Genomic DNA, 57671 nt, shown 5'->3' with positions numbered 1-57671 from the left:
CCGGGGCCGAGCACCCATTCGCCGCGCACCCCTGCCTCGCGCACCGGAATGACTCGGGTGCCGGCCGGCGTAGAGCCGAGCGTTCCCATGATGGTGGCGATCAGACCGCGCGCGAACGCGATACCCGGTCGATTCATCGGAATCATGTTGTTCAGAACGTGCAACGTCCAGCGCGTGGACGTACCGGCCACCACGGCGCGCATCGACGCACGCGTGGGCACCGGCGGCAGGGGCAAACCATCGGGTTTCGTCACGGCACATACAACACCAATTATTGTGCCATTTGTCAATGGCACGATTGGCGATGTAGGCGTGGCGGCCGGAGTCAGGACACCGTGACCGGGCCCAACAGCTCGGGCACTTCGGCCTGGTACGGCGGCAGGCTCGGTATGGCCGGCCTGAGTTGGGTCGACGGGGCCGGCGGAGGCGTGGATCCCATACTCCAGTTGCCGTCGTTGCCGGCGGTGTAGGCCAGCCAGACCCGGTCGACACCGGCTTGGGCCTTGGCTGCCTTGAGCAGTTCGTTCTGATACCCGGTGCGGGGTACCGCGAATGCGCCCTGCCCGACGCATGCCAGGGCACCACCGGCGAACTGGCCGGCGCCGGAACTGATGTGCCAGCCGTCAGGAGCCTGGCAGGCGTAGCGCAGGAACTGGCCGCAGGCCTCCGCCTGGAAGCGACCGTCGCCATTATGCACGGCGCATTGCTGGGTGGGGCTGGACAACGGCTGACCGTAGGACCAGCTCCAGGCGAAGCCCGCCAACTGGTCGGCCTGTGGGTCCACAAAGTTCGGGCCGGGCGCGTTGGCACCGCATTTCATCATCTCGTGGATATCGGCGGACGTCATCGGCTGGGCGTTGCCGCCGCCGGCGAGCACATCGACCAGCGTGCTGGAGTCGAAGAACCGCGTGTAGGAACTTTCGTACTGCGCTCTGCTGAAGTAACAGTCCGGGTACTGCACGGTGACCGGCCTGCCCTTCTCCGCCACATTGCTGTCGTTGAACCCGAGCGCGTCCCACGCCGCATTCCGGCCACACCCGCTGTTGGTGAAGAGCAACACCTGCTTGCCGCTCGCCAGGATCTGGGCCATGGTGACGCCCAGCGGGATCGGCTGGGTGTCGCAGGATGAGCCGGGCTGCACCTGAGAGGGGCGGAACAACAGGTCACGCGCGGAGGTATTGCCCAGCGTGCTCTCGATGACCGCAGCCCCGGCAGGCAGCGACTTGGTGGTGTCATCGACCGGGTCGTCGAGCCGATTCTCGATGTAGAGGACCACCACCTGGTCGGGGTGCGCATCCAGCCAGCGCCTGATCTGCTGCAAGCCCGAGACCGCGGGCTGTTCGAAGGTGCAGCCCAGGTGGTTGTCGAAGCCGTGACACAGAATGGGTGCGTAGCCGCCGGGGGCGCCCAGGCTCGGATACCAGTGCAGGTCGAGCTCAAGGAACCTCATGTCCAAGTCGAGTTGATCGACCAATGAATAGAGCTGGTCGGGGTCCATGCCCGACAACGTCGGCGGCACGTTGGCATTGGTGTAGTTGAAAGAGTTATGGGTGGCGGGGATCTGGGCCTCCCCCAGCGGCAGCGTCATGCTCAGCCGGTACTGCTGTACCAGCGCCTTGTGGACCGGACCGGCCAGGTAGTTCTGCACCGACCGCTGGCCGATGGGGCTGCCGTTGCGCAGCGCGCAATAGTCGATCGGGCCATTGATCACCCGACACTGGCTGGCCACCAGTTGCGCCGCTGCGTCGAGCGTCTTACAGGTCGCCGCCAGCTGCCCGGTGGCGACATCGAAGCAGGCGCTGATAAGCCCGTGCTTGTTCCCGCCGAACCAGCTGCACGCCTCGACGGAACCGACTGTGCTGCAAGCGTTCACGATCGGGTTGGTGACATCGCCGATCGCCTTGCACACCGGGGTGAAGGCCGGACCCAAGTCGGTACAGGCGGTAGCCAGCGACGGCGGAGCGGAGGACGGGGACATCACGGTGATACCGACGGTGGCCGGCGTCGAGACCGTCACGCCGTCGGTGGTGGCGTAGCTGAAGGCGTCGGTGCCGACGAAGCCGTTGGCCGGGGTATAGGTGAAGGTAGCGCCCGTGATCGTCGCCGTGCCGTTCACGGGAGGGCTGACGATGGCGAACTGCGTGGCCGGATTCGCCGGAACGGCAACCAGTCCGGCGCTGACCGGACTGGCGGTGGTGGTCACCGCCACCACGTTCTGCGGCTCCGCGCTGGCCGCCGACGCCAATCCGGGAAGTCCCACCGCGGTCCCCACCCAAGCGATGAGCACCGACAACACGGCGAGGATCGCCGTCCAGCGCAGGCGGCGCGTTGCGGTGGTGGTAGCGGCCGGCCACCCGAAGTGGCGCCGAGAACGCTCAATTGCCGCCCCAAAGACCACCGACCAAACTCCTTATTCGGTTACGACACCGACTCGCTCTCGGAACACTCAGGCAACTTCCGTAACAATGGGCAACAGAAATCACACCGGCAACACGACACGATCACAGATCGGGCTCAATGAATTCTTCGGCTTAACTTGGCTTGCGCTCACTCAAGGGAGCTCGCCATTCCAACCGGCGCGAACGCCGACTGGCTCAGAAGTCCAGAAGTAGAGCGCTCGGCTCGACCGCGTCCCCCAGGTCGAAGTCGCCGACGTCCGGCGGCAGCGAACCATCGATCGGCGAGTACGAAGCACCGATCGACTCGGCGACAGCGCGCGGCAGATAGTTCACCAGGGCATCGACGAAACCCGTTTGGTCAACGTCTTCGAAGGGCGCCAGAATGCCGGCCAGGCCCGGCGCGTCACTGTTGAGATAGGCGTTGAGGAGATCGGCCGGTGCGCCGATCAAGCCGAAGAGTGCGCCGGTGATATCGCCGGCCGCCAGATCATCGACGAAGTTGCGGGCGAGCGTCTCGAATTCGACGACCACGGCCTGCAGTGAGCTGAGTGCGGCAAGCCCGACCGGCACCTGCACCGCGTGCAGCGTGGCCATTGCCGCGTTCACGATGTTCCCGACGATGTCGATGGGGATCGCCACCAGGCGGTCCACCAGCCCCAGGACCGGAAAGGCACTGATCATGATGATGATCGCCTGCCCCAACGCCTCGGTGATATCACCCGACGAGATGGCGCTGAACAGGGTGTCGAGCTGGTCGGGCAGGTTGATCAACCCGTCGACGAAGGACTGGGCGGTGGCCCCGAACGCCTCGAACGTGCGTTGCGCGTAGTCGAACCAGTTGGTGGCCAGTTGGACGACTGTGGGCAGCGGGTCCTCCAGCCAGTGCGCGCCGATGGTGCCCAGGTTGTTGAAGGTGTTGGTGACCAGGTCGATATAGGGGTCGAATGGACTGGCCGTCAGCTCGACTACGCGCGCGACGACGTCAGAGGGCGGCGCCGCCACTGGCGGCGCGATCAAGGTGCTCGCGGCCAGTGCTGCGATGCCGACGGCAATCCGGGGTTGGCTGACTGATCCCACAACACTCATTTCATGACTGGAGCCACTACGGTAACTCTGGGCACGCTGGTCAACGGTATAAACGGGCGTTTTGCGATTGCCACGTGCCAGCCAGGCCGCCTCTGGAGCGCCGGGTGCATCCGCAGCTGGGGGCACGTACCGCCGGCGGCCGAGCCCGCACCGGATACCGGGCAGCGAGCGGATCCGCACCGGTCAGTTTTCCTGTCGCCGAGTACCCAAGAAAGGACATAAGTCTTTTTATTCCCGACCTGCGGCTCCTTTAATGCATCAGCCGACGGGACATCGGCTATTTCATTCAGGGAATGTTTCAGATCCGAATACGAAAATTGACAAGGCTTGCAATAATCCTGTGAGTTGCCAACTGACGGCACGGCGTACGGCCCGACATCTGCTGGGGGCATGTCGGAGACGTAATCGCCTGCCGCGCAAACAGCTTGGCGACCACCACCAGTGATCGCTCCGAACGAGGGGATTCGATGAAGAAAATCATCTTGGGCGTTGCATTTTGTGGCGCTGCGCTGGCGTTCGCCGGTGCGGCCAACGCCGCCAACGACAACCAGTACGACTTCCTCTACGGCTCAAGCGATGCGCTTATTCTCGGGCCGACCGGCATCGCGACACCGAGTGTCGGCTACATCAACAGCGCGGTGGACCGGTATCTCGATCCGCTGGGATACGACGGCACTCCCGCAACGACGTTGCCGCTGACCCTCCCCAACACCTGGGAATTCTTCCAGAGCGTCCCGGCGGGCCAGGCCGTCCTCGTCGACGCGATTCTTGCCGACTACGCCGCCGGCGAGATGGGCTGCGACGCTTCCGGCGTGTGCAGCGACCCGCTGACCATTTTCACCTACTCGCAGAGCAGCCTGGTCGCCGCCTATGCCCAGCAGGAACTCTCCGACGCCGGCGTGCCCACCGATGCCTTACGTTTCGTGATGCTCGGCGCCAACCCCGCCCCCGTCCCCACCGACCTCTACCCCACCGAAGTGTTCAACATCCAGGGCGACATCTACACGAATCCGCTGGGCCAAAGTTGGATAGACCTGCTGTTCGGTGGCACAAGTTGGCAGGACCTGCTGTACGGGCTACTAGTCCATAACGCCTACCTCGGATTGACGGCAGACCAGATCGACTCGGCCACCTCGGTCGTCGACGGGATGACCACCTTCAACGAGATCCCAGCACTGGACACCGGCGAATTGTGGCAAGCGCTGTTCACTTCGTTCTTTGGCTTGTGACGCCTAGGGGAGGAGTTGAGCCGGGCGGAACTCGGCTCAACTCCCTCACCCGCGGAGCGTCAAGGATCAACCGAAGCCGCTGTCAAGCATCAGCCGAAACACCTCAACCGACGCCCGAAGCCATACACCTCTGAAGTAGGGCGGGCGGGGCTCGAACCCGCGACCAATGGATTATGAGTCCACGGCTCTAACCAACTGAGCTACCGCCCCTGATACGCATGTGCGCGGGAACCATCGTGCCATGCCGCACCAGCGGCGTCTCCATGCACCGTGGCCCCCGATCCACGCCGTGACGATGTATCCGTCGACGACTTCGTCTCCCCTGCCTGTCCCGCTGATCGCGGCCGCCTCCTGCCGATTGGCGTTGCGTCCCGGCCACAGGATCAGCACCGCCGGCCGACGTGACATCCGGCCGATCGACCTCCTTAATCATAGTATTATTGCAATATATGCATGATTACGGTAGCGTCGCCGCCATGAACACGACAGCGCATCAGACCCACTCCCACAGCGAACACACCCACGGCGCCGACTGCGGGCACGAGGCAATCCAGCACGGCGACCACGTGGACTACCTGCACGATGGTCACCGTCACGCCGCGCACGGTGACCACTACGACGAGCACTGATCACTGACCAACCAGCAAGCGGCACAGGCGTGTCCGCAACGTGGGCAACCGACCGCACGCAACCGATGGGGAAGGCTCCGCAACAGCGGGGCCTTCCTCATCAGCAAGCGGGGAACGCTGGCTAAGTGCCGCTGTCCGGCTCTTCGGAAGGACGAGGCAGATCCATGCCGGCCAAGCGGACCGGGTCCGCGATCGACACGATGCCCACCAGCCGACCATCTCGCACCGTGCACGCCATCAAGGCCAGCGGCCGGCCCGTCGGCCCCCAGCCCAAAATCCCGGGTTCGCCGTTGACCAGGACACGACGCGCGGTGAAGCGCGCCCCCTGACCTCGACGGACGGCCTCCACCACCGCACTGGCCCCAGTGGTCACGCTCACCCCGCGCACCGTGTGCCGACGCCAGCTGACCTCGGGGTCGAGCACCCGCAGCAGCGCCTCGAAGTCCCCTCCTTGCGCGGCCGCCAGAAACGCATCCACGACCTGGCGCTGCGCACGCCGATCCCCTGCCGGCGTCGGGACGTCCTGGACCTTGCGGCGAGCCCGGCTGGCCAACATCTTCGCGGCATCAGCCGATCTCCCCACGATCGGGCCGATCTCGGCGAACGGCACCGCGAACATGTCGTGCAGCACGAACGCCAGCCGTTCGTCGGGGCGCAGCGACCCCAGCACCACCAGCAGCGCCAATCCGACTGAATCCGACAGCACCGCCGCATCTTCGGGAGTGTCGCGGTCATCGGTCACGACGAGGTCGGGAAACTCCTGATCGATCGAGGCTTCGGGCCGCGCCGCACGCGACCGCAGGGTGTCGATGCAGATCCGGCCGATCACCGTCGTCAACCACCCCGACAGGTTGTCGATCGCATCGACGTCCTGGCGAGCCAACCGCAGCCAGGCCTCCTGGACCGCATCTTCGGCGTCCGCCCCCGAGCCCAGCACTCGATACGCCAACGCCCGCAGGCGATGACGCTGCTGATCGAAGGCCTGTGCCAGCTGCGTCTCGGTCGTCATCGGTTACCTCTCGAGGTGTCGGTCCGTCATAGGTAATGACGAACCGCACCCGACCGAGGTAACCACGAACACAAAGGAGCGCGCCATGAACACCACGCTGTGGATCATCGCCTGCGTCGCCGCCGCATATGCCATCGGCGGCGCCACCCTGCTACTGCTGCCCCGGGCGCGGTACCGCGCGTTGGGCGCGAATCAGCACTGGGTCGACGACTTCGCCGACGGCCACCTCAAGGCGATCGGAACGATCAAGCTGCTCGGCGCGATCGGCCTGATCCTGCCGGCAGCTGTCGCAGTGGCACCACTGCTGGCGCCCCTGGCCGCCACCGGTCTGATGCTGTTCATGGCGGGCGCGGCCACCACCAGGTTCCGCCGCAGCGAGTGGATCGCCATGGCCGGCGACGTCATCTTCATCGCGATGTTCGCGTTCCTGGCCTGGGGCCGATTCGCGCTGCACCTGTTCGCCTGAACCCACCGGGCACCAGCATCGGCACCTGGCGGCGATACTGCCGGTATTCCTCGCCGAGCGCGGCCACCAGGTCTCGCTCCTCCAGCTGCACCGCGACCAGGATGAAGCACGTGGCCGCGACCGCGAACAACAGGTGACCGGCAGTCATGGTGGGCGTGGCCCAGAACGCGATCACGAACCCCACCATCAGCGGGTGGCGCACCACCCGGTACAGCGCGCGGGCGTGAAAACCGACATGGGAGTATGGCCGTTCCCGCCATGCGAGGTAGACCTGGCGCAGTCCGAACAGGTCCACGTGACTGATCATGAATGTCGACGCCAGGGCTATCGCCCAGCCGATCCAGAACAGTCCCCACAGCACCGTGCGCTCCGCGGGCATCGTCAGATTCCAGACGGTTGTCGGGATCGGCCGCCACTGCCAATACAGCAGGACCAGAACCAGATTCGACGCCAGAACATAGGTGCTGCGTTCGATGCTCTCGGGCACCAATTGGGTCAACCACCGCTTGAATGCCGGGCGCGCCATCACGCTGTGCTGCACCGCGAACAGGGCCACCAGCGCGACATCGATGACAACCGCCCACCCGAGCGGCGCGGGCGGGCCGTGGTCGACGCTGCGCGGCACGACGAAGTTGCCGAGAAAGCCAACCAGATACAGGAAGACAGCGATGAAACCGAGATAGTTGAGTGCCCCGTAGGCCAGGGCGAGATAACGGGGCATGGCGCCCTCCCGAGTTTGCCGACGCCGCCATCGTAGTCCCCCGAACCCGCAGGTCACCATAGGTTTCGTCGGGCAAGTGACCGACCGTTAGCAAGGTCGGCTTACTATCCCAGGATGACCGCGGAAACCTTCGTCACCCACGCGCCCGGCGACGTCCGGATCATCGCCGACCGGCACGGTGACCCCGACGCGCGCGCCGTGGTGTTCCTGCACGGCGGCGGTCAGACCCGCCGGTCCTGGGGGCGGGCGGCCGCGGCGGTGGCCGAGCGCGGCTGGCAGGCGGTTACCGTCGACCTGCGCGGCCACGGCGAGTCGGATTGGGCACGCGAGGGCGACTACCGGTTGGTCAGCTTCGCCGCCGACGTTCACCAGGTGCTGCGCACCCTGCCGCCGGACCCGGTGCTGGTCGGCGCCTCGCTGGGCGGATGCACCGCGATGCTGCTCGGCGGCGAACTGGCGCCGGGCGCGGCCAGTGCGGTGGTCCTGGTCGACATCGTGCCCAACATGGACGCCTCAGGCGCGCAGCGCGTGCAGGCGTTCATGGCCGAGAACATGGAGTCCGGCTTCGACTCTCTCGACGAGGTCGCCGACGCGATCGCCGCCTACAATCCGCACCGGCCCCGCCCCGCCGACCTCAATGGGCTCACTACCAACCTGCGCCGGCGCGGCGACCGCTGGTACTGGCACTGGGACCCGCAGTTCATCAGCGGCCCCGAGCACCAGGGACCGATGGAGATCCACGATGTCGAGCGGCTCAACGCCGCGGTGCAGACCATTCTCGACGGCGGCGTGCCGATGCTGCTCGTCCGCGGCCAGCTCAGCGACCTGGTCAGCGCCGCCAACGCCGAGGAGTTCCTAGCCCGGTTCCCGCAGGTGGAGTTCGTCGACGTTGCCGGGGCCGGTCACATGGTCGCCGGAGATCGCAACGACATCTTCGCCGACGCCATCCTGGCCTTCTTGGCGCAGCACTCCGCCTGAACTCAGCCGAACACGGTCTGGCCGTCTGCGTCCAGCAGATAGCGCTCGGTGCCGTCGGCAACCCGCGGTGCGTCGGCGGCCAGTGACACCGCAATCTTGTTGCCGGCGTTGCGCATCACATCCAACGTCAGCTCGACGGCCTGCTCATCGGTGAAGTGCCGGCGCACCCCGGCGGCCACCTCTGCGTCGATATGCGCCGGTGTCCAGACCAGCGCGTCGACGTAGCGCAGCGCCACCTTCTGCGCCTCGCTGAGTAGCCGGGACTGCTCGAAACGTTCGATGTCGTCATAGAGCGACTCGGATCCGCCGGCATTCAGGGCGGTCGTCTCTCGCAGCGACTTGCACAGCCGGCAGTTGTGCTGGGCCGCTCCACGCAGCCGCACCACCTCAGAGGTCACCGGATCCAAGGACCGCAATCGGGCGACGGCGGGCATGAACCCGTTGAACAACGCGTCGGCCGGGTGGCCTGAGTTATCCCAGACGATCACGTCCGGCCATGACACCTCGACGCCGACGGCGTCCAGCCCGGCACGCACCCGGGGCACGAAGTCACCGATGTACATCTGCACGACGGCGTCGAAGGCCTTGTCCCCCAGCGCCTCCCGCAGCCGATCCCGCTGGGCATCGGAGATCATGGAGACGTCCACACAGAACTGTTCGGCGAATTCGGTCACCGCCGGATCGGCATCGGGCGCCTCGGCGCTCACCTCGGCCGGCAGCGGCGACAGGCCCAGCGTCCGCCCGCACACCTGGCGGACCAGGGCGCCCAGCCGGCCACCCGAGCACGCCACCAATCGGTTCAGCTCACCGAGTATCTCCATCTCGCTGAGTTTATGCCGCCCACATAGGGTGAAACCCATGCGCGTCGTCGTCATCACCAAAACCGGTCCTCCGTCCGTGCTGCAGGTGCAGGACCGGCCCGACCCGCCGCCACCCGCCAGCGGACAGGTACGGATCGGGGTGCGAGCCGCGGGGGTGAACTTCGCCGATCACCTCGCCCGGGTCGGGCTGTATCCCGATGCGCCGAAGCTGCCCGCCGTGGTCGGTTACGAGGTCGCGGGGACCATCGAGGCCGTCGGTGACGGTGTCGACCCGGCCCGCATCGGTGAGCGAGTGTTGGCCGGCACCCGGTTCGGCGGCTACGCCGAGATCGTCAACGCCAACGCCGACGACACGGTCACCCTGCCGCCGGCGATGAGCTTCGAGGAGGGCGCAGCCATACCGGTGAACTACGCGACGGCCTGGGCGGCACTGCACGGCTACGGGTCGCTGCAGGCCGGCGAGCGGGTGTTGGTGCACGCCGCGGCCGGCGGCGTCGGCATCGCGGCGATCCAGTTGGCAAAGGCCGCCGGTGCCGTCGTGCACGGCACCGCGTCACCGGGCAAGCACGCCCAACTCGATGCCCTGGGCATCGACCGCGCGATCGACTACCGCCGCAAAGGCTGGTGGGACGGTCTGCCGCCGTATGACATCGTGCTCGACGGGCTCGGCGGCACCTCGCTGCGGCGCTCGCTGACGTTGTTGCGTCCCGGCGGACGCCTTGTCGCCTACGGTCTTTCGTCATTGCAGCAGGGCGAGAAGCGGTCGCTGCTGCGGGCGGCGCCGCAGGCGCTGGCCATGCTGCGCGGCTTCAGCCTGATCACGCAGATGGAGCAGTCCAAGACCGTTATCGGCCTGAACATGCTGCGACTGTGGGACGACCGCGGCACGCTCGGACCCTGGATCGCCCCGCTCTCCGAGGCGCTGGCAGACGGGACCGCGGCCCCGGTGGTGCATGCGGCGGTGCCATTCGCGGACGCACCAGAGGCCCACCGCATTCTGGCCGCGCGGGAAAACGTCGGAAAGGTGGTGCTGGTGCCCTGAGGGCGGTACGCCGGCTCACCGGTCGCCGCTGGCTATCCCGCGGTGGGTGGCCTCGGCATCCGAAATCGGCGGTCCCGCATCCGGAACACCGGGGTTGCGTGGTTGCGGGCGGCCGAGCGCCCCATCGGCCCCATCATTCCCATTGGGGCGTGGTTTCCGGTGGCTCGCAGCGGGCTGGCGGGTTCCGCAGCCAACCCAGGGAGACCTCCCAGCCGGGATGCACCGCCGGCGGGATCGGCGGAGTCGATCATCTGAACCGCTGTCAACCAGCGCTGCGGCACCGTCAACTTCCCCACCGGTGCCGATCGGCCGGTGCTCGCCAGCACCGCGTTGGGGAACTGCGGCGATCCGGGCGGACCGTCGGGAACGGCCGGGTTGGGCAACGCGGTTCCTGCGGCCGCTTTTGCCTGCGCATTCAGAATCGCCACAGCGAAGATGCCCTGCGACCCGGTGGTGAACACCACTTGTTGAGCGACCCCGAGCACCCCCAACGTGGGTCCCAGCACCGCAAGCTCGGCGACTATCGGCCACGTCTGTGGCGACGAGGCCGCCGCAAGACCCGCGTGCGCTGGCTGTGTGGAGGTAGCGGCCAGGAGTTGGGGGGACTCCAGCACGCCAGTCAGCGGCTTAAGTACCGATAGTTGCGGCTGCCCGGTGACAGCGTCGGCTGCCGCACGCGCCGCCGCGGCGTGTTGAGCGAATTGCCCGCCCGCGTTGGTTGTCTCCGGCGGCCGCTGAAACGGTGTGAGCGCGTGAGCCTGCGCCGAAGCCGCGGCGTAGCCATACATAGCGGAGGCGTCTTGAGCCCACATCTCGGCGTAGACGGCCTCGGTGGCAGCAATCGCCGCCACATTCTGCCCAAAGAAATTGGTGGCCACCAGCATCAACAACTGGGCCCGGTTGGCTGCTACCGCGGTCGGCGGTACGGTCGCCGCGAAGGCGGTCTCGTACGCGCCCGCCACCGCTCGGATCTGGGCCGCCGTCGCTTCGACTTGCGCCGCCGTGGCCGAAGCCCACGCGACGTATCGTGTGGCTGCCGCCACCATCGCTTGGGTGGCAGGACCCGACCACGCCTGGCCCTGCAGGCTCGAGATCGTCTCGGTGTAACCGGCGGCGAGTGAGTCCAGTTCTCTCCCGGTGGCGTCCCAAGCCGCGGCAGCCGCCATCATCGGCCCCGAACCCGGACCGGAATACATTCGGGTCGAATTGATTTCGGGAGGCAGAGCGCCGAAGTCAAACACCACAGATCCTGCCGCTGCGGCAGCGGATCACTTGAAACGCTTCGCGGAAACTCCCGCGGCGCACCAACATCAGCTAGCCGCCGAGGGACGGGCGGGGCATGGTGAATCGACTGGGCGCCACACGCAGAGCGCTGGACACGGTCTGGCGCCCCGTCGCCGCCGCGCCGCCCATCATGGCGGCCATCGGGCCCATACCCAATGCCGGAGCAGCCCCGGACAGCTCAGCCGCCGAACCCTCCGGCACCGCCAGTTCGCCGGCAAGCTCGTCTTCGGACAACCACACCGGATCGGTGGAGGCGGCTGCCACCGGGGTGGCGTCGGCCCAGGCCGGGGGCACCGACAACTGGCCCACCGGTACCACGTCGCTCCCCATGTGGGCCAGTACCGCGCGACGGTCCGCGACTTCAGACTCCGCTGCCGGCCTATCGTCGTTCACCAGGACGTGCCTGCCGTCTTTTGGCTCACCCGCGCCGGCGTCACCATGGGCGATCAGATAAGCGTTACCGGCCAGCGCGAAGGAACCCACCGACGAGATGGTCCGCGCTGTCTGCAAGGCGAACGAGGTCGGTCCCAGCACGATGTTGAGGGCAGCGATCACATCCAGCGGCAGCCACGGATCCGCCTGAGCGGGCAGCGCCGCGGCCTGCCCGGTCGAGAGGCCGCCAAGCTGCTGCGGCAACTCGGCGAGCAGCGGCGAGAGCAGACTCTGCGTGTCCGAGGCAGCAGTGGAGCCCGCGGCACCGGCGACCGCGGCGGTCTGGGCCGCGCCGCCGACGGGGTTGGTTGTCTGCGGCGGCTGCTGAAACGGCGCCAACTTCGTAGCCGTCGCGGCCGAGGACGCATACCCGAACATCGCCAGGGCGTCTTGGGCCCACATCTCGGCGTATGCGAACTCGGTGGCCGCGATCGCCGGTGTGTTCTGCCCGAAGATATTGGCTGCAGCCAGGCTCGCAAGCTGAGCACGGTTGGCTGTCACGACCACCGGTGGAACGATCGCGACACGCGCCTGCTCATAGCTGGCCGCCGCCGCGCGCGCCTGGCCGGCGGCCCGTTCAACCTGGGCAGCCGTTACCGCCGCCCACTCGGCGTAGGGCATTGCCGCTGCGGCCATCGCCGCAGACGCCCTGCCAGTCCAACCGTCGCCCTGTAAGTCCGCGATCACCGAGTGATAGCCGGTTGCAAATGCACTCAGTTGCGCAGCAAGCGCATCGTAAGCGGCCGCAGCGGCCAACAGTGGTCCCGAGCCGGGGCCGACATACATTTTCGCCGAGGTGATCTCGGGCGGAGACGTTCCAAAATCCAACACCGCGCATATCCCCTCTAGTTGCCGTTCTATCGGCGACCAGCGGTGCCGGGCTCCCCCCGCGTTTGCAGTTCATGGAGCTGATCGACCAACGCTGGTTCCACCGGACCGGATCATGTGACGGCGTCGCCGCCCATCACGGGGAATGCCTTCCGGACAATGACTCCGGCCCGGTGGAAATCTGCTTCCACCTGAGTCCAGCTTCATCGCCGTGCTCGCCCTGCGCCATCGGAGCTGACACCCAATCGCGGGGGGTGAAAACCTGTAGAAAAGAGCTGCGACCGGCAAGAGCCGCCGGCCGCACCGGCTGCCCCTGGCGAGCTCAGACGGTGCGGGCCAGCCGGTGCGCCAGCAGTTCGGCGAAACGTGCCGGATCGTCAAGCGCCCCGCCCTCGGCCAACAGTGCAGTACCGTAGAGCAACTCCGCGGTCTCGGCCAGGTCGGCGTCCTCGCCGCCCCGCTCGCCGTGCGCCTGGCGCAGACCGGTGACCAGCGGATGGCTCGGGTTGAGCTCGAGGATGCGCTTGCCGACCGGGACCTCCTGGCCGTTGGCGCGGTAGATGCGGGCCAACGCCGGCGTCATCTCGAAGGTGTCGGTGATCAGGCACGCAGGCGACTCGGTCAGCCGGGTCGACAACCGCACCTCTTTGACCTGCTCGGCCAAGGTCTGTTCCAGCCACGCGATCAGGTCGGCGAAGTCCTTCTGCTGCTCCTCGCGCTCGGCCTCGTGCGCAGCCTTGTCCTCCTCGGAGTCCAGATCCACCTCCCCCTTGGCGGTCGACTGCAGCGGCTTACCGGCGTACTCGGCGACGGTGTTCACCCACACCTCGTCGACCGGGTCGGTCAGCAGCAGCACCTCGTAACCCTTGGCCTTGAACGCCTCCAGGTGCGGTGACTTCAGCAGCTGCTGGCGGGACTCGCCGGTGGCATAGAAGATCTGCTCCTGGCCGTCTTTCATGCGCTCGACATACTCGGCCAGCGTGGTCGGCTCGGAGTCGCTGTGCGTCGAGGCGAACGAGCTGATCGCCAGCAGCGCCTCCTGATTGTCGAAGTCGGACAGCAGCCCCTCTTTGACGACGCGACCGAACTCGGTCCAGAAGGTGCGGTAGTCATCGGGCCGCTGTGACTGCAGCTCCTTGATGGTCGACAGCACCTTTTTGGTCAGCCGCCGCCGAATCGCGTTGATTTGGCGGTCCTGCTGCAGGATCTCCCGCGAGACGTTGAGCGACATGTCCGCCGCGTCGACGACACCCTTGACGAAGCGCAGGTATTCGGGCATCAGCTGGTCGCAGTCGCCCATGATGAACACGCGTTTGACGTACAGCTGCACGCCGACCTGGGCGTCCCGGTTGAACAGGTCGAACGGCGCGTGCGACGGGATGAACAGCAGCGCCTGGTATTCGAATGTGCCTTCGGCCTTCATCGCGATGACCTCAAGCGGGTCGTCCCAGGCGTGCGCGATGTGCTTGTAGAACTCGTTGTATTCCTCTTGCGCGACTTCATCTTTGGGGCGCGCCCACAGCGCCTGCATCGAGTTCAGTGTCTGGGTTTCGACGGTGACCGTCTCGTCTCCACCGTCTTCGGTGGCCGGAGTCACCCGCTCGATTTGCATCCGGATCGGCCAGGCGATGAAGTCGGAGTACTTCTTGACCAGACCCCGGATCGTCCACTCCGCGGTGTAGTCGTGCAGCGCATCGTCGGCGTCTTCGGGCTTGAGGTGCAACGTGATCGACGTGCCCTGCGGTGCTTGCTCGCCCGGGTCGACGGTTTCGATGGTGTAGGTGCCATCACCACTGGATTCCCACCGGATGGTCTCGCTCTGACCGGCCTTGTGGGTGACCATCTCGACCTTGTTGGCGACCATGAACACCGAGTAGAAGCCGATCCCGAACTGGCCGATCAGCTCTTCGGACGCCTTGGCGTTCTGCGCTTCGCGCAGTTGCTGGCGCAGCTCGGCGGTGCCGGAGCGGGCCAGGGTGCCGATCAGGTCCACCACCTCATCGCGCGACATGCCGATGCCGTTGTCGCGGACCGTCAGGGTGCGCGCGGCGGTGTCGACCTCGATCTCGATGTGCAGGTCGGAGGTGTCTGCCTCGAGGTCCTTGTTCCGGAACGCCTCGAGTCGCAGCTTGTCCAGGGCGTCGGAGGCGTTGGAGATCAGCTCCCGCAGGAACGCGTCCTTGTTGGAGTAGACCGAGTGGACCATCAAATCCAGCAGCTGCCGAGCCTCAGCCTGAAACTCCAGCTGCTCCACACGTGCGCTCATAAGTCCCGAATTTTAGCGACGGCCCCATCGCGTTCTTCGGGGGGCCACGGCACGCCCGACGGCGCCACGACGGCCGCGGACCGCGTCTTTACCCAACCTTGACCAGCTGTTGAATCAACCCCCCGACGATTGCCACGTGACTACCATTCAAGCCGTGGAGCTGGGGGTTTTGGGACCTCTTCAAGCCCGGCGGGACGGCGACCCGGTCGCAATCCCGGGCGCCAAACCGCGTGCGATCCTCACGCTGCTCGGTCTGCACGGTGGTGCGGTCGTGTCAGCCGAAACGCTGATCGATCTGCTCTGGGGTGATGCGCCGCCGCGTACCGCGGCCAAGGCGCTGCAGACGCACATCTCCTCGTTGCGCCGGGCGTTGGGCGATGGCTTCGTCCTCACCGAGGGCACGGGCTGGATCCTCAACACCACCGAGGTGGATGCCCCGCGCTACAAGCGGGCCATCAAGGCCGGACGAGACGCGGCGGTAGCCGGCGATACCGGTCAAGCGGTGGTCCGCTTCGAAGCGGCGCTGGGCCTGTGGCGCGGAACTCCGGAACTGCCCGATTCCCGCCGAGGCATCTCGGAAAGGACGCGCTGGCTCGAGGGCCACGCTGCCCTGGTCGAGGACCGTGCCGACGCGTTGCTGGCGACGGGCCGGGCCGCCGAGATCGTCGGCGAGCTGGAAGCCGCGGTGGCAGACGCACCGTTGCGCGAGCGGCGATGGGCCCAGCTGATGCTGGCGCTCTACCGCGCCGGCCGGCAGGGTGACGCGCTGGGCGCGTATCAGCGAGCCCGGTCGCTGCTCGCCGACGATTTGGGGGTCGATCCCGGGCCGGAGCTTCGACGGCTCGCCGCCGCGATCGTTGCCCAAGACGCCGCACTCGATCACCCCGTGGCCCAGCAGCTTAGATCGGTGACCCGCGCGGTGACATTTCTGCTCACCGATATCGAGGGCTCGACCGCCGCGTGGGAAGCCGATGCCGACGCCATGGCGACAGCGCTCGCGCGCCACGACGAACTCGTCGAGCAGGTGGTCACCTCCCGCGGCGGCCGGCTCATCAAAACCCGTGGCGAAGGCGATGCCACCTTCTCGGTCTTCGACCGGCCCTCAGCGGCGGCCGCCGCGGCTATCGAACTCCAAGACGCAATCCTGCACGAGCCGTGGGCTTTGCGTGAACCCATGCGGATCAGGATCGCCCTGCACACCGGCGAGGTAGAGCTGCGCGACGGTGACTACTTCGGTCGCGCGGTCAACCGTGCCGCCCGTCTGCGGTCGCTGGCCGCCGGGGGCCAGATTCTGTGCTCCGGCGCGACGGCCGAGCTCGTCATCGACACCCTGCCCGACGACGTCGGCCTCGCCGACCTCGGGATGCGTGCGCTGCGCAACCTGCCGCGCCCGGAGCACGTATTCGAGCTTCGCCTCCAGACCGCCGAGCGAGTCGAGGAGACCGTCGACGTGCCTCTGGAGCGTCCCGAGCTTCCCGCGGTACTGACCGGTCCCGGTCGGTTCGTGGGGCGCGGCCTGGAACTGGAGCGACTCGCCTCCGCATGGCAGGCCGCGCTCGCGGGTGGCATTCACGCCATGCTGATTGCCGGCGAACCCGGCGTGGGCAAGACACGCCTGGCCGGCGAATGGTCACAACAGGCCTTCAAGCAAGGCGCCGTCGTGCTGTACGGCCGATCCGACGAGGACCTCGGTGCGCCCTATCAGCCCTTCGCCGAAGCACTGCGTTCGCTCGTCCCCTGCATCGGCGGACACAGACTGCGGGGATTGCGGGGCGTTGAAGCACTACTTCCGTTGATTCCTGGTCTGACCGAGGTACTCCCCGATCTGTCCGCGCCGCCCCGCGCCGACCCCGACACCGAGCGTTATGCGCTTTTCGACTCCGTGGTCGCGCTTTTGGAACTCGCCTCTGCCAGTGCGCCCATCGTGCTGATACTCGACGATCTGCACTGGGCGGCCAAGCCGACGCTGTTACTGTTGCGCCATCTGCTGCGCTTCGGTGATCACACCCGAGTGCAGATCGTCGCGACCTACCGCAGCACCGACCTCGATCGATCCCATCCTCTGGCGGCGATGCTCGCCGATCTTCACCGGGACGGCACCGCAGACCGCCTTGCGCTGAGCGGCCTTGGTGCCGACGATGTGAGCGCCTATGTCGTCGATGCCGGGTACGACGACGAACAGCTGGCCCGGGCGCTGGCCTCGGTCACCGGCGGGAACCCGTTCTTTTTGATCCAGGCACTGCGGCATGTGGACGAAAGTGGCGGGGTCTGGGATCCCAACACCTTGCCGCAGGGGGTTCGTGAAGCCGTGAGCCGCAGGCTTTCGCGGCTTCCGGCGGAGACCAACAAGGCCCTTGCCGCCGCCGCCGTGGTGGGCAGCCGCTTCGCGGTGGACCTCGTGGAGCGGGTGGTCGAAGAAGACCTCGTCGACGCTTTCGACGAGGCCTGCAAGGCCGGCATCGTCATCGAAGAGTCCGGCGGGCGGTACCGGTTCAACCACGCCCTCGTCCGGCAGGCGCTGATCGCCGAGCTGGCCTCGGTGCGGCGCATGCGACTGCACCAACGTATCGCGATCACACTGGAGTCCATGCCCGGCGCAGACGAGGAGCTGCTGGCGGAACTGGCGTATCACTACTTCGAATGTGCGTGGGCGGGAAACGCGGCCAAGGCCGTCGAGTATTGCCGACGAGCCGCGGATCAGGCGATGTCTCGCCTGGCCTACGAAGGCGCCGCCGATCTGTACGACCAGGCGCTGCACGCACTGGAGGAGATCGACGACGAGTTGCCCGATCGCGCCGATCAGACCGCCGATCTGCTGATCGCGCGCTGCGAGGCGCTGCTCGCCGCGGGAGAGGTGGCATCGGCCACCCATGCGTTCTCGCAATTGCAGGCAGCGACAGTCGATTCGGCTCGCCTGGCGGCGTGGGCGACATGTTTTGACGGCCAGCTGTCGATGCTGGTGCATCCGGAACGATTGGACGAGATCGAGGCTGCGCTGAGCGTGGCCGCCGACGCGCTGGCCAGGTTGGGCGATGCCGAAGGCCAAGCAAAGGCCCACACTGTACGGGCCGGATGCCTTGCGCGCCTTGGACGAATCGGCGACTGCGAGATCGCCCTCGACAGCGCGCTGACCGCAGCTCGGCACGCCCGTGAACACCGTCGCGTGAACGCGGTGCTGGCGGGAGCGCCCCTGGCGGCCCTGTGGGGCCCGAACCCGGTTCCGCGCGCCGGCGGGCGTTGTCTTGACGTGGTGCGACTGTTGCGCATCACGACGGACTCCCCTGCGGTCGAGGTGACGTCGACGCGATGCCAAGCCGTGTTGGAGGCCTTTCGCGGCCGGGCCGCCACCGCCCGACGAATGATCGACTCGGCGCGGCGCATGGTGACCGAAATCGGCCTGCGCCATGCCCTGCTCGAGGTTGAGCAGTTCGCCGGAATCATTGAGCTGGTCGTCGACGAGCCCGGTGACGCCGAGCCACATCTTCGTCAGGCCTATCAGGGCTTTCGCCGCATGGGACTGGACGCCGACACCGCCGAGACCGCTGCCCTGTTGGGCCGTACCTGCCTGGCTCTCGGCCGAGACGTCGAGGCCGAGGAGTTGTGCACCGAGAGTGAGCGTCTCGCCGGCCACGCGCTGAAGGCGTCGATCGCCTGGCGCACGCTTCGGGCGCTGCTGTTGACGCGACGCGGGGATCATGCCGCCGCCCGGCGGATGGCCGAGTCCGCGGTCGCCCTGGCTGAACGCACCGACGCCTTGGTCGACCACGGCGATGCCTGTCTGGCCCTGGCGACGGTGTTGAATGCCGCCGGCGACGGTGCGGGAGCGCGGGCCGCCGCGGAGCGAGCGACGGGACTCTACGATCGGAAAGGCGCCGAGGCGCTTGCCGCCAAGGCGCGCGAGATGTTGGACGAACGGGGGTGCGACCGCGACGACAGCCACGTGGCGATCGCCGAACTCGAGGCGCGGCAGGCGGAGCCCGAGAAGGCACGCCCTCGACTGCCGCTGGGAAACTTGGCAGGCGCGGTGGCCAAACACTGGCGGGAAAGGTTCGCGGCGCGGGATTGGGCCGCCATGACAGCTATCGCGGCCGACGATATCTGCACCGATGACCGGCGGGGCGTGGTGGGCGCCGGGGTCCGACGCGGGCGAGATGTCGCAATCGCCGACATGCGGGTGCTCGCCGAGCTTGATACGAACATGATGTCCACAGTCGTGGCCACCCGCGGCGAGCGTCTCGCCCTCTGCCTTGACCGACTGTCGGAGCACGATCCCCGGCCCGACGCGTTTCACGGCGAGATACTCAGCCTCGTCGAGATCGACACCGACGGACGGCTCGCGGCCGGTGTCATCTTCGAGGTTGACGACTTCGCTGACGCCCTGGCCGAACTCGACGCGCGCTATCTCGCCGGCGAAGCCGCCGCCTGCGCACACGCGTGGTCGGTGATAACGGCGGCTTTCGGTGCGATGAGTAGACGCGAAATGCCTCCGACCGCGCCCGGCTTCACCGACGTAGACCGCCGTACGCTGGCGGCGGTCGGGTCCGCAGACCTGATGGCATACCTCAGCGTCGCGCTGAAAGACACGGCACACAACACCATTTACGTCGAAGCCGTGCATCGGCTGACCGACCGCGGCGCGGTGATCACCCACGTAGCCAAAGGGAGTTCGCAGGACGGGCTGGACGCCGAGTGGCGCGTTGTCGATACCCTCACGATCGACGGCGATCTCATCAGCCACTGCGAGATGTTCGACGAGGCAGATCTCGACGCGGCTCTTGCGCGCTTGGACGAACTGCACCCGCAGCCGCAGCGGCTGCAGAACGCGGCAAGCCAGGTCTCGGAACGCGTCCTGACGCACTTCGCGGCCCACCAATGGGACGCCCTGGCGACCGTATTGGCCGAGGATTACCACTACGTCGATCACCGAAGCGTGGTGAATGCAGGGATTCGACACGGTCGAGATGCAGCAGTCGAGAATCTGCGCGTTGTCGCGAATCTCGGCATCTCAGACCTCAACACCACCGTCATCGCGACCCGGGGCGAGCGACTCGTGCTGACCCGCAGCGGCTATTCGTTCCGAGATCAAGGACCCGGGGCTTTCGGCGGTGAACAACTCGATGTCGGTGAGATCGATGAGGCGGGGCGGCTGGTGGCGAGCGTTACGTTCGACTGCGATGACTTCGACGCCGCCATCGCCGAACTGGACGCCCGTTACCTGGCCGGCGAGGCGAGCGCCTGCGCACGCGCGTGGTCGGTCATAACGGCCGGCTATGCAGCATTCAACCGACACGACTTTCCCGATCTCGACTGGGTGAACATCGATCACCGTCGCGCGCGGGCGTTCGCACCCGGTGAATTGACGGCGTATATGCGCGCGACGTGGGATCTAGCGCCTGACGTCGGGGGGTACAGCCAGGCCGTGCATCGGCTGAGCCCCCTGGGCGCGGTCGTCACCCACGTGGTGCGCGGTACCTCACACGAGGGGTTCGAGGCCGAATGGCGCGAAGTCGTTCTGCTCACGGTTGAGGGCGAAATGATCAGCCGCTGCGAAGTATTCGACGAGGCCGACCTGGACGCCGCGCTCGCCAAATTCGACGAGCTGAGCCGGTCGAGTCCGACGCTGGAGAACGCAGCGACCCGAACCTGCGTACGCATTGCCGAGGCATTCGACCGCCGTGACGCGGAAGCGATCTTCGCGCTTGCCGACGACGACGGCCGCTACGAGGATCGGCGGAAAGGCCTGCGCTCGATCCTCGACGGCCCCGAGCGGCGGAAAGTCATCGACGCCACGCTGCAGACGGTCCCGAGCACCTGGCGGTTGGAGGTCGAACCGATCGCAGTCCGGGGATCTCGGCTCTCGCTGACCCGCGACTGTTATCGCGACGCCGGTGATCCCGATCGAACCGTCCTCGTCGAGATATTGCATCTCGTGGAAGTCGACACCACCGGTCTTATGCAGCACACGGTCACATTCGATCTCGACGACATCGACGCTGCCCTCGCCGAGCTCGACGCCCGTTACCTCGCCGGCGAAGCGGCCGGTTACGCGCAGACGTGGTCGCTCGTCACCGACGCGTATGCCGGTTTCAACCGGCGCGAGGTCTTTCCAACCACGCCGGACTGGATCAGCATCGACCACCGACGGGGAGCGGGCTTCGAGTCCGGCGACATGATCGCCTACCTGGAGGCCGCCTGGGCCGATTCGCCGGACACCACCATCCACATCGCGGCTGTGCATCGACTCAGCCAGATCGGCGCCGTCGTCACCCATGTGGCGCAAGGGATCTCACAAGACGGTTTCGCCGCCGAGTGGCGCGATATCGTCGTCATGACTGTCGACGGCCGCCGGGTCAACCGTTCTGAACTGTTCGACGGGGACGATCTCGACGCCGCGCTGAGCCGGTTCGACGAACTCAGTTGATCGCGGCCGCCGTCACTGCGCCTGACTCACCGACGACATGTGGAAGTCGGGGATCCGCAATGACGGCATCGACGCCCGGGTCGCCCAGTCGCCCCATTCCCGGGGCAGCGTCGGCTCGGCGATGCCGGCCTGGGTGGCGCGGCGCAGCAGGTCCAATGGGCTCTCGTTGAACCGAAAGTTGTTCACCGCCGCGGTCACCGCGCCGTCCTCGACCAGATAGACGCCGTCGCGGGTCAGTCCGGTCAGCAGCAGCGTGGTCGGATCCACCTCGCGGATATACCACAGCGTGGTCAGCAGCAGCCCGCGCTCGGTCGAGGCGATCATCTCGTCCATGCTGGCCGAACCGCCCGTCATCAACAGGTTGTCGGCGGCCAGGGCGACCGGGACGCCGAACTCGGCGGCCGCGGCGCGCGGGTAGGCCAGCGCGTTGATCACCCCACCGCGGATCCAGTCCACGCAGCCGATGTCCAAACCGTTGTCGAACACCGACACGGTCTCCGATGAAGTGCCGGTCGCCACGAACGGCGCGCACTCGAGCCCGAAGGCGTGTGGATCGGAATACAAGGTCAGGGGTAGTTCGGACAGCCGCTCCCCCACCCGGGTGCCACCGCCGGGTGCCGACAGCGCGGTTCGGCCTTCCTGGGCGCCGCGGCCACCCATCGTCCAACCGAGGTAGATCATCATGTCGGCGACAGTGGAAGGCGGCATCAGTGTCTCGTAGCGTCCGGCCGGCAATTCGACGCTGCGCGCAGCCCAGCCCAATCGCGTCGAGAGCTGTTCCAGCAGGGAATCCGTTGGCACGTCGACGAAATCCGGGGTGCTGACGCCAGCCCAGGCGCTGGCGCCGGCGCGTTTGGCGTTGATCTCCACCGTTCCGGTGGGTTGGGTGAAACGTCGCCGCAACCCGGTCGAGGACGCCAGAAACGTTGTCGCCACCTCGTGGCGGGCGAAACCATAAAGCTGGTCGGCGCCCCGAAAACCTCGACTCAGCGAGCCGGCCAGCTCGGCGAAGGCCTCCGCGCCGGTCTGCGGGACCGCGGCGTCCCAGTCGTCCGGCGCGGCCGTGCCGCCCAGCAGGTCCGCGGCGTCGCGAGCCTCCGGTGCGCCCGCAGCGGCCTCCGCCGAGGCCGTCACCAGCTCGGGAATCAGCGCCGGATCCACCTCCGCCGAGCTCAGCGAGCCGACCCGCGCTCCCTCGTCGTCGGAAACGATCGAGATGACCGTGGTGGTCCGGCTGCTCGACACCCCATTGGTGGTCATCGAGTTACCGGCCCAGCGCAGCGACGCCTCAGTCCGGTCGGTGACCAGCACGATGGTCTCAGTGTTACCACTCTTGGCCGCCGCCAGCGCGGTGTCGATGACGTCTTGCGGCCCGATCATTCCCGGCCCCCCTCGCTGCGTGTGTTGAGCACGTTGATCCCCCGGAACAGTGCTGACGGGCAGCCGTGGCTGACCGCGGCGACCTGACCGGGCTGCGCCTTGCCGCAGTTGAACGCCCCGCCCAGCCGCCACGTCGAGGCGCCGCCGACAGCTTCCATCGCATTCCAGAAATCGGTGGTGGTCGCCTGATAGGCCACGTCGCGCAGTTGCCCGTCGAGGCGGCCGTCGCGAATACGGAAGAACCGTTGCCCGGTGAACTGGAAGTTGTAGCGCTGCATGTCAATCGACCATGAGCGGTCCCCGACGATGTAGATGCCGTTAGCCACCCGACCGATCAGATCTGCGGTAGACAGGTCCTCGGTACCGGGCTGCAGGGACACGTTGGCCATCCGCTGGATCGGGACATGGTGCGGCGAGTCGGCGTACGAGCACCCGTTGGAACGTGACTGCCCCAACCTGGGCGCGAACACCCGGTCCAGCTGATACCCCACGAAACGCCCGTCGCGCACCAGATCCCAGCTCTGGGCCGCCACGCCTTCGTCGTCATAACCGATGCTGGCCAACCCATAAGGCACCGTGCGGTCAGCGGTCACGTTCATCACCGGTGAGCCGTATTGCAACGTGCCGAGCTTGTCCGGGGTGGCGAACGACGTACCGGCGTACGCCGCCTCATAACCGATGGCTCGGTCGTATTCGGTCGCGTGCCCGATGGATTCGTGGATGGTCAGCCACAGGTTGGTCGGGTCGATCACCAAGTCGGTTGGTCCGGCGGCAACGCTGGGCGACTTGACCTTCTCCGCGAGCAGCACCGGAAGCTCGCTCAGCTCGCTCGACCAGTCCCAGATCTGGTCGCCGGCGACCGCTTCCCAACCGCGCGCGGTCGGCGGCGCCAGCGTTCGCATCGAGTCAAAGCCGTGCGGGCCGACGGTGACCGCCTCGCAGACCGGCATGAGCCGCACCCGCTGCTGGGTGATCGCCGAGCCGAACGTGTCGGCGTAGAAGGTCTGCTCCTTGACCGCGGTGAGTGAGGCCGACACATGGTCTACCCCGTCGGATGATAGGAGGCGGCCCGAATAGTCCTCCAGCACGTCGATCTTGTCCGCGGCAGGCACGTCGAACGGATCGATCAGATAGTCCGACACCCATGTCGCGTCGCGGTACACCGGCTCAGCCGCCAGCTCGACACGTTCGGTGTTGAGCACCGCCAGCGTCTTGGCGACCTGCACCGCTCGCCGGGCGGTGTCCGCCGCGACGCCCGGCGCCAGCTCGGCATGTGAGGCGAAACCCCAGGTGCCGTCGACCACCACCCGCACCGCGAAGCCGAGCTCACGGTTGAGCACGGCGGTCTCCAACTCACCGTCGCGTAGCCGGATGACCTCGGTGGCGATCCGGTGGATACGCAGGTCAGCATGCTCGGCGCCGGCCGCTCTGGCCGCCGACAACGCGGCGTCGGCCAGCTCATGGCGGGGCAGGGCCAGAAACTCGGCGTCGATCCCCCGGTTCGCTGTCACCCATCCACCGTAACGACGTGCCGGAGGTTGACCTCGGAATAGGTGTCCATAATGATCACGGCGTGACTGCGCCGCAGCGACTGGTTCAGGACGGTGTCCGCCACTACGGCAGGTTCGACGGGCGAGTCCGCAACGTCAATCCCGTCGACGGGCACCGGGGTGTCGCGCGACTGTGGCGTGAGTTTCGGCTCAAGGAATGGATCGGTTTCGGCTTGATTCATCCCGAGATGTCGGGCGCGATGATCATGCAGGACGTCAAATACCTGGCCTCGTCGGAGCTGTTCGTCCACGATCAGGCCAGCGGTGTCCTGGTGGAGAAGAGCGCTCGGTTCCGGGGTGCCACCCTGGACCTGCCAGACGACCTGCTGCACGGCGGCCGCTGCCGAGTCAAGACGCGCCGCTACCTGCTCGCCTACGACTTCGACGCCGACACTGGCACCATCGCGGTGCGGTTCGACTGTGCTGCAGACCGGCACGGGCCGGCGATCACCGGTGCGCTGACGCTTTACACCGATGGGGCCGCACCGCCGCTCAGCCTCAGCGCCAGGCTCACCCCGACGATGGACTACTACACGTTCAAGCAGCCCTTCCCGGCTGACGGGGCGCTGACGGTCGGCGACCGCACCTACGTCTTCGATCCGGCACGCGACTTCGCCATCCTCGACGAACATCGTTCGCAGTTCCCGTATTCGACGACGTGGACGTGGGGCACGTTTGCCGTCCGCATGGCCGGTGGTGTGGTCGGGTCCAATTTCGTCGAGCGGCAGGAGTTCAGCGACGACGATGACGAGTCCTGCAACTGGGTTCCCGGCGGGGTCGAGCCGCTCGCGGGCGTCGAGTTCGCGGTCGAATCCGAGCACCCGCTGTCGAGCGCACAGGTCCGCGACCGTGACCGTCGCCTCGATGTGACGTTCACTCCGACCGGCCGCAAAGCGGTCAAGGCCAATCTGGTTGCCGCCGGAATCGACTATTGGCAACTCGCCGGAACCTACCGGGGAACCGTGCGATCCTTGGCAGGAGAATGTTTCACCTTCGATCACGTGCCGGGGGTGCTTGAGCGGATGAAGGCCCGCTTTTGAGTCCACGCGATCGCCGGGGCGTCCCGACGAGCCCAATGCTGGGTTACGCGCTGCTCGCTCCCAGCCTGTTCGGCGTGGTGGCATTCCTGCTGCTGCCGATGCTGGTTGTGGTGTGGCTGAGTCTGCACCGCTGGGACCTGCTGGGGCCGATCAGTTATGTCGGCGCGGAGAACTGGCGATCGGTGCTCACCGATCCGGTGTTCGGCAATTCCCTTGTGGTGACCGTGCTTTTCGTCGCCCTCGTCGTCCCGCTGCAAACCGCACTGGGGCTGGGCGTGGCGGTCCTGCTGGCCCGCGGGTTGCCCGGCAGCGCCGTGTTTCGCACCGTGTATGTGCTGCCGTGGATCTGCGCACCCCTGGCCATCGCGGTGCTGTGGCGCTGGATTCTGAGCCCCACCGACGGCGCGGTGAGCACGGTGCTGGGGCATCGCATCGAATGGCTGACCGACCCTGGGCTGGCACTGCCGGTGACCTCGGCGGTGGTGGTGTGGACCAACGTCGGCTACGTGGCGCTGTTCTTCCTGGCCGGGATCCTGGCCATCCCCACTCAGGTGCTGTCGGCGGCGCGCATCGACGGGGCGAACGGATGGCAGCGGTTCTGGCGGGTAACGCTGCCGATGCTGCGGCCCACCATGTTCTTCGTACTGGTCACCGGCGTGGTCAGCGCGGCCCAGGTGTTCGACACCGTGTACGCGCTGACCGGCGGCGGGCCCGGTGGCCGCACCGACCTGATCGCCCACCGCATCTATGACGAGGCGTTCGGGGCGGCGGCGATCGGCCGGGCCGCGGTGATGGCACTGGTGCTGTTCGCCGTACTGGTTTCAGTGACGGTCGTCCAGCAGCTTTCGTTGGGCCTGCGGGTCAGCTATGACCTCACGTAAGCCCACGGCGTCGGGGTGCGTGCGTTCTAACCACCGTTGAGTGCGCTGTGACGCCGACCCCACACCAGGTAGAAGACCAACGCGATTGCCAGCCAGCCGGTGAACACGATCCAGGTGTACCGGTGCAGGCTGCACATGATCCATCCGCAAACCACCACCGACAAGACCGGCGTGATCGGATAGCCGGGCACCTTGAATCCGCGGGGCAGATCCGGTTCCCGGACCCGGAGCACAACCACCGCCACGGACACGACGACGAACGCGCTCAAGGCGCCGATGGAGACCGTTTCGGCCAGACGCTGAAGCGGTACCAGACCGGCGAGGGCGGCCGCCACGACCGCGACGATCATGGTGTTGGTTGCCGGTGTCCGGGTGCGCGGGTTGACCTTGGCGAACGTCGCCGGCAGCAGGCCATCGCGACCCATCGCGAGAAGGATGCGGGTCTGGCAGTACATCGTGACCAACGTGACAGAGAAGATCGAGATCACCGCGCCCGCGGCTAAGACGGTGCTGCCGAAGCGGTTTCCGGTGATGTGGTCCACGATCACGGCCAGGCCCGCGCTTTGCCCCTCGAAGTCCTGCCAAGGCTGGCTGCCCATCGCGGCCACCGCGACAATCACGTAGACACCGGTCACGATCAGCAGTGCCGCGATGATCGCCCGCGGGATCGTGTGCTGCGGGTCTTTGGCCTCCTCCCCGGCGGTCGATACCGCGTCAAGGCCGACGTAGGAGAAGAAGATGGTGCCCGCTGCCCAGCTGATTCCGGAGAATCCGAACGGGGCGAAGTCGGTGAAGTGGTCCGCTCGAAACGCCGTTGACGCGATCACCGCGAACATCAGCAGCACGCCGAGCTTGATCACCACCATCACGGCATTGACCTTGGCCGATTCGCTGGTGCCGCCGATCAGCAGCGCCGCACACATCGTCACCAAGACGATGGCAGGCAGATTGACGAAACCACCGTCGGAATCCCATGGCCCCGATGAAATAGCTTGCGGTACCGAGAATCCGAAGGTATTGAGCGACAGTTTGCTCAGGTACTGACTCCACCCCACTGACACCGCGGCGGTGGACACCCCGTATTCGAGCAGCAGGCATGCCCCGACGACCACGGCCATGAATTCACCGAGGGTGGCATAGGAGTATGAGTATGCCGAACCCGAAATCGGCACCGCTGAAGCCAACTCCGCGTAGCACATCGCGGCCAGACCCGCTGCGGCCCCGGCGATGAGGAACGAAACGACCACTGCCGGGCCGGCTTGGGGTACCGCCACCGGGAAGACAAAGAAGATCCCTGTTCCGACGGTCGAGCCGACGCCGAACATGGTGAGCCGAAAGCCGCCGAGCCTGCGTCGCAGGTGGTTAGTGCCCCCGGCGGGGGTCGGTCCACCGTTCACCGGCCGACGCCGCAGCATCTGCCGTGACAGGCTGAGCGCCGGCGTTGACATGGTGCCCCTAGCTGGACGGTACGTGTCCATCATTGAACACGGCCCGATGGAGGCAAGGGGCTTACAACACGACGAACCGGGTTAGGAACAGGTTACGTCGATTTCGAACGGCTTGTTCACCGGCTGCATCGGGTTGGCGGTATCGATCCCCGTCGCGGTGCCGCTGATCTTGTATTCGTTGCCGTCCTTGGTCGCCTTGGCATCGCCCTGACCGGTACCCGCGGTGTAGGCCAGTGTCACCCCGTTGACGTTGCCCAGCCCGACCGACTTCACCTCCGGCGGGTTGGCATCGGTGAGCACCGCGGCGATGCCGGTGGCCGCTCCACCGATCGCGATGTTGACGTCGCCGCCCATCGTGGTGCACACGGTCGTGCCGGTGACGTTCTGGTCTTGACCGTCGATGGTGACTTTCGTGTTTGCCGCGGTACCGCTGACGTTCACCGACGCACTGGTTCCACTTGAGGCGCTCGAGGAGGACGCGGGGGTGGTTTCCGACTTCTTGTCGTTCGAGCACCCAGACAGACCTACGACCGCGATTGCTGCCGCTGCTGCGACAACCGTTATTGAACGCTTCACCGGTACTCCTTTGTTGTGGGTGGTCACGTGCCTGGTTTCGTGCTGTTTGGTGGGCGCGGGCGGGGGCCGGCGGGCTAGGCTTTACTCCGCATCCTGATCAGATGGCGGTGTGCTGACGCCCGTGGCAGACCGCCCGCCACGCTCATTTGGGAGTGTGCTGGGCGGCCCAACCTCGGCGCATCAGGTAATTACCTGATATTTGCTCCGGGATGCGCGGTCTCGGACCCGACGCGGGAGGGGGTTGGCCGTGGTGCGCCGCCTGCTCGAACGCGATACGACGCTGACCGCCCTTCATCGCTGCTATCGGACCGCCACCCGCGGGCAGGGGCAGCTGGTTTTACTGCGTGGCGAAGCCGGGGCGGGCAAGACCACGGTGATCGCCCAGTTTCTCGCCACCCTCGATCCGGGCATCCGGGTGCTGCGCGGCTGGTGCGACGGCCTGGCCACCCCGCGGCCACTGGGTCCCTTCATCGACATGCTCGCCTACCTACCCGCGAGCCGGGCTGCCTCGATACGCGCGGCCATCGATGCGGGAGACACCGAGGCGGTCTATTCCGGGCTGGCCGGCGTCGTCGGTGACGGCACCCCTTCGGTGGGTGTGATCGAGGACCTGCACTGGGCCGACAGCGCCGCCCTGGATCTGCTGCGCTACCTGGCCCGGCGCATCGACACACTGCCGGTGCTGATGCTTGCGTCCTACCGCGACGACCAGGTCGGCCCCAGCCATCCGCTGGCCGTGTTTTTAGGCGATGTGGCTACCTGGGCGACCGTAACGCGCATGGTGTTGGATCCGCTCAGCGCCACCGCGGTGGCTGCGTTGGCCGCCGGTAGCGGCATCAACGCCCAAGCGTTGTACCGGCTTACCGACGGAAACCCGTTCCTCATCACAGAGGTGTTGGCAGCGGGACCCGATGCGCTGGGCGAGGGCGGCCTGCCGTGCAGTGTCTCCGAAGCGGTGCGGGGCCGACTCGCGCGACTGTCGGACGCTGGGCGCGAAACCGCGCACGCGGCAGCGATCTGCGGGCCGCGGGTGCACCCCGCCCTGCTCGATGCGGTATCGCCGGGTGCAACCGGCACCCTGGACGAATGCCTCGCCGCCGGGGTGCTGGTCGCCAGTGCCGACGCGGTGGGATTCCGCCACGAGCTGACCCGTCGTGCCACCGTCGAGCAGATCCCCGACTATCAACGCCGAGTGCTGCACAAGCGAGCGCTGACCGTATTGGCCGAACCCCCGATCGACCCGGACACACTGGCGGCGTTGACTTTTCATGCCGAACAGGCCGGCGACACCGACACCGTCATCAGCCACGGCCCGGCAGCCGCCGAGCGCGCCGCAGGATCTGGCGCCCATCGGCAGGCCGCAGACCTGTATGCATTGGTGCTGCGCCACGCGGGCACCATCCCCGACGAGCAGAAAGTGTTGTGGCTCGAACAGCACGCCTTCAACAGTTATCTGAGCGGGCAGGCCGAATCTGCGGTGCTGTCATGGCAACAGGCGATCGCGCTTCGCCAGCAGTTGGGGGATCCCCGCCAGGAGGCTGAGGACCTGCGCCGGCTGTCACACGTCCTGCAGCTGCGGGGACGCCCTACCGAAGCCTCGGCGGCCGCGCACGCGTCGCTTCGGCTGCTCGAAAACCTGGGGCCGTCCCCACAGTTGGCCTGGTCGCTGATCAATATGGCGCACATCGCCGCTCTTTCCCTCGACCCCGCCTGTGCCCGATATGCGACCCGCGCGAAGGCTCTCGGTGCCCGATTCGGGGACCCTGTCGTGGTGATCCACGCCCGCGGATACGCGGCGCTCACCACGGTCTTCTGCAGCAACACCGGCTGGGACGAGTTCGAGCAGGTGTGGCGAGAGGCGGCGGCGTGTCCTGGGATCGAGGAGCACAGCGGAATTTTAGGCATTCTCCTCGGCACGTTCGCTGTGGTGCGCGGCGATGTCCGTCGCGCAGAGCGCTACCTCGCCGAGGTCGCGGCCTACCTTGACCACCGCGACCTTGGCATGTTCCAGGCTTTGGCGGCGGGGCTGCAGGCACTGACCGGCCTGGCCGGCGGCGACTGGACGTCCGCCGCGCTGGCGGCCGAGCACATCCTGACCCAGCCCGAATTGGCCCCCCAACACCGGATCGCGCCGTTGATCACGGTGGCCTTGATCCGGGCACGCCGTGGCGAGGAACCGGTGTGGCCGCTGCTCGACGAGGCCCTTGACGCTGCGACGGGCAGCCTGCTGCGCCTGCCCGTCTGCGCCGCGCGCGCCGAGGCCGCCTGGCTGGCCGACGACGACGAGGCGGCCCGCCGCTGCGCGTCCGAGGTCCTTACGGTGTCCGGCACGGCGTACGCGTGGCTGGGGGGTTCGCTGCGGCGCTGGGCTCATCTGGCCGGCGACCGATCCGCTATTGACGTCATCGCTGCCACGCCCTATGAGCTTGAGATCCATGGGGATTGGAGCGCAGCCACCCGGGAGTGGATCCTTCGCGACTGTCCCTACGATGCCGCCATCGCTCAACTCGGCGGTGACATCGACGCCGTTGAGGCCGCGCTGGGCACCTTCCGCCGGCTGGGCGCCCGGGCCGCTGCCCGGCGCGCCCAGCAGCGTCTCGCCCACCTGCGCGGCCGCGATCCCGACCGCCGCCGCAAAGACACCAGCGCTGACCCACGCGGCCTCACCAAGCGCCAGCGCGACGTCCTCGAACTCCTTGCCGCCGGACGAAGCGACGCCGAAATCGCCACCGCCCTCTACATCAGCGCTAAAACTGCCAACACCCACGTCTGCGCCATCATGGCCAAACTCGGCGTCCACAACCGCACCCAAGCCGCCGCCTACGCCCACCAACAACCCCAGTGAGCCATCCACGTCAATGTTGAGCAGCACTTCACACCTCCCGCACAACTACCTTCGCGCCTCCGCGATCTACGCGTTGCTGACGCTCGGCGCGCTGATCACCCTGACGCCCTTCGGGCTCGGGCTGTTGACGTCATTCACCCCGGCACGCCAATTCGCCACCAATACCCCGCTGTCGTGGCCACACCCGCCGACGCTGGACAACTACGGCGATCTCGGCGGCGCCGGGTTCGGCCGGGCGGCGGCGGTCACCGCGCTGATGACGGCGGTGATCATGGTGGGACAGTTGAGTTTCTCGGTGCTGGCCGCCTACGCGTTCGCGCGGCTGGAGTTTCCCGGCCGAGACACGTTGTTCTGGGTCTATGTGGCGACCCTGATGGTGCCGGCCACCGTGACGGTGGTACCGCTGTATCTGATGATGGCGCAGCTGGGGCTGCGGAACACGTTCTGGGCGTTGGTATTGCCGTTCGTATTCGGTTCGCCGTATGCGATCTTCCTACTCCGCCAGCATTTCCGCAGCGTCCCCAGTGATCTGATCAACGCCGCGCGACTCGACGGAGCCAACACCCTGGACGTGATCGTGCACGTGATGCTGCCGGCCAGCAGGCCGATCCTGGTCACGCTCGGGCTGATCACCGTGGTCTCACAGTGGAACAACTTCATGTGGCCGCTGGTGATCACCAGCGGGGACAAGTGGCGGGTACTCACGGTGGCCACCGCCGCCCTGCAGTCGCGCTACAACGCGCAGTGGACGCTGGTGATGGCGGCAACAACGGTGGCGATGATCCCGTTGATCGTGCTGTTCATGGTGTTCCAGCGCCGAATCGTGCAGTCGATCGTGATCACGGGGATCAAGTGAGCCGGCCGCGGTTCTCCACCATGTTCGCCGCGGCGGTGGTGGCCCTGGCCGCCCTGCTCGGCGCCGCGGCGGTGCTGCTCAACGGAGTCTCGAACCGATCGGCGGCCGGCGCGACGCTGGTGACGCTACGACTGTGGGACGAACAGGTCGCCAACGCCTACCGGCAGTCGCTGGCCGCGTTCCACCGCACCCACCCCGAGATCGAGGTGCGCGTCAACGTCGTCGCCTACGGAACCTATTTCGACACGCTGCGCACCGATGTGGCAGGTGGCGGCGCCGACGACATCTTCTGGCTCTCCAACGCCTACCTGGCCGGCTACGCCGACAGCGGACGGCTGATGAAGATCGATGCGGCGGACACGGATTGGGAACCATCAGTGGTAACTCAGTTCACCCGTGACGGCACGCTGTGGGGCGTCCCGCAACTGACCGATGCCGGGATCGCGGTGTACTACAACGCCGATCTGCTGGCCGCCGCGGGGATCGCTCCCGCGCAACTGGAGCAACTTCGCTGGGATCCCCGGATCACGCACGACACCCTGCGGTCACTGTTGGCCCGGCTCACCCGCGACAGCGCCGGACGAAGCGCCGACTCCCCCGGTTTCGACCACCGCCGAATCCGGCAGTGGGGCTACAACGCCGCCAACGACCCGCAGGGCATCTACCTGAACTACATCGGCTCCGCCGGCGGGGTGTTCCAGCACGGCGAGGACTTCGCCTTCGACAACCCGGCGGCGATCGGCGCCTTCGGTTACCTGGTGCAGCTGATCAACGACGACCATGTGGCACCGCCGGCCTCGGAGACCAACACCAACGGCGACTTCTCCCGCAATCAGTTCCTGGCCGGCAAGATGGCGCTGTTTCAGTCCGGCACCTACAACCTGGCGGCCGTCGCCGAGCAGGCGGGGTTCTCCTGGGGGGTAGCGATGTTGCCCGCCGGGCCGGTAGGACGAGTCAGCGTCACCAACGGGATCGCCGCCGTCGGCAACGCCGCATCGCCGCACCCCGCGGCGGTGCGGGAGGTGCTGAGCTGGATCGGCAGCCGCGACGGCAACGCCTACCTGGGACGCCACGGGGCGGCGATACCGGCGGTACTCAGCGCACAGCGGGTCTACTTCGACTATTGGGCGCAGCGCGGGGTCGACGTCACGCCCTTCTTCGCGGTGCTCAACGGGCCCCGCATGCCCGCCCCGGGCGGCGGCGCGGGCTTCGCCGCCGGAAACCAGGCCATCAAGCCATATTTCGATGAGATGTTCCTCGGCCGCTCCGCTGTCGACACGGCCCTCCGCCAAGCCCAGGATGCCGCGAACGCGGCCGCACGCCGGTAGCTGCCCGCGAATCGGGTGGACGCACAAAACTGCGGGTGGCTACCTGCGTGAGCGCGTTCCGGCTCTCAGGGCGTCGTCAACACGGTCAGTTCAACAGCCACTGCCGCACCGCACATCACGACCACCACCGCCAGTGCCACCAGGTCGGTCCACCCGGGCCGCGCCGGCGACGCCGAAATCTGGCCGATGCCACCACGAGCGGTGATCGCGTCGCCCATCTCGTCGGCGCGGCGAAGAGTCACGGTGATGGCCGCAGCCATCAGGTCAATGGCCTCACGTGCCCAGTGGCGCAGGCGTTGCCGCCGGGTCCGCGGCCGGTGCCGGGGCCGCAGGCGCCGCGCGGCATAGAGCACCCGGAACTCATCGACGAGCATCGGAAAAGCCCGCAGCGCCAGCGCCAACGCCACCGCCCACTCATCGACGGGAATGCGAAGCAGCCGCAACGGTCGCCCCAGCGTGGCCACCGCGGGAGCGATCTCCGCGACATTGGTGGTCCACGACACCATCGCGCCCAGCCCCAGCAATACGATCGACAGCGCGGTGATCCGCAGGAAGTACAACAGCCCGCCCAGGCCGGCCGGATCACCGCCGGACATCGCCGCGGTCCCACCGCCGACCACCAGCAACACCCACAGCCAGCGCGGCACTGACGGCAGCGCGCCCTTGGGAATGCGAGCGATCCGGGCCGCGCCGAATACCAGCAGCGCCACCGCACCGATCGTCACCCAGCCGGGGTAGAAGGTCAGCAGCACCGAGATGCCGAAGACCACGACCAGCTTCGTCCCGGCCCACAGTCGGTGCACGGCCGAGTCGCCGGGCACCGGCCGCAGCAGCACCACCGGCCGAGGGGCGCTGCGCGCCTCCCGCGTCACGCCGCACCTGCCGGCGCCGACACCAAGACACCGTTGTGCAGGTGCAGGGTCCGTGGGCACAGGTCGCCCAGGCCGGCGAAATCGTGCGAGATGACCACCACCGTCAGACCACTTTGCCGCCGCAGATCCTCCAGCAGTCGCAGCAAGCCGTCGCGGCTGGCGGCGTCAAGGCCGGCCAGCGGCTCGTCGAGGATCAGCGCCCGCGGCGACCGGGCCAGTAAGCCGGCCAGGACCAGCCGGCGCATCTGGCCGCCGCTGAGCTGGTCGATGCGCCGTCCAGCCAGCGCCGGGTCCAAGCCGACGGCAGCCAGCGCGGCGCTGACCTTGGCGTGGTCACGCGGCGAAAAGCCCGCGGCAGAAGCCACTTCCCGACCAACGTGGCTGCGCATCAGCTGCAGGCGAGCCGCCTGGAATGACAGCGCGACGGCCCCCACCTGCTGGTCGGCGGGCCGACCCCCGAGCAGGCAGCGGCCGGCGGTCGGCGTGGTCAGGCCGGCCATGATCCAGGCCAGGGTGGACTTGCCCGAACCGTTGCCGCCATGGATCAACAAGCCATCGCCTTCGTCGACGCTGAAGCTGATGTCCCGCAGAGCGGTCTTGGCCCACGGTGTGCCGCTGGCGTATTCATGCCCCACGCCGGACAATTCGAGCACCGGCTCGCCCACGTGTGCCGGGGCGCCGCCACCGGATGCGGCGGGAACCTCGGCGGTCTCCACCATGGCGGTGTTGTCGCGGGATCCGGACAGGTCGATGGTGCGGTCGGCGCTGCCGGCCTCGTCGTTGTAGTGGGTGATGTGCACCAAGGAGGTGCAGCGCCGGCCGGAGCAGCCGGCCAGCTCCGACAACACGCCCAACAGCACCTCGCGTCCTTGCGGGTCGACCATGCTGGTGACCTCGTCGGCGATCAGCAGTGCGGGTTCGCGGGCCAGCGCCGCCGCCACGGCCAGCCGCTGCAGCTCGCCGCCGGACAGGCCGCCGGTGTCGCGCTCGGCGAAGCCCGCCAGGCCGACCTCACCGAGCAGCCGCTCGACGTCGGTGCTGGTTCCTGGCGGCAGGCCCCACACCACGTCGTCGGCGACCCGGGTGCCCAACACCTGGCTCTCGGGATGCTGCATGACGACCGCGGTGCCCCCGAGCGCACCAAGCCCCACCGCGCCGGGGCGTTCAACGGTGCCAGCCGTGGGGGGCCGCCCGGCCAGCAACAGCATCAAGGTGGTCTTGCCCGACCCGTTGGCGCCGGTGATCGCGACATGCTCGCCGGCGACGACTTCCAGGCTCACCGGACCGAGGGCGTCATGGTCGGACTGCGGATAGCGGAACCGCACCTGATCCAGCCGGACCGGGACCGGCGCTACTGGACCGCTCTCGGCCAGAAGGTCCAGTTTGTGCACGTCGGGCACCCCACGGAGCCGGTGGAGCACCCGCGACAACGCCCACCACCCCAGCAGCGAGACGGTCATGACGCCGATAGTCATCTGAGCCAGGATGAGCCACTGCCAGTAATGCAGCAGCACCCCGAGGAGCCCGTTCAAATCCTCAGCGGCCCGCTGGAATTCCGGCAGCGGGATCCGCGCCATAGCGGCCGCGACCCCGTGCACATTGGCGGTGATCGCGTCGAAGATCAGGTGGCGCAGCCGGGACAACACGGTCAGCGCCAGCACCATAACGGTGCCGAAGATGCCGCCGGCCACCGCGGAGGCCACGATCACGGTGGGCAGGCCGCGACGATGCCGCTTGATGACGCCGGTCAGGCCGCCGATGTAGGCGCTGTTCACCACCGTCATGAAGCCGCCCATCCCTGCGATCAGAAACGCGATGGTCGCGGCGGCGACGGTGGCGGCGATCAACACGCGAATCCGGTAGCGGTAGGCCAGGAGCCCCATCGGCACCGTGCCGAGCATCGCCAGACCAGCGGCGAAGGGGACCACGACCGCGATGATCGCCGTCGCCGCGCACAGCGCCGCCATCACAGCGGCCTGCGCAATCTCGAAGGGCTGCATCGACCGCGCCCGGACTCGGTTCTCGCCCTGGCCGGTCTTGGTCACCCGTCGATTCTGCCAGTCGCTCGGAGCGTCCCACGCTGAGCGGACCGACGTGGTCCACTTTCGTGCACGCTTGTGAAATACTGGCCCGATGGTAGCCCCCGCCCAATCCAGCCTTGGAGCCGATTTGCTCAGCGTTGTCTCCCGGCTCAACCGGCTCGCTACCCAACGAGTCGCACTGCCCATCCCGGCCGCACAGGCGCGACTTCTGTCCACTATCGAGGACCTCGACGTGGCCCGGATCTCCGACCTGGCGGCGGTGGACCACTGCTCCCAGCCGACGATGACCACCCAGGTGCGCCGACTCGAGGACGCCGGGCTGACCACCCGCACCCCCGACCCGCTCGATGCCCGAGCCGTGTTGATCCGGATCACCGATAAGGGCGTGGACACCATGGCGCGGGTCCGCCAGGACCGGGCGGCGGCGCTGGACCCCGAATTGGACCGGCTTTCTACCGAAGACCGCCAGACACTTGCCGACGCCGTCGAGGTGCTTCACCGATTCCTGGCCGAGGCCGGGCCGACCCGACCGGCCCGCTGACACCCTCGCAATCGGGCCGTAGTTCCACTGAGAAGTTTCCAGCCTGAGGGGCTTTTCGCATATGCTCAACAGCGGCATCGGCCCGAAGCGAAGCTAGGCCTCCTGCGGCCCTCGCGGCTCGCCCACTGGGCTGCCGGTCTTCGGGGGAAGGACATCGTGGCGGATAGATTGGCGCTGGTCACCTCGATCGCCGCCCAACTGATGGCTACCACACCGTCGACGGCTGCTGCGGTCAGTGAACGCGTGCTGCAGACGTTGGTGGAGCAACTCAACGTCGACGCCGGATTCCTGCGTCACAACGACCACGAGATCAGAGCCTCCAAGCTGGTGGCCGAATGGCCGCCGCGCCCGAACGCCCCGGAGCCCGACCCGTTGGCGGTCGTCTCGTTCACCACCGCCGATCCGGTCTTCACCACCTGCGCGCATGGCAAGCGGGTGGCGGTTATCCGGCCGGAGCCGAACGAGTCCGGCTATGTGCGCCAGATGTCGATGGACCACGCCATCGAATCGCTGTCGGTCGCCACCGCGCCACTGATCTCCGGTCCGGTGACCATCGGCATGCTTGGCCTGGTCAAGTTTCGCCGACCCAAGTGGCGTCCCGAAGAGCTCAACACGATCGAGGCGATCGCCTCGCTGTTCGCGCAGTTGCAGGCCCGTGTCGCGGCCGAGGAGCGGCTGCGCTATCTGGCCGACCACGACGACCTGACCGGCCTGCACAATCGTCGTGCGCTGGTCGCTCACCTGTCCGAACGACTCGTCGCCGGCAAGCCCGGTCCGGTCGGCGTCTTCTACATCGACCTCGACCGGCTCAAGCCGATCAACGACTACCTCGGTCACGCCGCCGGCGACTGGTTCATCCAGGACTTCGCCCGGCGACTGCGTGCGTACGCCGGAAACCGGACCATGGCGGCCCGCATCGGCGGGGACGAATTCGTCGTCATCCCGGACTGGCCGATGTCGATGGCCAGCGCCGAGACCTTCGCCGACCGACTGCAGGGCGCGCTTCGCGAACGGGTGGAGATCCAGGGCCATACGGTCAACAGCACGGTCAGTGTGGGCGTGACCGTCGGGCTACCCGGGGAAGACACCAGCGCCGGTCTGCTGCACCGCGCCGACGAGGCCGTCTTGGCGGCGAAACGCGGCGGCGGCAACCAGACCGTCAGCTCCACCGACGATATGTCCTTGAAGAGCTTGTTCCGCAAGGACATCGAACTGCACATGCAGGGCAAGATCGATGACGAGTCGTTGTTGTTGTACTACCAGCCCGAGGTCGATCTGTGGAGCGGCGCGATCGTGGCAGTGGAGGCGCTGGTGCGCTGGCGTCATCCCACCCGCGGGTTGCTGTTGCCGAGTTCGTTCATCAGCATCGCCGAATCCGCCAACCTGGCCGATGATCTGGGCCGGTGGGTGATGCGCACCGCGTGCGCAGAATTCAGCCAATGGCAGACCAATGGCGTCCGGACCAGCGCGACGCTGCGCGTCAATGTCTCGCCCATCCAGCTGGCCGCCCGCGGTTTCGTCCAGAACGTGGTGGAAACCATCAACGAATTCGGCCTACGTCCCGGCTCGCTGTGCCTGGAGATCACCGAGCGGGCGGTGGTGCAGAACATCGAGAGCACCCGTCGAACCCTGGCGGAACTGCGCGAAGCCGGGGTGCAGATCGCCATCGACGACTTCGGCACGGGTTACGCCGTCTTGTCACATCTGAAAGATCTGCCGGTCGACACCCTGAAGATCGACACCGTCTTCGTGCGCGAATTGGGCGTCAATCCGGGCGATCTCGCCATTGTCCGAGCGATCATCGCGCTGGCCGAGGCATTCGGTCTGCAGGTGGTCGCCGAGGGTGTGGAAACGTCGGCGGCCGCGCTCACCTTGATGCGGCACGGCTGTCACCGCGCGCAGGGCTTCCTGTTCTCCCGCCCGGTGCCGGGGCCCGCCGCCGAAGCAATGCTGGCGTCACGCTGGATGGCGATGCCCTTCCTGGCCGACAGCCAAGCTTTGGTGATCTGACAAGAACATCGCCCGGTAGAAAGTGGCACACAACCGCACCCCCGTCTGCCTGCCGGCGAGCGCGGCAGTCGGTGCGGTGCACCAACGCGGCTCGGCGTGCGGCGACACACGGCGATGCGGACCCCTCAAGGTGCCCCGGGCGAAGCTTCGGGAGGAACTCGACGGCCTCGGCGCACGCCGCAGCGCGCCCGATCCGTACAAACCAATCCCTCGCATAACCGGAGATAGTACATACCTTTTGGATGATGTTCAATCAATACGAGACTGTGCGTCTCGTCACGTCGATCGTCTATGTGTCGGGGCGACGCGGTCCGTGCCCGGCCGTGGCCAACACCGCCCACGCCCTCGGCGGCGCCCGTCATAATCAGAGCCATGGAGCGACGGCGGAACGCGCAAACCCCTCAGGCACCGATGGACACGCTGCGGCAGTTGCCGGCCCTGGTCGCGCTCGAGCGGATCCCCGTTCCGGTGCTCGCAATCGCCGACGACGGCACCATCTTGTTCGCCAACAGCGGGTTCGCCGCCATGCTGGGCTACACCCAGGAAGAGGTGCTGGCCCTGGAATTCCGGCAGATCTTCGGCCAGGTTCCACCGGCTGAGGAATCGGCCTTGTCGGTGATGCATTCGCTGGCAAATCTGGTTGTCTCCCTGGAACATCGGGACGGCTCGACGGTGCGCGCCCTGATGAGCAAGTCAGCGCTCGAACGTGCCGACGACCGGGTTGCGCTCGCCACGTTCCAAGACCTCACCGAGCAGCTCTGGCTGGAGGAACGCTAGCGCTGTCAGCGCCCGGTGGCCGACGCGCCGTCGCCGCCGTTCTGATAGCGCAGCGTGTTGCGGGCCAGGAACTGCCGGAAATAGGGCAGTGAGTCGGCCACGACGATGGCGGGCAGCAGCGTCTCCCACATCCGCGTCACCCGGCCGATGCTGTCACCGGCATAGTGCGTCAACAGCCACGTCCCAAGCATCGCCGAGGTGATCGACTCGGCAACCTGGCGGGCGTCGAGCTCCTCGCGGAGGTCGCCCTCGGCGATCGCGCGCGCGGTCTGAGCGGCGACCGCGTTCGCCCATTCGCCGCCGACCTCAGCCCCCAATTCATTGGATTCGGCCAGGGCGAAGACCAGGTGACCCGCCGCCCGCGCCTCCTTGTCGACGGACAACAACTCCGTGACGGCGAACATGCCGTGGATCATCCCCTCCAAAGCGGGTGAGGACGGCTGACACATGCTCCGAAACGTGGTCAACACCGTGGCGAAACCGCCCTCGATGATGGCCGTCACCAACGAATCCATCGAGTCGAAGTGGTGGTAGAGCGCCCCCTTGGTCACCCCGGCCCGCTCGATGATCGCGGTTCGCCCGGCAGCGACGTAGCCGGCCTCGCCGAAGACGTCGATGGCCGCATCGAGCAACTTGCGCCGAGTCGCCTCGGACCGGACCTGGCGCGCCATCAGCTAGCCTCCCCTTCGGGCACCGCCGACTTCGCCACCGCCGTGGTCTTGACTGCCAACGCAGTACGCCGACGAACGAACTGAACGAAATATTCGATGCGATCGGCAGGCACCACACTGGGCAGCACAACCGACCAGACCCGCTCCAACTCATGCAGGAACTGTTCGGGCTCATCGAGATTGCCGGCCTGTCGCAAGCCCAGGTACAGCGCCACCATCATCCGGGCCACATCGCGCGGATCGCGGTCGAGGACGTCGCCTTCGGCGATCGCCCGCTCGGTCACCACGCTCAGCGCCTGAATCGCATTGTTGAGCACGGTGGCCTGCAACCCCTCGGCGCCGCCGACGACCGGCAGCAGGTGCAGCATTGCTCGGGCACCGTCACTGGTGAGGTCTTCGACCGCCATGAGGTAGCCCACGTCAAGCAGGGTTTCCAAGCCGGAAAGCTTGCGGTCCACCAATGCCCGCATCGCTGTGCCCGTCTTGGCGAGTTGTTCGTCGATGACGGCCAGGGCCAGCGCGTGCTTAGATCGGAAATGAAAATACATCGCACCCTTGGTCAATTCTGCTTCAGCCAGAATGTCGTCGAGGCCGACGTCGTGAAATGGCCGCTGGGCGAACTGATGCGCAGCGGCACGGATGATCTGCTGGCGCGTCGCATCGGCGCGCCGGTCGGTCGACTCAGCCAACGCGTGATCTCAGCCTCGTCGCTGACCAGCAGTCGTACCACACCCGGGTTACGGTATCAGTCGAATGACGAAGTTGACTCATTTCTATACTGTAAATCGTCATTCAGCTTTGCTGGCATTCTGAAAAACGCCAATTCCGTGGTGCCAGATTGCATTCGGTCTGTCGAGGCTGTCGCACCGGCGATCACCGTTGTCCGGCTAGCCGGCGGGTATCGCGAAGGCGACGAACTGGGTTACCTGACGCGGTGAGAAGTTGTCGTCACTGACCAGCACCACGGTCTGCCGGCCATCGGGCAGCCGTGGGCCGAGCGTCAACCCCTCGATGTTGTCCAGCGGATCCAGCCCGGGTGTGGTGGACAAGTCGGCCACCAACGTCTTGGTCATCGGAGTCACGGCTGCAGCCGCGAGCGCCGGCATACCGAGCACATCGGTTGCATCGGCGATCTCGGCGCGAAACAGGCGTACCGTCGGGCGGTCACTGAACGCACGCTCGATCACCAAGAACGCGGTGTCCGACAGTGCCACCAGATCAGTGAGGCCGTTGGTTTTGGCCGGGACGGCCGCAGGCTCCAGCGGATAGGCGTACTGCGCGACCGGAGCGTCGGCGTCGAGGCGGTAGGCGGTGACGCGAGTCAGCGCACCCCGGTCGCGATCCGGCAGCGGGCCGTCGTCATACCCCGGGCCCTCCATTGCGGCGAACAGCATCCGTCCGTCGTCGGTCACCGTCAGGCCCTCGAGAGTGGTGTTGCGGCGCGGCCCGGTGGGCTGCGCCGACATCGCCAGCTGCGTCGGCAGGGTAAACCGGCCGAGGTAGCTACCGTCCAGCCCGGCGATACGCACCCACGGGTCGGCCAACACCGCACCGCGTGGGCCGTCGGTGCGCCGCTCCCCCTCTGAGGACCAATACAACCGTTGGCGGCCGGCATCGAAGGCGATGCCTTCGGGGTCCGGCGGTATGATGGGCGGCGTCGCATCGAAGGCCTGGGGCTCGAACGGGCGCCCGTCGGAGTCCAGCAGCGGGTTCATGGCACTGACCGCCAGCCCGTCGACGCCGCGGTCGGACACCGTGAGCCGCACCGTATAGAAGCGGGCGGGGCCGTTGGCCGAGCGGTCATCGCTGATCACGTAGTAGCAATCACGGCCCGGGTCGTAGCTGATTCCGGACAGGCCACCCACGACAGTGCCGGCGAACCTGGTGTTCGGTGCCAGTGGTGCCTGGCCCAGATACTGCAGTCCGGCGGTCGTCGTGGGGTTCTCGCACGGCGTGCAACCCGCAAGTGCAGCACCAACGGTCAGCAGCGCACCGCACAGCGCCGGTAACCGGCTCCACGTCCTACGCACCTCGGTAATCTAAAACGCGGTTTACCGGCGGCCTCACCTGGATACGGTGCATGAGGTGACCACTTCCGATGCCCTGCGCGACACTTTGGACGGCCGCTGGCGGACGGTGAAAAACCAGGTCCGGGCCACTCTGTGCGATGAGAAGTTTCGTCCGCACTACACACCGAACACGGCAATCGCCCGCGCCAAGGTCGCCGAACAACTCCGGATCATGGCCGGCTCCGGCGTGGCGGCGGACAGTTTCCGCAAGGAACACGGCGGCACCGGCGACGTCGGCGCGGCGATCACCATGATCGAGATGTTGGCGATGTCGGATCTGTCGCTGATGGTCAAGGCCGGGGTCCAATGGGGGCTGTTCGGCGGCGCAGTGGAGAACCTGGGCACCGAACGACACCACCGCGCCTACGTCGAGAAGATCATCGACCTCGACCTGCTCGGTTGTTTTGCGATGACCGAGACCGGCCACGGCAGCGACGTGCAGTCGCTGGAGACCACCGCCACCTACGACCCGGCCACCCAGGAATTCGTGATCGACTCCGCCACGGGGTCGGCCCGCAAGGACTACATCGGTGGAGCCGCCGAAACCGCCACCGTTGCGGCGGTTTTCGCCCAGCTCATCACCGGTGACGAAAGTCACGGTGTGCATTGCTTCCTGGTGCCGATCCGCGACGCGCAGGGCAACGACCTGCCCGGTGTGGTCACCTCGGACTGCCACTACAAAGGCGGCCTTCCGGGAGTGGACAACGGACGCATCGTCTTCGACCATGTTCGGGTGCCCCGGGAGAACCTGCTGAATCGCTATGCCGATGTCGAACCGGACGGCAGTTATCGGTCATCGATTGAGAGCGACGGCCGGCGGTTCTTCACCATGATCGGCACCCTGATCCGAGGGCGGGTCTCGGTGGGCGGAAGCGCAGGCGCCGCCGCCCGGGTCGCCCTGGACATCGCTACCCGATATGCGTTGCAGCGCAGGCAGTTCAGCGCCCCAAGCGACGACGGGATCGAACACGAGGTGCTCATCATCGATTACCTGGTTCACCAGCGCCGCCTGTTCCCGCTGATTGCCCGCTCCTATGCCCTGCAGTTCGCCCAGAACGAGCTGGTGGGTCGCTGCCATGATCTGCAGACCGCCGACGAACCCGACGCCGAAGAACAACGCGAACTGGAGGCACGAGCAGCCGGGCTCAAGGCCGCCAACACCTGGCACGCGTCCCGGGCCATCCAGGAGGCGCGCGAGGCCTGCGGCGGCGCCGGCTACATGGCCGAGAACCGGCTGATCGCACTGCGCGCGGACGTTGATGTGTTCACCACCTTCGAGGGCGACAACCACGTGCTGACGCAACTGGTGGCCAAGCAGCTGCTGACCACCTACGCCGACGACATCGCCGACATGAGCCCAGTCGGGTGGGTGCGATTCGCGGCTGAGACTGTCGGGGATCGGGTGCTCAAACGCACTGCCGCCGAGACGATCATCCAGACCATCGTGGACGCCCGGCAGGACAGCGAGGAGGAGGGCAGCCTGTTCAACCGCGGCACCCAGGTGCACATGTTCGAAGACCGCGAGGAATATCTGCTGACCTCGGTGGCACGGCGGCTCAGAGGCAAGGCCCAGGAAATGAGCGACTTCGATGCCTTCAACGCGGTCCAGGACCACCTGCTGCATGCGGCCACCGCGCACATCGACCGCGTCGTGCTGGAGGCGTTCGTCGCCGGGATCGACTCCTGCCCGGATCCCGACGCCCGCGAACTGCTGGAGCTGGTGTGCGACCTCTACGCGCTCAGCGTCATCGAGGACGACAAAGCCTGGTTCATCGAGCACCGGTATCTGTCCACCGATCGAGCCAAGGCCGTCACCCGCGGCATCAATGACCGGTGCCGGAAATTGCGCCCGCACGCCCAGACTCTGATCGACGGGTTCGGCATCCCCGAAGAATTGCGGTACGCCGAGATGCTGCACCCCGAACACCTGTCGGTACCGCCCGCCGGTGCGTCCACCGGGTAGCCGTCTTTATAGGCTGTCTGGACCCCAGACCGAACAAAGGAGTACCTCTCATGGCGTGGTTCCTCGCCCTGAATGCCACCCCCACCAAGGGCGTGCAAGCGCCCACCTATGAGCTGCACGAAACCGCTGATCTCGAGCGGATCACCGAGGAGATGGCCACCTTCGCGGCCACCGACCGGGCCGTGGCAGTTCCCGCCGTCTTCAACAACGGCCGCCAGCAGGTCACCGTGTACGTGCGGCCGGCCGCCTGGGGCGCGTGGGCGATCTACGAGCTCAGCGAAGAAGAGCGTCGCGAGATGATGGCCAACAATCCGCTGGTCAACGCGCTCGCCCAGGCCCGTGCCGCCAAGCAGCAGGGACAGCCACAGCAGGCGCCGGCGATGTTCGCACCGCAGCAGCCGCCTTCGCAGGCGGGTCCGTCGGCGATTCCCCGGCTGGACTAAACGCCGCCGTCCTCAAACGTGGCTCCCCCGGGTGGACTCGAACCACCAACCCTCCGGTTAACAGCCGAATGCTCTGCCAATTGAGCTACAGGGGATTGCTGTCCTCGCGGACTTGCAAGACTCTAGCGCATACCGAAACCACCGCGGTGCAACGGGGGTCGCACCCGGCCCCCGTCGCACCGCGTGAGGCAGGATGGAAGCACTGCATCGACTGTTTTAAGGGGCCGCATTGATCGGGTATGTCGTGGTGATGGGGGTCGGCTACGTGATGGGCACCAAAGCCGGCCGCCGCCGCTACGAGCAGATTGTCAGCACCTATCACGCGGTGACGAGCAGCCCGGTCGCCAAGGCGCTGATCGACAAAGGACGGCGCAGCATCGCCGACCGGATCCATCCCGATCCGACGATGGTGACGCTGACCGAACTCGAGGACGGCATCACCGTGGTGCGGCCGGAGGAGCCAGACGACGACAACCCGCGGCGGTGAGCTCCGCGACCTCAGGCGGTCAGATCGTCGCCGCTGGCCTGTTCCAGCAGGCTTCGCCGGTAGGCCTCCATGGCCACCAGATCGCCGAAGAGCGCGTGGTATTCGTCGCTGTGCTCCACCGGAGACATGCGCTGCAGTTTGGACTTGACCTCGGCGATCTGGCGGCCCACCCACACCTCCTGGAGGCGGGCCAGCACGCCGCCGATATAGCGCGGCAGCTTGTCCTCATCGACGCGGATGGCCTCCACGCTCAACTCGTGGATCAGCGCGGTGGTCAGCGACGAAGGCGTCTGCTCGCGCACGGTCTCGATCCACTGCGCGCCGCCGGTGCCGGCCACTCCCGCCGTCCCCCCGGCCGCATCGATCGCCGAGCGCACCGCGGCATAGCCGGGGTGGGTAAAGCTCTCCACCGTCAAGGTGTCGAACACCGGCCCGGCCAGCGCCGGGTACTGCAGAGCCGCTTTGAGCGCCTCACGCTGCGGCCACAACGTCGGATCGGTCGGGTTCGGTCGGGCGACCGCCGGCTTTTCGGCCGGGCCGGCGGCCGCGGGAGACGCCGGACGGTCCCGAGCCGGCCCGCTGCTTTTGGCATCGCCCTTGGCCTCGTTCTTGGCCCGCGCACGCACCCGGCCGATCACCTGCGCGACGTCGTCCCAGCCCACCCAGCCGGCCAGCTGGCGCGCGTATTCGTCGCGCAGCGTCGGGTCCTTGATCGCAGCGACCATCGGCACGCAACGGCGCAGCGCAGCGACCCGGCCCTCGGCTGTCTCCAGGTCCATCTCCGCGAGCGCGGTGCGCACCGCGAACTCGAACAGCGGGGTGCGGCGTGCCACCAGGTCGCGCAGCGCTTCGTCGCCGTGTGCCAGGCGCAGATCACACGGATCCATGCCGTCGGCGGCGACCGCGACGAATGACTGTCCGGCCAGCTGCTGCTCACCCTCGAGCGCCTTGACCGCGGCGGCACGGCCCGCCGCATCGCCGTCGAAGACGTAGATCAGTTCACCTCGAAAGAACTTGTCGTCCATCATCAGTCGGCGCAGCATCGCCAGGTGCTCATCGCCGAAGGCGGTACCGCACGAGGCGACCGCGGTGGTGACGCCTGCCAGATGCATTGCCATCACATCGGTGTAGCCCTCGACGACGATCGCCTGGTGTCCGCGGGCGATGTCTCGTTTGGCCAGGTCCAGGCCGAACAGCACGTTGGACTTCTTGTACAGCGTGGTTTCGGGGGTGTTGACGTACTTGGCCTCCATCGGGTCGTCGTCGAACAACCGGCGCGCACCGAACCCGATCACCTCCCCCGCCGACGAACGGATCGGCCACAGCAGCCGGCGGTGGAACCGGTCCATCGGGCCGCGACGCCCTTCGCGGGACAGCCCGGCGGCCTCCAGCTCCTTGAACTCGAAACCCTTGCGCAGCAGATGTTTGGTCAGGCCGTCCCACCCGGATGGGGCGAAACCGCACCCGAACCGCTCGGCGGCGGCGGCATCAAAGTTTCGCTCGGTGAGATACTTGCGCGCCGGTGCGGCCTCAGGGGTGCTCAGCGCCGCCGCGTAGAACTCGGCAGCCGCCGCATTGGCGGCGATCAGCCGGCTGCGGCCGCCGCGCTCGCGCTGGATGTTGGTCGCCGACGCGCCGGTGTAGGTGATGGTGTGGCCGACCCGGTCGGCCAGCAGCTCGACCGCCTCGACGAAACTGGCGTGCTCGATCTTCTGCACGAAGGCGTAGACGTCGCCGCCTTCCCCGCAGCCGAAGCAGTGGAACAGGCCGTGGTTGGGCCGGACGTGAAACGACGGCGACTTCTCGTTGTGAAACGGGCACAAGCCCTTGAGCGAGTCGGCGCCGGCGCGTCTGAGCTGCACGTAGTCACCGACCACGTCCTCGATTCGGACACGTTCGCGGATAGCGGCGATGTCGCGATCGGAGATGCGGCCTGGCACGGGGTCAGTGTAGAGCGCGCCGCCATCTGCACCACCGCGATCGCGTGCACGGCGGAGCCGGGCGAAGCGGATCGCCGCCATCTGCCCAGCCCTCGGTACCGGAACCGCCCATGTTTTAATGACGGGTCAACTGCTGCGTCAGGGGCGTGAATGAACTCGAAACGGGTCTGGTTGCTGACCCTTGTCGCCGTCGCCGTGCTCGCCGCGGCCGCGGTGACGACCTGGCTGGTGCTGCCCGACCGGTCGCGTAGTGCGGCCGGCGTCACCGGCGAGACCGTCAAGCAGGTGCTGCTCAACGGCACCGAGTTGACCGCAATGCTGGACCAGCCCTTCACCACTGTCACCGGCCCGCCGTCCTACGGCGGCCTGGAGGCGATGGACGACTCAGCAACCCCCGGCGACTGCGTGGGAGTCCTCGACGTCGCGCAGCGAAGCGTGTATGCCTCGGCCCCCGTCCAGAGCTACGCGCGTGAGACCTGGATCGACCCCGAGCCCGCTCACGACGGCTTCAAGCCGCTCGACACCCGGGTGATGTTCGTCAAGGAGGCCGTGGTCGCCCTGCCCACCGCCGACGACGCGCGGCAACTGTTCGATAAGTTCACCGAGCAGTGGAAGCACTGCGACGGTCAACCGGTCAACGCGGCCGACCCGGACACGGCCGGATCGCCGCACCTCCGCGGCACCGAGATGCACATCACCGACGTGCGGATCACCGACGATGTCCTGGCCGCATCGATCGTGCTGGACAAGAGCCCTAAGGCGCCGGACACCCGCGCGATCGGGCTGCAGGACAACTGCATCGTCGGTGTCCTGATCGCCTTCACCGGAACCGAGAACGCCAGTGGTTCCGGTGACCCGCAGACCAGCAGCACCGATGTCGTGCGGGCGATGATGGACAAGGTCGCCAAGCTCGGCTGAGTTCATCCGCGGTGGCCGCACGCACGGCGAAGCCGGGTGCTGGGCGCTCCCCTACTTGCGGGGGCGGGCCCGCCGCTGTGTCACTAGCCCGCGACGAGGCGTTCCAGCCGCCCCTCGGTGCATGACGCGATCTGGTCGACGACCACCCGCAGCCGTGCATTGTCGTCAGCCGCGGCGTTGAACGCCGGAACGAAGATCGGGTCCAGGCTCTCCGGTGCCGTGGCGAGCAGCCGGTGCGCGACCTCGTGCACCTGCTCACGCTGGGCGGCCTGAATCCTGCGGTGCTGGTCCGACGATATGATGAACTGCACCGCAAGGGTTTTCAGCACGGCTACTTCAGCCCGCACTAGTTCAGGCACTTCCAGGTTTGCCTGGTAACGGGTCAGCGGTCCCGGGCCGGCGGCGTCGTGGGTGGCGGTGATCGCCGCGGAGGCGAAGCGCCCGACCAGTTCACTGGTCAGCCGTTTGAGTGCCACCGACGCCGACAGTGTCGCGTCGTAATCACCCACAGCGGCCACCACCGGCAGTTCGGTGAGCCGGCGAGCCGCCCCGGCCAGATCGTGCACCCCGTGGGGGTCGCCCAGACGCGTCAGTTCGGCCACGGTCGAGGCGTCGGCGAGCACCCGCAGGTCGATCCGGCCGGAGATGACGCCGTCTTCAACGTCATGCACCGAGTAGGCGACATCGTCGGCCCAGTCCATGATCTGCGACTCCAGACAGACGCGTCCCTCCGGTGCGCCGCGGCGCATCCAGTCAGCGGCCTCCCGGTCGTCGTCGTAGAAGCCGAACTTGGTCCGTACCGAGCCGTCTGTCGCGTGGCGGAACCACGGGTATTTGGTGACCGCATCCAGCGTCGCCCGGCTCAGATTCAGGCCCGCACTCGCACCGTCCGGACCCAGGACCTTGGGCTCCAAACTGGTCAAGATGCGGAAGTTCTGCGCGTTTCCCTCGAATCCGCCACAGCTCGCAGCGATTTCGTTGAGCGCCTGCTCACCGTTGTGTCCGTAAGGCGGGTGGCCGATGTCGTGAGCCAGGCCGGCCAGGTCCACCAGGTCAGGGTCGCAGCCCAATCCGATCGCCATCCCCCGCCCGATCTGCGCGACCTCCAGCGAGTGGGTCAGGCGGGTGCGCGGGGTGTCGCCGTCTCGGGGGCCGACCACCTGGGTCTTGTCGGCCAGCCGGCGCAGGGCAGCACTGTGCAGCACCCTGGCCCGGTCGCGGGCGAAGTCAGTGCGGTGCTGGCCGCCGGTTCCGGGCAGGCCGGCGGTTTTCGACGACTCCGCCACGATGCGTTCGCGGTCGTGCGCGTCGTAGCTGTCGCAGGAGTTGGTAGCCACCGCGGCCAGTCTATTTTGACCCGACCCGAGACCATGACACCGCGGGCCGAAGTTCGGCATCCGACCGCTGCGAACCGAGTGGGCCGGTCGCAGAATTCCGTCGATCACCCCCCGATCACATATAGATTTACCGGCATGCGCATTCCCCGGCTGGCCGCTGCCGCCCTGGCGTTTCTCCTCGCAGTGCTGCTGGTAGCCCCAAGCGCTGCGGCGCAGCCTTCGATGCGTCTGCCCACTTTGATCACCGACAGCGCCGGGGCGCTCTCGCAGTCCGATCGCGCCGAGGTGCAGAACGCGATCGACAAGCTCTACGCCGACCGGCACATCCGGCTGTGGGTGGTCTACGTCGAGGTGTTCTCCGGGCAGACCGCTGAGGACTGGGGACGCAGCACGGCGCGACTCAGCGATCTCGGCAGCAACGACGCCTTGCTCGCTGTTGCCACCGCCGACCGCAGCTACGCCTTCCTGGTTTCCAACGCCATCTCCGAGATCAGCTCGGACAAGGTCGACGCGTTGCGGCGCAACCAGATCGAACCGGCCCTGCACCGCAACGACTGGGCCGGTGCGGCCTCCGCGGCCGCCACCGGACTCGACGCCGCCGCCGCACCCACGCAGGTGAGCTGGACACCGATCCTGATCGCCCTGGCCACGGTGGCGCTCGCCGGCCTGGTGTTGCTGCTGGTGGTCCGTCACCTGCGTCGCCGCCGCCGCGCCGCGGCACTGGCGGCGGCCCGGCGGGTCGACCCCACCGACCCCAACGCGCTGTCCGACGTGCCGGTGTTCGCGCTGGACGCCTTGTCGCGCGAGAAAGTCGTCGAGGTCGACAATGCGGTCCGCACCAGCGCCAACGAATTGGAGCTGGCCCTCGAAGAATTCGGCACGGAACGCGTGCGACCGTTCGCGCAGGCCGTCTCCTCCGCCAAGGCCGCTATGGAGCACGCCTTCACGGTGCGCCAGCAGCTCGACGACGATATCCCTGAGACGCCGGCACAACAGCGCGACTTGCTGACCGGGGTGATCGTCACCGCCTCAAAGGCCGACCGCGAACTGGAGATCCAGCGTGCCGCGTTCGAGCAGTTGCGAGATCTCGTACTCAACGCCGGCGACCGCCTCGACACACTGACCCAGCAACTGGTCGAGCTGACCGGGCGCATCCCGGCCTCCGAGCAGCACCTGGTCGAACTGCACACCCAATTCGACGCCACCGCGCTCAGTACGGTGTCCGGCAACGTCAAGACCGCACAGGATCGGGCCGCCTTCGCCGAACGCAACATCACCCGAGCCCGCAGTTTGGCCGACCACCCGGTGACCGGCGGGCAGAGCGAGCTGGTGGACGCGGTTCGGGCCGCCGAGTCGGGGCTCGGCCAGGGCCGAGCCCTGCTCGACGCGGTCGACAATGCCGCAAGCGACATCCGTCACGCGGTCGCCACACTGCCCGAGACCATCGCCGACGCCGAAGCCGGCATCGCCCAAGCCACCGCACTGTTGCAGCGCGGGGCGGGCACGCATAAGTCCGAGCTGGTCACTGTTCGTGATCGCGTGGTCAAGGCCGTCGCCGCCGCCCGCGCCTCCGGAGATCCCCTGGGGGCCTTCACCGCGTTGCTCAAGGCGGACGCCGACCTGGACCAGCTGCTGGACACGGTCGCCGAGGAGCACGCCGCCGCTGAACGGTTGGCTCGCACGCTCGAGCAGGCCCTGTTCACCGCGTCGTCGCGCATCCGCGCCGTGTCCGATTACATCGATACCCGCCGCGGTAGCGTCGGCCCGGAAGCGCGCACCCGGCTGGCCGAGGCACGGCGCCGCCTCGACGCCGCCCAAGACAAGCGCAGCACCGATGTCGCGGGCGCCATCACCCAGGCCAACGGCGCGGCCACCCTGGCCGCCGCGGCGCAGTCGCTGGCCAAAGCCGACGTACAGGACGCGCAGCGCGCCTACTACGGGCGTTACGGCAACGACCGCGGCGGTGGCAACGACACCGGCGCCATGCTGGGCGGCATCATCATCGGCAACATCCTCTCCGGCAGTGGCGGCGGCTTCGGCGGTGGCGGCTTCGGTGGTGGTGGAGGGGGCGGCTGGAGTCCCACCTCGTTCGGCGGCTCGTCTTCGGGCGGGGGCTTCTTCGGCGGCGGCGGCCGGTTCTAGAGTTCCGGTACACCCATGTTCGATCTCATCAACGTCGCCGTGGCGGCGGCCCTGGCGGCATCCGGGTATGCGCTGTGGGTCCGCCGCCACACCTGGGGATCACGCTGGGACACCAATCCTTCGCGCATCCTGATCTTCATCGGTGGCGCGGGTCTTCTCATGTCCCCCGTCGGGTGGGGGCTGCTCGACCCACTCATATACCGCGTGCTCGGGGTTTGGAACGTCGCCGGCCTGGTTGCTGCGCTGTGCATGTTCGCCGCGGTGGCCACCATGTTCGGGCATCTGACGACGCGACTGACCGATCAGGATCGTGCCAGGCTTTGGGAGCGTCGCTACATCAAGGCGCCGCTGAAATTCGTTCTGCCGTTGACGATCATCGTGTATTTCATAGCCGACCGTGGACAACCGCAGTATCAGGATGTCTTTGCGACCCGTGGCCCATGGTTCACGGTCTACTGGACACTGATCTGCGTCTTCGCGCTCTACCTGTTCGGGCTCACCGGCCGGGTGTTGCTGACACTGCGCGACGATCCACGTTCCAAATCCTCCGCCGACCAGTACCTGGCCTGGATCGCCTTGAAGGTTGCGGCGATGTCCTACCAGCTGATCAGCGTTCTGATCGGAAGTACCTTCACACTGCCCACCTGGATCTGCGCGGGCGCGGCCAGCCTGGCTTTCGCCTACGCGGCTGCGCAGTCCTGGCGGGCTCGCACCGACTGGCTCAAGCCCGCCTGGCCGCCAGCCCCCGAACCCGCCGGGGACTGAACGCGATCAGCAACCCTTGAGGCGCACGGCCAGGTAATCGGAGACCGCATCGATGGCCACCCGCTCCTGAGACATCGTGTCGCGCTCCCGCACAGTGACAGCGTGGTCTTCGAGCGAGTCGAAGTCGACGGTGATGCAGAACGGGGTACCGATCTCGTCCTGGCGGCGGTAGCGCCGGCCGACGGCCCCGGCGTCGTCGAACTCCACATTCCAGGACTTGCGCAACTCAGCGGCCAGGTCGCGGGCCTTCGGCGACAGGTCGGCGTTGCGGCTCAGCGGCAACACGGCGGCCTTGACCGGGGCCAGTCGCGGGTCAAGACGCAGCACGGTGCGCTTGTCCACCCCGCCCTTGGCATTGGGGGCCTCGTCCTCGTGGTAGGAGTCCACCAGGAAGGCCATCAGCGAGCGGGTCAGGCCGGCTGCCGGTTCGATCACGTAAGGCACGTAGCGGGTGTCGGATGCCTGGTCATAGAACGACAAGTCCACCCCGGAATGCTCCGAATGCGTGGTCAGGTCGAAGTTGGTGCGGTTGGCGATGCCTTCCAGCTCACCCCACGGGTTGCCGGTGAAGCCGAATTTGTACTCGATGTCGGTGGTGCCGGCGGAGTAGTGCGACAGCTTCTCGAGCGGGTGTTCGTAGAGGCGCAGGTTCTCACGCTTGATACCCAGGTCGACGTACCACTGCAGGCGCGTGTCGATCCAGTACTGGTGCCATTCCTTGGCCGTGGACGGCTCGACGAAGAATTCCATCTCCATCTGCTCGAACTCGCGGGTCCGGAAGATGAAGTTGCCCGGGGTGATCTCGTTGCGGAAGCTCTTGCCGATCTGGCCGATGCCGAACGGCGGCTTGCGGCGTGCCGTGGTCACCACGTTGGCGAAGTTGACGAAGATGCCCTGCGCCGTTTCGGGCCGCAGGTAGTGCAGGCCCTCTTCGGATTCGATGGGGCCCAGGTAGGTCTTGAGCATCATGTTGAAGTCGCGGGGCTCGGTCCACTCGCCCTTGGTACCGCAGTCCGGGCAGGCGATCTCGCTCATCGGCACGTCATCAGGGTTGCCGCCCTTCTTCAGCGCCACCGCTTCCTGCATGTGGTCCTGCCGGTGCCGCTTGTGGCAGTTGAGGCATTCCACCAGGGGGTCGTTGAACACCGCGACGTGACCGGAGGCCACCCACACCTGCCGCGGCAGGATGATCGCACTGTCCAAGCCGACGACGTCGTCGCGGGAGGTCACGACGGAGCGCCACCACTGTCGCTTGATGTTCTCCTTGAGTTCCACCCCGAGTGGGCCGTAGTCCCACGCCGACTTTGTGCCGCCGTAGATTTCGCCCGACTGGAAGACCAGGCCACGTCGCTTGGCCAGGTTGGCAACGGTGTCGATGATGGACGCCACGAGGGGGTGCACTCCTGTCTTGACGGGACCGCGCCGGCAACGCCGACACGCAAAACATCAGTCATCGTATCGATACCGCCCAAGTTCTTTGACATGCATCATCACGCATGGAACAGTGGAAGCCAGCTGAAAACGATTTCCAACACGTGCGGAGGTGGTGCTGTGCCCTCCTCAGCGTCTGGCCTGGTGGCCGACGGCCACCAACACACCGGTCCTGCCTTCCCCGCGACACCACCTCGGGAGATCCTCGACGCCGCTGGGGAATTGCTGCGTGCGCTGGCCGCTCCGGTGCGCATCGCGATCGTGCTGCAACTGCAGGAGTCGCATCGCTGCGTGCATGAACTCGTCGACGCGCTCGGAGTCCCCCAGCCCCTGGTCAGTCAGCATCTGAAGATCCTCAAGGCCGCCGGGGTGGTCGCCGGGGAACGCTCCGGCCGCGAAGTGCTCTACCGGCTGGCCGATCATCACTTGGCGCACATCGCCATCGACGCCGTAGCCCATGCCGGTGAGGACCGTTGACCGCCCCCGGTGTGCGCTCCACCCGGCAGCGAGCGGCGATCTCGGCGTTGCTGGAGACCGTCGAGGACTTCCGGTCGGCCCAGGAACTGCACGACGCGCTGCGTGAGCGCGGCGAGAACATCGGCCTGACCACCGTCTATCGCACGTTGCAGGCCATGGCCACCGCCGGACAGGTCGACACGCTGCGATCCGACACCGGCGAAGCGGTCTACCGGCGCTGCTCGGAGCATCACCACCACCACCTGGTGTGTCGGGACTGCGGGGCCACCGTCGAGGTGGGCGACCGCGAGGTCGAGGAGTGGGCGGCCCGCATCGCCGCCGAGCACGACTACTCCGACGTCGGGCACACCATCGAGATCTTCGGCACCTGCGCCGACTGCCGGAACTGAGTTCGTCAGCCGATCAGCGCGTCCCGGATATCGACGCCCTTGGTCAGCACCAACAGCACCAGTGTGCGAAGCGCGTCGTCGGTCAAGCCCGATCCGGGAAAGTTGTAGCGCAGCATCACATCTGCGGACTCGGCGGCCTTCTCGACCAGGGTCACGGTCCCGAGCTGACTGAGGGCCGCCTGCTCGGCGGCGCGCTCACGCAGCTGCTTGGTCAGCGGCAGATCCCACCCCAGGATCTGGGTGAGCGACACCAGCTCAAGGTCTTCGGCGATCGGCACCACCCGCAACGACGCCAGTGTGCCGTCATGGCGGACGGTCAGCGCGCCGTCCGGCTCGGCGTTAACGGTCACCACCTCGGCGAGCACCGCGGTGAGGCGATCGGCCAGGTCCGTCATCAGGCCGTGCCGAACCGGCGCTGCCGAGAAGCGTACTGCTCGCAGGCCTCCCACAGGTCGCGGCGGTCGTAGTCCGGCCACAGCTTCTCTTGGAAGATGTATTCGGCGTAGGCGGCCTGCCACAACATGAAGTTGGATGACCGCTGCTCCCCCGAGGTGCGGATCAGCAGGTCCACATCGGGCATGTCGGGCCGGTGCAGATGCCGCGCGATGGTGGCCTCGTTGATCCGGCTCGGGTTCAGCTTGCCCGCCACCGCCTCTTCGGCGATGGCCCGGGCAGCTTCGGCGATCTCGGTGCGGCCCCCGTAGTTGACGCAGTAGTTGATGGTGATGACGTCGTTGCCGACGGTCATGGCTTCGGCGATCTCGAATTCCTTGATCACGCTGCGCCACATCTTCGGCCGCGAACCCACCCAGCGCATCCGCACGCCCATCGCGTTGAGATTCTCCCGGCGCCGGCGCACCACCTCGCGGTTGAAGCCCATCAGGAAGCGCACCTCTTCAGCGGAGCGCTTCCAGTTCTCGGTGGAGAACGCGTACACGGTCAGCCATTTGATACCGAGTTCGATCGCACCGCAGGTGATGTCGATGAGCACCGCCTCGCCCATCTTGTGCCCCTCGGTGCGACCCAACCCGCGCTGGGTCGCCCAGCGGCCGTTGCCGTCCATGACCACGGCAACGTGGTTGGGCAGCGCCTCGGCGGGGATCTGCGGGGCAACAGCCTTGGAGGTGTGCTGTGGGGGGCGACACGGCCCCCCGCCCGGCGGCGACGGCAGCTGCGGGAACACCACCGGCCAGGTGGACTTGTCCGGGAACACCGGATAGTCGTCGGGTGCCGCGGGCAGTTGGGGGAAGGCAGGCTTCCGATTGGCCCGATGCAACACCATGCGCCCTATCCTGCCCGACCGGGCCGGAGCCGCCCGCGGCGACCATGCGGTCGCCGCGGCGGCTTACCGGCTATGCCGACGATCGGGAACCGGCACTCAGATCGATCGCGACGAAGTCGAGGCGCCACAGCGACTGGAACAACTTGCGACCGAACTTCTCCAGGTCCGCCGCACTGCCGCGCGCCGGGCCGGCGGCCTGCGCCAGGTCCGCGGCGATCTGACGAATGCTGCGACGACCGTCGATGCTCTGAACGAACGGCAGCTGCGCCGGGTTCAGCGGCATGCGCCAGCCCGAGCGGAAGATCTCGTTGCCGTTCAAGCCACACTTCCAACGGAACAGCGGCACGTAGTCGAGGCTCTCGGGCGTCGAGAAGTCGATCTGGTAGCTGCTCTTGGGCCGCTCGGGCCGCGTGGCGATGAAGAAGTGCCGAGCGTTGAGGGTGTGGATGCGCTCCATCACCGACCAGATCTTCTCCTCCGGCAAGGCGTTCACCTTGTCGTAGAAGCCGGCCGACGGCACCGCCACATCGTGGGCGTAGTACGGCGCCTTGAGCAGCCAGCCCTGGAAGTCCAGGCCGGCCGACTTGGCCAGGTCGATGCAGCCGTCGACGTCGTAGCTCTTGGCCCGACCGTGCAGGAACGTGTCCACCAGACCCGAGTCCGAGGCCAGGTCGCCGGCGATCTTGAGGTACGGCTGGACCGGGTGGTCCTGCGACAGCAGGCGGATGGCCTGACGGACGGTCTGAATCGACTCGTCGTTCTGTTCCAGCCCGAGGTCCTGGAAGACCGTCTCCAGGATTTCGATGCCGATGCGGCCGTAGCGCGCGTAGAGCATGATGCCGGCGACGCCGTCGGGCCGCAGGCGGTCCGCGATCGCCTTCATGCCTACCTTCGGGTCGGCCATGTGGTGCAGCACGCCCGTCGAGATCGCCAGGTCGAAGTCACGGTCGAGCGTGGACAGCTCCTCGATCGGCAGCTGGTGCAGCTCCAGGTTCCACAGCCCGTGCTTGTCCTTGAGGTACTGCTGGTGCCCCAATGACGACGCACTGATGTCGACGGCCACCACCCGCGCCTGCGGGTTGTTGTAGGCGAAGACCGCCGCCTGGTTGGTGCCGCAACCCGCGATCAGGATGTCGAGGTCAGGGCGGTATTCACGATCGGGCCACAGCACCCGGTGCGCGTGGCTCGGGTCGAACCACTCCCAGTTTCCGGCCGACCATGCCTGCAGGTCGTTGATGGGCGGCGGGTAGGTCCACCGCTCGTACTGCCGGGAGACGACGTCTGCGCGTGGATTATCGGTCACTTCTTTGTGGCTCCTTGTCGAATTGCCCCCCGCCGGATCGGATCAGACTTTAGCGGGGGCTGGTTGTGCCGGTGCGACGCGGCTCACATCGAAGCACGCCGCCCGGTGGTTGAAACGGTTGTGCCGAACCGGCTCAGTGAGCGTGGCCGGTCTACCCGGGCTGCCCGGGCTGGCCGGGCTGGCCGGGCTGGCCCGGTGTTCCACCGGGTCCGGCCGCGCCGCCGGCCCCGCCGGCACCACCCAGGCCGGGTTGGCCGCCTGCACCACCTGCACCACCGGCACCACCGGCACCACCGT

The 57671-nt window shown here is 67.2% G+C and carries 46 protein-coding genes and 2 tRNA genes (1 of these 48 running past the window's edge); 22 read left to right on the top strand and 26 right to left on the bottom strand.

Going from position 1 to position 57671, the window contains the following annotated elements; translation table 11 throughout:
• From LI94_RS02360 to LI94_RS02350, 3 genes are all read right to left on the bottom strand, one after another.
• Positions 1 to 254, bottom strand: partial view of an alpha/beta hydrolase gene (locus LI94_RS02360; protein ID WP_239651136.1) — the 5' portion only. Its footprint begins 772 nt before the window's first position; the window shows 254 of its 1026 coding nt (coding positions 1–254); its start codon is at positions 252 to 254; its stop codon lies beyond the left edge, outside the window.
• A gap of 71 nt (positions 255 to 325) precedes the next feature.
• Positions 326 to 2398: an Ig-like domain-containing protein gene (locus LI94_RS02355; RefSeq protein ID WP_152664731.1), complete on the bottom strand. Its 2073-nt coding sequence runs from the start codon at positions 2396 to 2398 to the stop codon at positions 326 to 328.
• A 196-nt stretch (positions 2399 to 2594) separates the two neighbouring features.
• The gene (locus LI94_RS02350; RefSeq protein WP_046300168.1) at positions 2595 to 3476 is read right to left on the bottom strand and encodes a hypothetical protein; all 882 of its coding nucleotides are present in this window, start codon (positions 3474 to 3476) and stop codon (positions 2595 to 2597) included.
• A gap of 476 nt (positions 3477 to 3952) precedes the next feature.
• Here LI94_RS02350 and LI94_RS02345 point away from each other — a divergent pair, with 476 nt between their 5' ends.
• Complete coding sequence (locus tag LI94_RS02345; protein WP_046300167.1) at positions 3953 to 4714, top strand: PE-PPE domain-containing protein; 762 nt, start codon at positions 3953 to 3955, stop codon at positions 4712 to 4714.
• A gap of 136 nt (positions 4715 to 4850) precedes the next feature.
• Here the strand turns inward: LI94_RS02345 and LI94_RS02340 are convergent.
• Positions 4851 to 4924: transfer RNA gene (locus tag LI94_RS02340), tRNA-Ile, on the bottom strand.
• A 266-nt stretch (positions 4925 to 5190) separates the two neighbouring features.
• On the opposite strand from LI94_RS02340, the gene LI94_RS02335 reads away from it, so the two are divergent.
• Entirely contained in the window at positions 5191 to 5343 is a 153-nt protein-coding gene (locus tag LI94_RS02335; RefSeq protein ID WP_036457137.1) for a hypothetical protein, read from the top strand.
• Between the two features lie 121 nt (positions 5344 to 5464).
• On the opposite strand, the gene LI94_RS02330 is transcribed toward LI94_RS02335, so the two are convergent.
• Complete coding sequence (locus LI94_RS02330; protein WP_024440632.1) at positions 5465 to 6352, bottom strand: sigma-70 family RNA polymerase sigma factor; 888 nt, start codon at positions 6350 to 6352, stop codon at positions 5465 to 5467.
• Positions 6353 to 6437: 85 nt separating this feature from the next.
• On the opposite strand from LI94_RS02330, the gene LI94_RS02325 reads away from it, so the two are divergent.
• Entirely contained in the window at positions 6438 to 6818 is a 381-nt protein-coding gene (locus LI94_RS02325) for a DoxX family protein (RefSeq protein WP_046300166.1), read from the top strand.
• Here the strand turns inward: LI94_RS02325 and mddA are convergent.
• A complete protein-coding gene (gene mddA / locus LI94_RS02320) occupies positions 6760 to 7539 on the bottom strand; it encodes a methanethiol S-methyltransferase (RefSeq protein ID WP_046300165.1) in 780 nt (259 codons plus the stop codon). The two genes, LI94_RS02325 and mddA, sit on opposite strands and share 59 nt — an antisense overlap.
• Positions 7540 to 7653: 114 nt before the next feature.
• Here mddA and LI94_RS02315 point away from each other — a divergent pair, with 114 nt between their 5' ends.
• Positions 7654 to 8517: an alpha/beta hydrolase gene (locus LI94_RS02315; RefSeq protein WP_024440635.1), complete on the top strand. Its 864-nt coding sequence runs from the start codon at positions 7654 to 7656 to the stop codon at positions 8515 to 8517.
• Positions 8518 to 8519: 2 nt separating this feature from the next.
• On the opposite strand, the gene LI94_RS02310 is transcribed toward LI94_RS02315, so the two are convergent.
• A complete protein-coding gene (locus LI94_RS02310) occupies positions 8520 to 9338 on the bottom strand; it encodes a carboxymuconolactone decarboxylase family protein (RefSeq protein ID WP_046300164.1) in 819 nt (272 codons plus the stop codon).
• A 37-nt stretch (positions 9339 to 9375) separates the two neighbouring features.
• Here LI94_RS02310 and LI94_RS02305 point away from each other — a divergent pair, with 37 nt between their 5' ends.
• Entirely contained in the window at positions 9376 to 10380 is a 1005-nt protein-coding gene (locus LI94_RS02305) for a zinc-binding dehydrogenase (protein ID WP_024440637.1), read from the top strand.
• Positions 10381 to 10412: 32 nt separating this feature from the next.
• On the opposite strand, the gene LI94_RS25025 is transcribed toward LI94_RS02305, so the two are convergent.
• The 3 genes from LI94_RS25025 to htpG form a co-directional block, all read right to left on the bottom strand.
• Positions 10413 to 11621 (bottom strand): PPE family protein, encoded by a 1209-nt coding sequence (locus tag LI94_RS25025; protein ID WP_046300180.1) that lies wholly within the window; start codon positions 11619 to 11621, stop codon positions 10413 to 10415.
• Between the two features lie 73 nt (positions 11622 to 11694).
• Positions 11695 to 12927, bottom strand: coding sequence for a PPE family protein (locus tag LI94_RS02295; RefSeq protein WP_046300163.1), 1233 nt, complete (start codon positions 12925 to 12927; stop codon positions 11695 to 11697).
• A 319-nt stretch (positions 12928 to 13246) separates the two neighbouring features.
• The gene (gene htpG / locus LI94_RS02290) at positions 13247 to 15190 is read right to left on the bottom strand and encodes a molecular chaperone HtpG (RefSeq protein WP_046300162.1); all 1944 of its coding nucleotides are present in this window, start codon (positions 15188 to 15190) and stop codon (positions 13247 to 13249) included.
• 154 nt (positions 15191 to 15344) lie between these two features.
• On the opposite strand from htpG, the gene LI94_RS02285 reads away from it, so the two are divergent.
• Positions 15345 to 21611, top strand: coding sequence for a BTAD domain-containing putative transcriptional regulator (locus LI94_RS02285; RefSeq protein WP_082105632.1), 6267 nt, complete (start codon positions 15345 to 15347; stop codon positions 21609 to 21611).
• Positions 21612 to 21623: 12 nt separating this feature from the next.
• Here the strand turns inward: LI94_RS02285 and LI94_RS02280 are convergent, their stop codons facing one another.
• Positions 21624 to 22991 (bottom strand): metallopeptidase TldD-related protein, encoded by a 1368-nt coding sequence (locus LI94_RS02280; RefSeq protein WP_024440641.1) that lies wholly within the window; start codon positions 22989 to 22991, stop codon positions 21624 to 21626.
• On the bottom strand, positions 22988 to 24502 hold the full coding sequence (locus LI94_RS02275) for a TldD/PmbA family protein (RefSeq protein ID WP_046300161.1): 1515 nt from the start codon (positions 24500 to 24502) through the stop codon (positions 22988 to 22990). The genes LI94_RS02280 and LI94_RS02275 overlap by 4 nt, the downstream gene beginning before the upstream one ends.
• Positions 24503 to 24564: 62 nt before the next feature.
• Here LI94_RS02275 and LI94_RS02270 point away from each other — a divergent pair, with 62 nt between their 5' ends.
• Together LI94_RS02270 and LI94_RS02265 are read left to right on the top strand one after the other, a co-directional pair.
• On the top strand, positions 24565 to 25581 hold the full coding sequence (locus LI94_RS02270; RefSeq protein ID WP_052739853.1) for a DUF2804 family protein: 1017 nt from the start codon (positions 24565 to 24567) through the stop codon (positions 25579 to 25581).
• A gap of 35 nt (positions 25582 to 25616) precedes the next feature.
• Complete coding sequence (locus LI94_RS02265; protein WP_046300160.1) at positions 25617 to 26462, top strand: sugar ABC transporter permease; 846 nt, start codon at positions 25617 to 25619, stop codon at positions 26460 to 26462.
• 26 nt (positions 26463 to 26488) lie between these two features.
• On the opposite strand, the gene LI94_RS02260 is transcribed toward LI94_RS02265, so the two are convergent.
• Together LI94_RS02260 and LI94_RS02255 are read right to left on the bottom strand one after the other, a co-directional pair.
• Positions 26489 to 27910: an amino acid permease gene (locus LI94_RS02260; protein ID WP_024440645.1), complete on the bottom strand. Its 1422-nt coding sequence runs from the start codon at positions 27908 to 27910 to the stop codon at positions 26489 to 26491.
• Positions 27911 to 27991: 81 nt separating this feature from the next.
• Positions 27992 to 28486 (bottom strand): lipoprotein LpqH, encoded by a 495-nt coding sequence (locus LI94_RS02255; protein WP_024440646.1) that lies wholly within the window; start codon positions 28484 to 28486, stop codon positions 27992 to 27994.
• A gap of 247 nt (positions 28487 to 28733) precedes the next feature.
• On the opposite strand from LI94_RS02255, the gene LI94_RS02250 reads away from it, so the two are divergent.
• From LI94_RS02250 to LI94_RS02240, 3 genes are read left to right on the top strand one after another with little or no spacing between them, the layout of a single operon-like run.
• Positions 28734 to 31331, top strand: a complete 2598-nt coding sequence (locus tag LI94_RS02250; protein WP_239651134.1) for a LuxR family transcriptional regulator — start codon at positions 28734 to 28736, stop codon at positions 31329 to 31331.
• A gap of 16 nt (positions 31332 to 31347) precedes the next feature.
• Complete coding sequence (locus LI94_RS02245) at positions 31348 to 32187, top strand: carbohydrate ABC transporter permease (RefSeq protein ID WP_239651133.1); 840 nt, start codon at positions 31348 to 31350, stop codon at positions 32185 to 32187.
• Positions 32184 to 33515, top strand: coding sequence for a sugar ABC transporter substrate-binding protein (locus LI94_RS02240; protein WP_046300158.1), 1332 nt, complete (start codon positions 32184 to 32186; stop codon positions 33513 to 33515). Before LI94_RS02245 ends, LI94_RS02240 begins: the two co-directional genes overlap by 4 nt.
• 65 nt (positions 33516 to 33580) lie before the next feature.
• Here LI94_RS02240 and LI94_RS02235 read toward each other — a convergent pair whose 3' ends face one another.
• Both LI94_RS02235 and LI94_RS02230 read right to left on the bottom strand, forming a co-directional pair.
• The gene (locus LI94_RS02235; protein WP_046300157.1) at positions 33581 to 34387 is read right to left on the bottom strand and encodes an energy-coupling factor transporter transmembrane protein EcfT; all 807 of its coding nucleotides are present in this window, start codon (positions 34385 to 34387) and stop codon (positions 33581 to 33583) included.
• Positions 34384 to 36387, bottom strand: coding sequence for an ABC transporter ATP-binding protein (locus tag LI94_RS02230; protein WP_046300176.1), 2004 nt, complete (start codon positions 36385 to 36387; stop codon positions 34384 to 34386). The genes LI94_RS02235 and LI94_RS02230 overlap by 4 nt, the downstream gene beginning before the upstream one ends.
• A 133-nt stretch (positions 36388 to 36520) precedes the next feature.
• On the opposite strand from LI94_RS02230, the gene LI94_RS02225 reads away from it, so the two are divergent.
• From LI94_RS02225 to LI94_RS02215, 3 genes are all read left to right on the top strand, one after another.
• Entirely contained in the window at positions 36521 to 36970 is a 450-nt protein-coding gene (locus LI94_RS02225) for a MarR family transcriptional regulator (protein WP_046300156.1), read from the top strand.
• Between the two features lie 201 nt (positions 36971 to 37171).
• Entirely contained in the window at positions 37172 to 38980 is a 1809-nt protein-coding gene (locus tag LI94_RS02220; RefSeq protein WP_046300175.1) for a GGDEF and EAL domain-containing protein, read from the top strand.
• A 411-nt stretch (positions 38981 to 39391) separates the two neighbouring features.
• Positions 39392 to 39757 (top strand): PAS domain-containing protein, encoded by a 366-nt coding sequence (locus LI94_RS02215; protein WP_024440654.1) that lies wholly within the window; start codon positions 39392 to 39394, stop codon positions 39755 to 39757.
• Between the two features lie 5 nt (positions 39758 to 39762).
• On the opposite strand, the gene LI94_RS02210 is transcribed toward LI94_RS02215, so the two are convergent.
• From LI94_RS02210 to LI94_RS02200, 3 genes are all read right to left on the bottom strand, one after another.
• On the bottom strand, positions 39763 to 40428 hold the full coding sequence (locus tag LI94_RS02210; RefSeq protein WP_046300155.1) for a TetR/AcrR family transcriptional regulator: 666 nt from the start codon (positions 40426 to 40428) through the stop codon (positions 39763 to 39765).
• The gene (locus LI94_RS02205; RefSeq protein WP_046300154.1) at positions 40428 to 41117 is read right to left on the bottom strand and encodes a TetR/AcrR family transcriptional regulator; all 690 of its coding nucleotides are present in this window, start codon (positions 41115 to 41117) and stop codon (positions 40428 to 40430) included. The genes LI94_RS02210 and LI94_RS02205 overlap by 1 nt, the downstream gene beginning before the upstream one ends.
• Positions 41118 to 41315: 198 nt before the next feature.
• Positions 41316 to 42350 carry an esterase-like activity of phytase family protein gene (locus LI94_RS02200; RefSeq protein ID WP_239651137.1) on the bottom strand — a complete coding sequence of 345 codons (1035 nt, stop codon included), beginning with the start codon at positions 42348 to 42350 and terminating at the stop codon, positions 41316 to 41318.
• Positions 42351 to 42504: 154 nt separating this feature from the next.
• On the opposite strand from LI94_RS02200, the gene LI94_RS02195 reads away from it, so the two are divergent.
• On the top strand, positions 42505 to 44460 hold the full coding sequence (locus LI94_RS02195) for an acyl-CoA dehydrogenase (RefSeq protein WP_046300153.1): 1956 nt from the start codon (positions 42505 to 42507) through the stop codon (positions 44458 to 44460).
• A 50-nt stretch (positions 44461 to 44510) separates the two neighbouring features.
• Positions 44511 to 44903 (top strand): hypothetical protein, encoded by a 393-nt coding sequence (locus tag LI94_RS02190; RefSeq protein WP_024440659.1) that lies wholly within the window; start codon positions 44511 to 44513, stop codon positions 44901 to 44903.
• A gap of 19 nt (positions 44904 to 44922) precedes the next feature.
• On the opposite strand, the gene LI94_RS02185 is transcribed toward LI94_RS02190, so the two are convergent.
• A tRNA-Asn gene (locus LI94_RS02185) sits at positions 44923 to 44998 on the bottom strand.
• A gap of 134 nt (positions 44999 to 45132) precedes the next feature.
• Between LI94_RS02185 and LI94_RS02180 the strand changes: the two genes are divergently transcribed.
• The gene (locus LI94_RS02180; protein WP_024440660.1) at positions 45133 to 45390 is read left to right on the top strand and encodes a hypothetical protein; all 258 of its coding nucleotides are present in this window, start codon (positions 45133 to 45135) and stop codon (positions 45388 to 45390) included.
• 11 nt (positions 45391 to 45401) lie between these two features.
• On the opposite strand, the gene dnaG is transcribed toward LI94_RS02180, so the two are convergent.
• A complete protein-coding gene (gene dnaG / locus LI94_RS02175; protein WP_024440661.1) occupies positions 45402 to 47330 on the bottom strand; it encodes a DNA primase in 1929 nt (642 codons plus the stop codon).
• Between the two features lie 150 nt (positions 47331 to 47480).
• On the opposite strand from dnaG, the gene LI94_RS02170 reads away from it, so the two are divergent.
• Positions 47481 to 48248, top strand: a complete 768-nt coding sequence (locus LI94_RS02170; protein WP_024440662.1) for a sensor domain-containing protein — start codon at positions 47481 to 47483, stop codon at positions 48246 to 48248.
• Between the two features lie 83 nt (positions 48249 to 48331).
• Here LI94_RS02170 and LI94_RS02165 read toward each other — a convergent pair whose 3' ends face one another.
• Positions 48332 to 49585, bottom strand: a complete 1254-nt coding sequence (locus LI94_RS02165) for a deoxyguanosinetriphosphate triphosphohydrolase (protein ID WP_024440663.1) — start codon at positions 49583 to 49585, stop codon at positions 48332 to 48334.
• 135 nt (positions 49586 to 49720) lie between these two features.
• On the opposite strand from LI94_RS02165, the gene LI94_RS02160 reads away from it, so the two are divergent.
• Both LI94_RS02160 and LI94_RS02155 read left to right on the top strand, forming a co-directional pair.
• Positions 49721 to 51727, top strand: a complete 2007-nt coding sequence (locus tag LI94_RS02160) for a TPM domain-containing protein (RefSeq protein WP_046300152.1) — start codon at positions 49721 to 49723, stop codon at positions 51725 to 51727.
• A gap of 15 nt (positions 51728 to 51742) precedes the next feature.
• A complete protein-coding gene (locus tag LI94_RS02155) occupies positions 51743 to 52492 on the top strand; it encodes a hypothetical protein (protein ID WP_046300151.1) in 750 nt (249 codons plus the stop codon).
• A 6-nt stretch (positions 52493 to 52498) separates the two neighbouring features.
• Here LI94_RS02155 and LI94_RS02150 read toward each other — a convergent pair whose 3' ends face one another.
• Entirely contained in the window at positions 52499 to 53893 is a 1395-nt protein-coding gene (locus tag LI94_RS02150) for a glycine--tRNA ligase (protein WP_192830892.1), read from the bottom strand.
• A 150-nt stretch (positions 53894 to 54043) separates the two neighbouring features.
• On the opposite strand from LI94_RS02150, the gene LI94_RS02145 reads away from it, so the two are divergent.
• Complete coding sequence (locus tag LI94_RS02145) at positions 54044 to 54400, top strand: metalloregulator ArsR/SmtB family transcription factor (RefSeq protein WP_046300149.1); 357 nt, start codon at positions 54044 to 54046, stop codon at positions 54398 to 54400.
• Positions 54397 to 54789 (top strand): Fur family transcriptional regulator, encoded by a 393-nt coding sequence (locus tag LI94_RS02140; RefSeq protein WP_024440668.1) that lies wholly within the window; start codon positions 54397 to 54399, stop codon positions 54787 to 54789. The genes LI94_RS02145 and LI94_RS02140 overlap by 4 nt, the downstream gene beginning before the upstream one ends.
• Positions 54790 to 54794: 5 nt before the next feature.
• Here the strand turns inward: LI94_RS02140 and LI94_RS02135 are convergent, their stop codons facing one another.
• The 3 genes from LI94_RS02135 to LI94_RS02125 form a co-directional block, all read right to left on the bottom strand.
• Entirely contained in the window at positions 54795 to 55184 is a 390-nt protein-coding gene (locus LI94_RS02135) for a hypothetical protein (protein WP_046300148.1), read from the bottom strand.
• Positions 55184 to 56071 (bottom strand): decaprenyl diphosphate synthase, encoded by an 888-nt coding sequence (locus LI94_RS02130; RefSeq protein WP_024440670.1) that lies wholly within the window; start codon positions 56069 to 56071, stop codon positions 55184 to 55186. Before LI94_RS02130 ends, LI94_RS02135 begins: the two co-directional genes overlap by 1 nt.
• 70 nt (positions 56072 to 56141) lie before the next feature.
• Positions 56142 to 57374 (bottom strand): class I SAM-dependent methyltransferase, encoded by a 1233-nt coding sequence (locus LI94_RS02125; RefSeq protein ID WP_024440671.1) that lies wholly within the window; start codon positions 57372 to 57374, stop codon positions 56142 to 56144.
• Between the last annotated feature and the right edge of the window lie 297 nt (positions 57375 to 57671).

The organism is Mycobacterium sp. UM_Kg27 (assembly GCF_000972905.1).
Taxonomy (GTDB): Bacteria; Actinomycetota; Actinomycetes; order Mycobacteriales; family Mycobacteriaceae; genus Mycobacterium.
This window is presented reverse-complemented; position numbering and strand designations above follow the sequence as displayed.

What these genes read in the sequence shown, in the direction of transcription:
- LI94_RS02210 (WP_046300155.1), bottom strand. Translation starts at nt 40,428, where the DNA reads ATGGCGCGCCAGGTCCGGTCCGAGGCGACTCGGCGCAAGTTGCTCGAT.
- LI94_RS02345 (WP_046300167.1), top strand. Translation starts at nt 3,953, where the DNA reads ATGAAGAAAATCATCTTGGGCGTTGCATTTTGTGGCGCTGCGCTGGCG.
- LI94_RS02135 (WP_046300148.1), bottom strand. Translation starts at nt 55,184, where the DNA reads ATGACGGACCTGGCCGATCGCCTCACCGCGGTGCTCGCCGAGGTGGTG.
- LI94_RS02315 (WP_024440635.1), top strand. Translation starts at nt 7,654, where the DNA reads ATGACCGCGGAAACCTTCGTCACCCACGCGCCCGGCGACGTCCGGATC.
- LI94_RS02190 (WP_024440659.1), top strand. Translation starts at nt 44,511, where the DNA reads ATGGCGTGGTTCCTCGCCCTGAATGCCACCCCCACCAAGGGCGTGCAA.
- LI94_RS02265 (WP_046300160.1), top strand. Translation starts at nt 25,617, where the DNA reads ATGCTGGGTTACGCGCTGCTCGCTCCCAGCCTGTTCGGCGTGGTGGCA.
- LI94_RS02225 (WP_046300156.1), top strand. Translation starts at nt 36,521, where the DNA reads ATGGTAGCCCCCGCCCAATCCAGCCTTGGAGCCGATTTGCTCAGCGTT.
- LI94_RS02160 (WP_046300152.1), top strand. Translation starts at nt 49,721, where the DNA reads ATGCGCATTCCCCGGCTGGCCGCTGCCGCCCTGGCGTTTCTCCTCGCA.
- LI94_RS02335 (WP_036457137.1), top strand. Translation starts at nt 5,191, where the DNA reads ATGAACACGACAGCGCATCAGACCCACTCCCACAGCGAACACACCCAC.
- LI94_RS02260 (WP_024440645.1), bottom strand. Translation starts at nt 27,910, where the DNA reads ATGTCAACGCCGGCGCTCAGCCTGTCACGGCAGATGCTGCGGCGTCGG.
- LI94_RS02310 (WP_046300164.1), bottom strand. Translation starts at nt 9,338, where the DNA reads ATGGAGATACTCGGTGAGCTGAACCGATTGGTGGCGTGCTCGGGTGGC.
- LI94_RS02220 (WP_046300175.1), top strand. Translation starts at nt 37,172, where the DNA reads ATGGCTACCACACCGTCGACGGCTGCTGCGGTCAGTGAACGCGTGCTG.
- LI94_RS02280 (WP_024440641.1), bottom strand. Translation starts at nt 22,991, where the DNA reads ATGATCGGGCCGCAAGACGTCATCGACACCGCGCTGGCGGCGGCCAAG.
- LI94_RS02230 (WP_046300176.1), bottom strand. Translation starts at nt 36,387, where the DNA reads ATGCAGCCCTTCGAGATTGCGCAGGCCGCTGTGATGGCGGCGCTGTGC.
- LI94_RS02155 (WP_046300151.1), top strand. Translation starts at nt 51,743, where the DNA reads ATGTTCGATCTCATCAACGTCGCCGTGGCGGCGGCCCTGGCGGCATCC.
- LI94_RS02170 (WP_024440662.1), top strand. Translation starts at nt 47,481, where the DNA reads ATGAACTCGAAACGGGTCTGGTTGCTGACCCTTGTCGCCGTCGCCGTG.
- htpG (WP_046300162.1), bottom strand. Translation starts at nt 15,190, where the DNA reads ATGAGCGCACGTGTGGAGCAGCTGGAGTTTCAGGCTGAGGCTCGGCAG.
- LI94_RS02330 (WP_024440632.1), bottom strand. Translation starts at nt 6,352, where the DNA reads ATGACGACCGAGACGCAGCTGGCACAGGCCTTCGATCAGCAGCGTCAT.
- LI94_RS02305 (WP_024440637.1), top strand. Translation starts at nt 9,376, where the DNA reads ATGCGCGTCGTCGTCATCACCAAAACCGGTCCTCCGTCCGTGCTGCAG.
- LI94_RS02325 (WP_046300166.1), top strand. Translation starts at nt 6,438, where the DNA reads ATGAACACCACGCTGTGGATCATCGCCTGCGTCGCCGCCGCATATGCC.
- mddA (WP_046300165.1), bottom strand. Translation starts at nt 7,539, where the DNA reads ATGCCCCGTTATCTCGCCCTGGCCTACGGGGCACTCAACTATCTCGGT.
- LI94_RS02130 (WP_024440670.1), bottom strand. Translation starts at nt 56,071, where the DNA reads ATGGTGTTGCATCGGGCCAATCGGAAGCCTGCCTTCCCCCAACTGCCC.
- LI94_RS02215 (WP_024440654.1), top strand. Translation starts at nt 39,392, where the DNA reads ATGGACACGCTGCGGCAGTTGCCGGCCCTGGTCGCGCTCGAGCGGATC.